Annotated in this window: 59 protein-coding genes and 1 pseudogene (2 of these 60 only partly in view); 32 read left to right on the plus strand and 28 right to left on the minus strand. The window is 62.8% G+C overall.

The window, feature by feature from the left end:
- The 3 genes in view from AB7C87_RS03100 to AB7C87_RS03110 are tightly spaced (each overlapping or abutting the next) and all read left to right on the plus strand, a layout consistent with a single transcriptional unit that may run on beyond the window.
- A protein-coding gene (locus AB7C87_RS03100; RefSeq protein WP_369727927.1) for a DUF4129 domain-containing protein crosses the window boundary here: on the plus strand, positions 1-465 show its 3' end. It extends 552 nt beyond the left edge of the window; only the last 465 of its 1,017 coding nucleotides appear in the window; its start codon lies beyond the left edge, outside the window; it ends in the stop codon at positions 463-465.
- Positions 462-2,456 (plus strand): DUF7269 family protein, encoded by a 1,995-nt coding sequence (locus AB7C87_RS03105; RefSeq protein WP_369727928.1) that lies wholly within the window; start codon positions 462-464, stop codon positions 2,454-2,456. Before AB7C87_RS03100 ends, AB7C87_RS03105 begins: the two co-directional genes overlap by 4 nt.
- Complete coding sequence (locus AB7C87_RS03110; RefSeq protein WP_369727929.1) at positions 2,453-3,124, plus strand: DUF7519 family protein; 672 nt, start codon at positions 2,453-2,455, stop codon at positions 3,122-3,124. Before AB7C87_RS03105 ends, AB7C87_RS03110 begins: the two co-directional genes overlap by 4 nt.
- Before the next feature lie 102 nt (positions 3,125-3,226).
- Here the strand turns inward: AB7C87_RS03110 and moaA are convergent, their stop codons facing one another.
- A complete protein-coding gene (gene moaA / locus AB7C87_RS03115) occupies positions 3,227-4,237 on the minus strand; it encodes a GTP 3',8-cyclase MoaA (protein ID WP_369727930.1) in 1,011 nt (336 codons plus the stop codon).
- A gap of 169 nt (positions 4,238-4,406) precedes the next feature.
- On the opposite strand from moaA, the gene AB7C87_RS03120 reads away from it, so the two are divergent.
- Together AB7C87_RS03120 and AB7C87_RS03125 are read left to right on the plus strand one after the other, a co-directional pair.
- Entirely contained in the window at positions 4,407-5,087 is a 681-nt protein-coding gene (locus tag AB7C87_RS03120) for a helix-turn-helix domain-containing protein (protein WP_369727932.1), read from the plus strand.
- A gap of 98 nt (positions 5,088-5,185) precedes the next feature.
- Complete coding sequence (locus tag AB7C87_RS03125; RefSeq protein WP_369727933.1) at positions 5,186-5,398, plus strand: hypothetical protein; 213 nt, start codon at positions 5,186-5,188, stop codon at positions 5,396-5,398.
- Between the two features lie 225 nt (positions 5,399-5,623).
- Here the strand turns inward: AB7C87_RS03125 and AB7C87_RS03130 are convergent, their stop codons facing one another.
- Positions 5,624-7,090, minus strand: coding sequence for an RtcB family protein (locus AB7C87_RS03130; protein ID WP_369727934.1), 1,467 nt, complete (start codon positions 7,088-7,090; stop codon positions 5,624-5,626).
- Between the two features lie 221 nt (positions 7,091-7,311).
- Between AB7C87_RS03130 and AB7C87_RS03135 the strand changes: the two genes are divergently transcribed.
- Positions 7,312-7,752, plus strand: coding sequence for a hypothetical protein (locus tag AB7C87_RS03135; RefSeq protein ID WP_369727935.1), 441 nt, complete (start codon positions 7,312-7,314; stop codon positions 7,750-7,752).
- Between the two features lie 94 nt (positions 7,753-7,846).
- Here AB7C87_RS03135 and AB7C87_RS03140 read toward each other — a convergent pair whose 3' ends face one another.
- The gene (locus AB7C87_RS03140; RefSeq protein WP_369727936.1) at positions 7,847-8,296 is read right to left on the minus strand and encodes an archease; all 450 of its coding nucleotides are present in this window, start codon (positions 8,294-8,296) and stop codon (positions 7,847-7,849) included.
- Between the two features lie 274 nt (positions 8,297-8,570).
- On the opposite strand from AB7C87_RS03140, the gene AB7C87_RS03145 reads away from it, so the two are divergent.
- The 5 genes from AB7C87_RS03145 (at position 8,571) to AB7C87_RS03165 (ending at position 13,432) form a co-directional block, all read left to right on the plus strand.
- Complete coding sequence (locus AB7C87_RS03145) at positions 8,571-9,047, plus strand: GNAT family N-acetyltransferase (RefSeq protein ID WP_369727937.1); 477 nt, start codon at positions 8,571-8,573, stop codon at positions 9,045-9,047.
- 121 nt (positions 9,048-9,168) lie between these two features.
- Positions 9,169-10,344, plus strand: coding sequence for a DNA primase small subunit PriS (gene priS, locus AB7C87_RS03150; RefSeq protein ID WP_369727938.1), 1,176 nt, complete (start codon positions 9,169-9,171; stop codon positions 10,342-10,344).
- Positions 10,341-11,363, plus strand: a complete 1,023-nt coding sequence (locus tag AB7C87_RS03155; protein WP_369727939.1) for a DNA replication complex subunit Gins51 — start codon at positions 10,341-10,343, stop codon at positions 11,361-11,363. Before priS ends, AB7C87_RS03155 begins: the two co-directional genes overlap by 4 nt.
- 119 nt (positions 11,364-11,482) lie before the next feature.
- A complete protein-coding gene (bcp, locus tag AB7C87_RS03160; protein WP_369727940.1) occupies positions 11,483-11,968 on the plus strand; it encodes a thioredoxin-dependent thiol peroxidase in 486 nt (161 codons plus the stop codon).
- A 195-nt stretch (positions 11,969-12,163) separates the two neighbouring features.
- On the plus strand, positions 12,164-13,432 hold the full coding sequence (locus tag AB7C87_RS03165) for an MFS transporter (protein ID WP_369727941.1): 1,269 nt from the start codon (positions 12,164-12,166) through the stop codon (positions 13,430-13,432).
- A 137-nt stretch (positions 13,433-13,569) separates the two neighbouring features.
- On the opposite strand, the gene AB7C87_RS03170 is transcribed toward AB7C87_RS03165, so the two are convergent.
- Entirely contained in the window at positions 13,570-15,831 is a 2,262-nt protein-coding gene (locus AB7C87_RS03170) for a CDC48 family AAA ATPase (protein ID WP_369727942.1), read from the minus strand.
- The gene (locus AB7C87_RS03175) at positions 15,828-16,073 is read right to left on the minus strand and encodes a DUF7127 family protein (RefSeq protein WP_369727943.1); all 246 of its coding nucleotides are present in this window, start codon (positions 16,071-16,073) and stop codon (positions 15,828-15,830) included. Before AB7C87_RS03175 ends, AB7C87_RS03170 begins: the two co-directional genes overlap by 4 nt.
- A gap of 228 nt (positions 16,074-16,301) precedes the next feature.
- Between AB7C87_RS03175 and AB7C87_RS03180 the strand changes: the two genes are divergently transcribed.
- On the plus strand, positions 16,302-17,078 hold the full coding sequence (locus AB7C87_RS03180) for an alpha/beta fold hydrolase (protein WP_369727944.1): 777 nt from the start codon (positions 16,302-16,304) through the stop codon (positions 17,076-17,078).
- A 150-nt stretch (positions 17,079-17,228) separates the two neighbouring features.
- Here the strand turns inward: AB7C87_RS03180 and AB7C87_RS03185 are convergent, their stop codons facing one another.
- Both AB7C87_RS03185 and panB read right to left on the minus strand, forming a co-directional pair.
- Positions 17,229-17,435 (minus strand): DUF7511 domain-containing protein, encoded by a 207-nt coding sequence (locus AB7C87_RS03185; RefSeq protein ID WP_369727945.1) that lies wholly within the window; start codon positions 17,433-17,435, stop codon positions 17,229-17,231.
- A 107-nt stretch (positions 17,436-17,542) separates the two neighbouring features.
- Positions 17,543-18,355 (minus strand): 3-methyl-2-oxobutanoate hydroxymethyltransferase, encoded by an 813-nt coding sequence (panB, locus tag AB7C87_RS03190; protein WP_369727946.1) that lies wholly within the window; start codon positions 18,353-18,355, stop codon positions 17,543-17,545.
- A 125-nt stretch (positions 18,356-18,480) separates the two neighbouring features.
- Between panB and AB7C87_RS03195 the strand changes: the two genes are divergently transcribed.
- Positions 18,481-18,714 (plus strand): DUF5822 domain-containing protein, encoded by a 234-nt coding sequence (locus AB7C87_RS03195; RefSeq protein ID WP_369727947.1) that lies wholly within the window; start codon positions 18,481-18,483, stop codon positions 18,712-18,714.
- A gap of 64 nt (positions 18,715-18,778) precedes the next feature.
- Here the strand turns inward: AB7C87_RS03195 and AB7C87_RS03200 are convergent, their stop codons facing one another.
- Together AB7C87_RS03200 and AB7C87_RS03205 are read right to left on the minus strand one after the other, a co-directional pair.
- Entirely contained in the window at positions 18,779-19,297 is a 519-nt protein-coding gene (locus AB7C87_RS03200) for an HAD family hydrolase (RefSeq protein ID WP_369727948.1), read from the minus strand.
- A 250-nt stretch (positions 19,298-19,547) separates the two neighbouring features.
- A complete protein-coding gene (locus AB7C87_RS03205; protein ID WP_369727949.1) occupies positions 19,548-20,822 on the minus strand; it encodes an HAD family hydrolase in 1,275 nt (424 codons plus the stop codon).
- A gap of 110 nt (positions 20,823-20,932) precedes the next feature.
- Between AB7C87_RS03205 and gfcR the strand changes: the two genes are divergently transcribed.
- Positions 20,933-21,583, plus strand: coding sequence for a transcriptional regulator GfcR (gene gfcR, locus AB7C87_RS03210; protein ID WP_369727950.1), 651 nt, complete (start codon positions 20,933-20,935; stop codon positions 21,581-21,583).
- A 318-nt stretch (positions 21,584-21,901) separates the two neighbouring features.
- Complete coding sequence (locus AB7C87_RS03215) at positions 21,902-22,123, plus strand: hypothetical protein (RefSeq protein ID WP_369727951.1); 222 nt, start codon at positions 21,902-21,904, stop codon at positions 22,121-22,123.
- Between the two features lie 227 nt (positions 22,124-22,350).
- Here the strand turns inward: AB7C87_RS03215 and AB7C87_RS03220 are convergent, their stop codons facing one another.
- Positions 22,351-23,313, minus strand: coding sequence for a transcription initiation factor IIB (locus AB7C87_RS03220; protein WP_149081329.1), 963 nt, complete (start codon positions 23,311-23,313; stop codon positions 22,351-22,353).
- A gap of 162 nt (positions 23,314-23,475) precedes the next feature.
- On the opposite strand from AB7C87_RS03220, the gene rnhA reads away from it, so the two are divergent.
- Both rnhA and AB7C87_RS03230 read left to right on the plus strand, forming a co-directional pair.
- Complete coding sequence (rnhA, locus tag AB7C87_RS03225; RefSeq protein WP_369727952.1) at positions 23,476-24,069, plus strand: ribonuclease HI; 594 nt, start codon at positions 23,476-23,478, stop codon at positions 24,067-24,069.
- Between the two features lie 88 nt (positions 24,070-24,157).
- A complete protein-coding gene (locus tag AB7C87_RS03230; RefSeq protein WP_369727953.1) occupies positions 24,158-24,796 on the plus strand; it encodes a DUF7108 family protein in 639 nt (212 codons plus the stop codon).
- 22 nt (positions 24,797-24,818) lie between these two features.
- Here AB7C87_RS03230 and AB7C87_RS03235 read toward each other — a convergent pair whose 3' ends face one another.
- Positions 24,819-25,178: a PadR family transcriptional regulator gene (locus tag AB7C87_RS03235; RefSeq protein ID WP_369727954.1), complete on the minus strand. Its 360-nt coding sequence runs from the start codon at positions 25,176-25,178 to the stop codon at positions 24,819-24,821.
- 196 nt (positions 25,179-25,374) lie between these two features.
- On the opposite strand from AB7C87_RS03235, the gene AB7C87_RS03240 reads away from it, so the two are divergent.
- The 6 genes from AB7C87_RS03240 to AB7C87_RS03265 all read left to right on the plus strand — a co-directional run bounded on the left by AB7C87_RS03240 (position 25,375) and on the right by AB7C87_RS03265 (position 29,862).
- On the plus strand, positions 25,375-25,908 hold the full coding sequence (locus tag AB7C87_RS03240) for an inorganic diphosphatase (protein WP_369727955.1): 534 nt from the start codon (positions 25,375-25,377) through the stop codon (positions 25,906-25,908).
- A gap of 225 nt (positions 25,909-26,133) precedes the next feature.
- Positions 26,134-26,265 carry a hypothetical protein gene (locus tag AB7C87_RS03245; protein ID WP_369727956.1) on the plus strand — a complete coding sequence of 44 codons (132 nt, stop codon included), beginning with the start codon at positions 26,134-26,136 and terminating at the stop codon, positions 26,263-26,265.
- Positions 26,266-26,514: 249 nt separating this feature from the next.
- Complete coding sequence (locus AB7C87_RS03250; protein WP_369727957.1) at positions 26,515-27,858, plus strand: alkaline phosphatase family protein; 1,344 nt, start codon at positions 26,515-26,517, stop codon at positions 27,856-27,858.
- 114 nt (positions 27,859-27,972) lie between these two features.
- Complete coding sequence (locus tag AB7C87_RS03255) at positions 27,973-28,440, plus strand: DUF371 domain-containing protein (RefSeq protein WP_369727958.1); 468 nt, start codon at positions 27,973-27,975, stop codon at positions 28,438-28,440.
- 219 nt (positions 28,441-28,659) lie between these two features.
- Positions 28,660-29,442 (plus strand): NRDE family protein, encoded by a 783-nt coding sequence (locus tag AB7C87_RS03260; protein ID WP_369727959.1) that lies wholly within the window; start codon positions 28,660-28,662, stop codon positions 29,440-29,442.
- Positions 29,443-29,511: 69 nt separating this feature from the next.
- A complete protein-coding gene (locus AB7C87_RS03265; protein WP_369727960.1) occupies positions 29,512-29,862 on the plus strand; it encodes a helix-turn-helix transcriptional regulator in 351 nt (116 codons plus the stop codon).
- A 50-nt stretch (positions 29,863-29,912) separates the two neighbouring features.
- Here the strand turns inward: AB7C87_RS03265 and AB7C87_RS03270 are convergent, their stop codons facing one another.
- The 3 genes from AB7C87_RS03270 to gatC all read right to left on the minus strand — a co-directional run bounded on the left by AB7C87_RS03270 (position 29,913) and on the right by gatC (position 32,210).
- Complete coding sequence (locus AB7C87_RS03270) at positions 29,913-30,326, minus strand: DUF8048 family protein (RefSeq protein ID WP_369727961.1); 414 nt, start codon at positions 30,324-30,326, stop codon at positions 29,913-29,915.
- A 304-nt stretch (positions 30,327-30,630) separates the two neighbouring features.
- A complete protein-coding gene (gene gatA, locus AB7C87_RS03275; protein WP_369727962.1) occupies positions 30,631-31,923 on the minus strand; it encodes an Asp-tRNA(Asn)/Glu-tRNA(Gln) amidotransferase subunit GatA in 1,293 nt (430 codons plus the stop codon).
- A gap of 2 nt (positions 31,924-31,925) precedes the next feature.
- A complete protein-coding gene (gatC, locus tag AB7C87_RS03280) occupies positions 31,926-32,210 on the minus strand; it encodes an Asp-tRNA(Asn)/Glu-tRNA(Gln) amidotransferase subunit GatC (protein WP_369727963.1) in 285 nt (94 codons plus the stop codon).
- Between the two features lie 300 nt (positions 32,211-32,510).
- On the opposite strand from gatC, the gene AB7C87_RS03285 reads away from it, so the two are divergent.
- The 3 genes from AB7C87_RS03285 to AB7C87_RS03295 all read left to right on the plus strand — a co-directional run bounded on the left by AB7C87_RS03285 (position 32,511) and on the right by AB7C87_RS03295 (position 37,632).
- The gene (locus tag AB7C87_RS03285) at positions 32,511-34,145 is read left to right on the plus strand and encodes an endo-1,4-beta-xylanase (protein WP_369727964.1); all 1,635 of its coding nucleotides are present in this window, start codon (positions 32,511-32,513) and stop codon (positions 34,143-34,145) included.
- Positions 34,146-34,289: 144 nt separating this feature from the next.
- Entirely contained in the window at positions 34,290-36,518 is a 2,229-nt protein-coding gene (locus tag AB7C87_RS03290) for a glycoside hydrolase family 9 protein (RefSeq protein ID WP_369727965.1), read from the plus strand.
- A gap of 127 nt (positions 36,519-36,645) precedes the next feature.
- The gene (locus tag AB7C87_RS03295) at positions 36,646-37,632 is read left to right on the plus strand and encodes a transcription initiation factor IIB (protein ID WP_369727966.1); all 987 of its coding nucleotides are present in this window, start codon (positions 36,646-36,648) and stop codon (positions 37,630-37,632) included.
- Positions 37,633-37,931: 299 nt separating this feature from the next.
- Here AB7C87_RS03295 and AB7C87_RS03300 read toward each other — a convergent pair whose 3' ends face one another.
- From AB7C87_RS03300 to AB7C87_RS03310, 3 genes are all read right to left on the minus strand, one after another.
- Positions 37,932-38,798, minus strand: coding sequence for a DUF8008 family protein (locus AB7C87_RS03300; RefSeq protein WP_369727967.1), 867 nt, complete (start codon positions 38,796-38,798; stop codon positions 37,932-37,934).
- Between the two features lie 208 nt (positions 38,799-39,006).
- Entirely contained in the window at positions 39,007-39,705 is a 699-nt protein-coding gene (locus AB7C87_RS03305; protein ID WP_369727968.1) for a zinc ribbon domain-containing protein, read from the minus strand.
- The gene (locus AB7C87_RS03310) at positions 39,698-40,015 is read right to left on the minus strand and encodes a hypothetical protein (protein ID WP_369727969.1); all 318 of its coding nucleotides are present in this window, start codon (positions 40,013-40,015) and stop codon (positions 39,698-39,700) included. The genes AB7C87_RS03305 and AB7C87_RS03310 overlap by 8 nt, the downstream gene beginning before the upstream one ends.
- Before the next feature lie 232 nt (positions 40,016-40,247).
- Here AB7C87_RS03310 and AB7C87_RS03315 point away from each other — a divergent pair, with 232 nt between their 5' ends.
- The gene (locus tag AB7C87_RS03315) at positions 40,248-40,517 is read left to right on the plus strand and encodes a winged helix-turn-helix domain-containing protein (RefSeq protein WP_369727970.1); all 270 of its coding nucleotides are present in this window, start codon (positions 40,248-40,250) and stop codon (positions 40,515-40,517) included.
- 147 nt (positions 40,518-40,664) lie between these two features.
- On the opposite strand, the gene AB7C87_RS03320 is transcribed toward AB7C87_RS03315, so the two are convergent.
- The 5 genes and pseudogenes from AB7C87_RS03320 to AB7C87_RS03340 form a co-directional block, all read right to left on the minus strand.
- Positions 40,665-41,432 carry a hypothetical protein gene (locus AB7C87_RS03320; RefSeq protein ID WP_369727971.1) on the minus strand — a complete coding sequence of 256 codons (768 nt, stop codon included), beginning with the start codon at positions 41,430-41,432 and terminating at the stop codon, positions 40,665-40,667.
- Positions 41,433-41,660: 228 nt separating this feature from the next.
- Positions 41,661-41,942 (minus strand): hypothetical protein, encoded by a 282-nt coding sequence (locus AB7C87_RS03325; RefSeq protein ID WP_369727972.1) that lies wholly within the window; start codon positions 41,940-41,942, stop codon positions 41,661-41,663.
- Positions 41,943-42,007: 65 nt separating this feature from the next.
- Positions 42,008-42,205 (minus strand): annotated as a pseudogene (locus AB7C87_RS03330) (hypothetical protein); the annotation flags it as partial.
- Positions 42,206-42,246: 41 nt separating this feature from the next.
- Positions 42,247-42,984 (minus strand): hypothetical protein, encoded by a 738-nt coding sequence (locus AB7C87_RS03335; RefSeq protein WP_369727973.1) that lies wholly within the window; start codon positions 42,982-42,984, stop codon positions 42,247-42,249.
- A 1-nt stretch (position 42,985) separates the two neighbouring features.
- Positions 42,986-43,918 carry a hypothetical protein gene (locus tag AB7C87_RS03340; RefSeq protein WP_369727974.1) on the minus strand — a complete coding sequence of 311 codons (933 nt, stop codon included), beginning with the start codon at positions 43,916-43,918 and terminating at the stop codon, positions 42,986-42,988.
- Positions 43,919-44,426: 508 nt separating this feature from the next.
- On the opposite strand from AB7C87_RS03340, the gene AB7C87_RS03345 reads away from it, so the two are divergent.
- The gene (locus tag AB7C87_RS03345; RefSeq protein ID WP_369728389.1) at positions 44,427-44,606 is read left to right on the plus strand and encodes a DUF7576 family protein; all 180 of its coding nucleotides are present in this window, start codon (positions 44,427-44,429) and stop codon (positions 44,604-44,606) included.
- A 15-nt stretch (positions 44,607-44,621) separates the two neighbouring features.
- On the opposite strand, the gene AB7C87_RS03350 is transcribed toward AB7C87_RS03345, so the two are convergent.
- The 3 genes from AB7C87_RS03350 to nirK all read right to left on the minus strand — a co-directional run bounded on the left by AB7C87_RS03350 (position 44,622) and on the right by nirK (position 47,784).
- On the minus strand, positions 44,622-45,968 hold the full coding sequence (locus AB7C87_RS03350) for a hypothetical protein (RefSeq protein WP_369727975.1): 1,347 nt from the start codon (positions 45,966-45,968) through the stop codon (positions 44,622-44,624).
- Positions 45,965-46,606, minus strand: coding sequence for a hypothetical protein (locus tag AB7C87_RS03355; protein ID WP_369727976.1), 642 nt, complete (start codon positions 46,604-46,606; stop codon positions 45,965-45,967). Before AB7C87_RS03355 ends, AB7C87_RS03350 begins: the two co-directional genes overlap by 4 nt.
- A gap of 86 nt (positions 46,607-46,692) precedes the next feature.
- Entirely contained in the window at positions 46,693-47,784 is a 1,092-nt protein-coding gene (gene nirK / locus AB7C87_RS03360) for a copper-containing nitrite reductase (protein ID WP_369727977.1), read from the minus strand.
- A gap of 184 nt (positions 47,785-47,968) precedes the next feature.
- Here nirK and AB7C87_RS03365 point away from each other — a divergent pair, with 184 nt between their 5' ends.
- Positions 47,969-48,874, plus strand: coding sequence for an alpha/beta fold hydrolase (locus AB7C87_RS03365; RefSeq protein ID WP_369728379.1), 906 nt, complete (start codon positions 47,969-47,971; stop codon positions 48,872-48,874).
- 66 nt (positions 48,875-48,940) lie between these two features.
- Here the strand turns inward: AB7C87_RS03365 and AB7C87_RS03370 are convergent, their stop codons facing one another.
- From AB7C87_RS03370 to AB7C87_RS03380, 3 genes are all read right to left on the minus strand, one after another.
- Entirely contained in the window at positions 48,941-49,210 is a 270-nt protein-coding gene (locus tag AB7C87_RS03370; protein WP_369727978.1) for a DUF2249 domain-containing protein, read from the minus strand.
- Positions 49,211-49,412: 202 nt separating this feature from the next.
- A complete protein-coding gene (locus AB7C87_RS03375) occupies positions 49,413-49,646 on the minus strand; it encodes a DUF2249 domain-containing protein (protein ID WP_369727979.1) in 234 nt (77 codons plus the stop codon).
- A gap of 91 nt (positions 49,647-49,737) precedes the next feature.
- Entirely contained in the window at positions 49,738-49,965 is a 228-nt protein-coding gene (locus AB7C87_RS03380) for a DUF2249 domain-containing protein (protein ID WP_369727980.1), read from the minus strand.
- A 139-nt stretch (positions 49,966-50,104) separates the two neighbouring features.
- Here AB7C87_RS03380 and AB7C87_RS03385 point away from each other — a divergent pair, with 139 nt between their 5' ends.
- The 3 genes from AB7C87_RS03385 to nrfD all read left to right on the plus strand — a co-directional run.
- The gene (locus AB7C87_RS03385) at positions 50,105-50,779 is read left to right on the plus strand and encodes a helix-turn-helix domain-containing protein (protein WP_369727981.1); all 675 of its coding nucleotides are present in this window, start codon (positions 50,105-50,107) and stop codon (positions 50,777-50,779) included.
- Between the two features lie 196 nt (positions 50,780-50,975).
- Positions 50,976-52,592, plus strand: coding sequence for a 4Fe-4S ferredoxin N-terminal domain-containing protein (locus tag AB7C87_RS03390; RefSeq protein WP_369727982.1), 1,617 nt, complete (start codon positions 50,976-50,978; stop codon positions 52,590-52,592).
- Positions 52,589-53,945: the 5' portion of an NrfD/PsrC family molybdoenzyme membrane anchor subunit gene (nrfD, locus tag AB7C87_RS03395; RefSeq protein WP_369727983.1), read on the plus strand. The gene runs 50 nt beyond the window's last position; the window shows 1,357 of its 1,407 coding nt (coding positions 1-1,357); the start codon lies at positions 52,589-52,591; its stop codon lies off the right edge, out of view. Before AB7C87_RS03390 ends, nrfD begins: the two co-directional genes overlap by 4 nt.

Genomic DNA, 53,945 nt, shown 5'->3' on the forward strand with positions numbered 1-53,945 from the left:
GGCGTCGAGGAATCCGCCGTCGCCGGCTCTCACGCCGCGGTCGGTGCGGCCGCCGGTCGCGCCGCCGAGCGGATCGAAGCGACCCGCGACGTCGACAACGAGGTGTACCGTGCCTGGCTCGAGATGACCCGGCCGCTTGAGGTCGACCGCCCCGAGACGAGCACGCCGGGAGAGTTCGCGAGCGCGGCAGTCGATGCGGGACTCGAACGGGAGGACGTCGACCGGCTCACCGCGTTGTTCGAAGACGTTCGGTACGGACAGGCGGAGACGACCGACGAGATGGAATCGCGCGCGATCGCCGTCTTGCGCCGAATCGAAGGCGAGTACGCCGACGCCGAGCGCAACGACGGCTCCGAACCGACTGCCGACGCCGGCCTCGAGTCGAGCGACGATACCGGCTCCGAATCGGACGGTGACACCGACCTCGAGTCGGCGCCCGGAGACGAGCCGGGTGGTCGGCGGTGAGCGATCGCTCGAGCGGCGGGGGAATCAGAGTGATTCCCGTCGTCGCTACCGTCCTCGCGTTCGCCGGCGGAGTCGCCGTTCTCACCGGAGTCGGGACGCTGACGTTGGCCCAGGCGTCGGTCGGAATCATCGGCGCAATCTCGCTGATCGCCGCGTTCGTGAGTTTCTCTCACCGACGCGACGCTCGCCAGTACCGATCGACGCCCGATCCCGAGCGACGGACGCCGGCGTCGATCCCCGGCGGCCGCCTTACCGACGCGATCGCACAGTTCAACCCCCACAACGTCGGTCGGGGCTACGTCACTCGCCGGAGCGTCAACGGGCTTCGGTCCGCCGTGACGGCAGTCCTCACGCGATTTCAGGGGCGATCCGAGGAGGAGGCGGCCGCGGCGATCGAGGACGGATCATGGACCGACGATCCGATCGCGAGCGCGTTTCTCTCCGAAGAGATCGACTCCCCACCGCAGTCGGCCCGTCGACGCCTCACCGACAGACTGGGTCGTGACGATCCGTACCGCCGGGGCATTCGACGGACCGCGGTCGCGATCGCCCGAATCGGCTACGGCCAACTCGGCGGATCGCCGACCCCGGAGAACGTTCCGATCGAAAACCGGGAAACGGCGGGGAGTCGCGTCGACGCACGAACCACGGACCGACGCCTCGAGGCCGGCCAGATTCACGAACTACCGATGCGACCGACCGGCCACTGGACCGGGATCGGGGTCGTCGCGCTCGTCGCCATCGGTATCGGAACGTTCGCCGAACTGTCGGCGCTGGTCCTCGCCGGCGTCGTCGGGATCGGCTACGCCGGGTTCGCGTACCTGAGTTCGCCGCCGTCGCCGACGCTCGAGATCGAACGGACGCTGAGCGACGACGCTCCGGAACCGGGCGACGAGATCGACGTCTCCGTCTCCGTGACGAACGTCGGTTCGAAGCCGATTCTCGACCTCCGGTACGTCGACGGCGTGCCCGCCGATCTACCCGTAAGCGAGGGCACCGCCAGGATCGGAACGGCGCTTCGCCCCGGCGAAACCGTCTCCCTCGAGTACGCCCTGACGGTCACCACCGGAACCCACGAGTTCGACCCCGCACTCGTCGTGACGCGTGACCTCTCGCGGTCGGCCGAGCGCGCCCACTACGTCGGCGCGCCGACGACGATCGTCTGCGAACCGGTGTTTCGCCCGATCGACGCCCCCGTCCCGTTGCAGGCCGCGACGACGCGGTTTACCGGCCGCCTCACCACCTCGAGTGGCGGCTCGGGTACCGAGTTTCACTCCGTCCGGGAGTATCGCCGAAACGACCCGCTCAACCGGATCGACTGGAATCGCCACGCCCGAACCGGCGAACTCGCGACCATCGAGTTCCACCAGGAGCGCGCCGCCCGCGTGCTCGTCCTCGTCGACGCGCGGAAAGCCGCCTACGTCGCACCGTCTGCCGGCGCTGTCCACGCGGTCGAACGCTCGACCGACGCGGCGGCGAGGATCGCGGCGACGTTACTCGAGTCCGGAGATACGGTCGGACTCGGGGCGATCGGCCCGACCGCTCGCGCCGAGCGAGGCGAGTCGGACGTCTGTTGGCTCCCTCCTGCCTCCGGGAGTCGCCACCGGATCCGGTTCCGCGAGGCGCTCGCGACCCATCCGCAGTTCTCCCCCGTCGCCCCGCCGCGGGAAGGTCGGTGGGTGAGCCAGCTTCGGACCCTTCAGCGGCGGCTGTCGGCCGAAACGCAGATCGTGCTGTTGACTCCGCTGGCCGACCGCGCAAGCCTCGTTCTCGCTCGACGATTGGCCTCCCACGGCCACGCGGTGACCGTCGTAAGCCCCGATCCGACCGCCGAAACGACGACCGGCCAGCAACTTTCGCGGGTCGCCAGACGCGTCCGCCGGTTCGACCTCCAGCGGTCGGGAATCCCGGTCGTCGACTGGGGACGAACCGATTCGATCGACGAAGTGTTCGCACGATACGAGGCGACGATCGGCGGTGGTCGCCGATGAGCGAGGTCCAAAGCGCCGACTCGGCGGGCGCCGGCGCGGACCGAACCGGCGGGGACGCCGACGAACGCCGGGGTGACGTCGATTCGAACGGGGACGCCACTCCGCGGCTCGAAGACGGCGCTGGTGACGGCTCGCTCGAGTCCGATGGAATCACTCGGCGACCGACGGTCGTCGCCAGCGCCGTTGCCCTCGTCGCCGTCGCCCTCGCCGTGGCGATCGTCGTCCCGAGTTCGCCAACAGGAGCAGGGATCTCCCTCGTCGGCGGTCTCGCGCTCGCTTGGGGGTTGGTCGGACCTGTCCCCGGCGGCCGGCGGTGGCTCGTCGACGCCGGGTCGCTCGCCGCGTTCGCCGGCGTGGTCCTCTCGGGGCTCGAGGGCGCACTCGTCGAACCGACGCTGGTCGCGACGGTCTGTGTCGTCGTCGCGTGGGACCTCGCCGGGAGCGCGATCGACCTCGGCGACCAGCTCGGCCGCGAAGCCGATACGCGCCGGCTCGAGGGAGTCCACGCCGTCTCGAGCGTCCTCGTCGGAGTGGCGACGATGGCCGTCGGGTACGGGACGTTCGTCTCCGCGGCGGACGGTCAACCGGTCGCCGCAGTGGCGTTACTGTTGCTCGCGGGCACGTTCGCGACGATCGCACTGGGAATCCGTCGAAGCTGGAGCGGCTAATCGTCCCGCACCCGACCATCGTCCCACGTCCGACAGGTGAGTGCAAAACAGAGACAGTCGGTCACTCGAGTGGGGACGAACGGGCTCGGGCGACGCGGCCGATCAGGCCGGCAAATCGAGATACTCGTCGTTGAGTTCCCACTCGCCGTCGCCGTCGCGGATCATGTACTCGCCGTAGTAGGGAACGCGGTTCGCGACGACCTCACGAAACGCCTCGCGGATCTCGGGTTTGCTCATCTCGCCCATCGACTTCAGGTCGTCGTTGCGGTTCAGACAGCCCTTGAGATAGCCCTCGTGGGTGACCCGCACCCGGTGGCAGTTCGCACAGAACGTCGGGTTCTCGACGGGGTCGACGATCTCGACCATCCCGACGTTCGGCGACTCGGCCGGCGGCCCCTCGAGCGTGGCACCGTCGCTTGCGATCCAGTAGCGCTTGCGGTCGTGCATTTCGCGGTGTTCGACCTCGACGGCCCGTTCGGCGAGCCAGTCGTGGACGCGTTCGATCTCGACGTTCCACTCCGGCTTGCCCGTCAGCTCAGGCATGTACTCGATCAACTGAAGCTGGAGGCCGTCGTTCTCGGCGACGTGATCGACCATCTCCGGTACGTAGCCTGCAGTGTGTTCGAAGACGACCATGTTGAGCTTTACCGGGTCGAGCCCGGCAGAGAGCGCGGCATCGACCCCCTCGAGTACCCTATCGTAGGCGCCGCTCTGGGTGACCGCCGCGAACTGCTCGCGGTCGAGTGCGTCCTGTGAGACGTTGACCCGCTCCAAGCCGGCGTCGACGAGCGCCTCCGCGCGATCGGGGAGGAACGTGCCATTGGTCGTCAGCGAGACCTCCATCGAATCGGGCGTGCGCTCGATTATCTCCGCTAAATCCTGGCGAAGCATCGGCTCGCCGCCGGTGAACTTGACCGCTTCGACGTCGAACTCGGCGGCCACCTCGAGAAAGCGAACGACGTCGTCGGTCTCCATCTCGTCGTCCTGTGGATCCATCGGCCCGCGAGTATCCCCGAGCCCCTCGTTGTGACAGTAGACGCAGTCGAAGTTACACCGATCGGTAAGGGAGACGCGGACGCCGGTGACGTCGCGTCCAAACTCGTCGGTGAGCATGTCACCAGGTTGCAGTCGGATCCGCTTAAGTGCGCCGGATATTCTCGAGTTTCGTAACCGATTTTGGTTTCGATTCTCGAGTGTGGTTCTTGTGGTCGGATCTCGGCGTTCGCCACGATCGCTCGAATCCCCCCGCCGATATCTTGAGTCTGGACGTGGTGGGTGGCCTATGAGCACCATCGCCGAACTGACGATTCCCGCCGAGGAGTTCGCGCTCAGGCAGACGCTCGAGGCGGTCGACGAACTCGGGATCGAAATCGAGCGCGTCGTCGCACACGACCCCGATCAGGTCATGCCCTACGTCTGGTTCGCCGCCGAGGAAACGACGCTCGAGCGGATCGACGGCCTTCTCGAGGACGATTCCAGCGTCGAGGGCGCCGAACTGCTGACCGACCTCGAGGACGAGCGGCTCTACCGAATGAGCTGGGTCGACGACGTGGTCGTCATCGTCCACCTGTTGACCGTAGAGCAAGCGACGGTGTTGGATGCGAGCGTTACGGACCGGCAGTGGCGGTTTCGCGTCCTCTTTCCCGAACGCGAGTCGCTCTCGAACACGTACGAGTTCGCGAGCGACGAAGGGGTGACGATCGACGTCCGAAAGATCCACCAACTCGAGGACGGCCGACACGGACGCTACGGGTTGACCGACGCCCAGTACGAGACGCTCGTCGAAGCGCTCGATCGAGGCTACTACAGCATTCCTCGAGAGATGGACATGGAGGGGCTCTCAGACGTTCTCGGCGTCTCCCACCAGGCGCTGTCCGAGCGGCTCCGGCGCGCACACCGGAGCCTCGTCGACGAAGTCGTCGAACTCGAGGCGGACGCCACCGACGACGGGTCGGATGGGTGATCGGGACGGCGGACGGCCAGCGGTGGAAGACCGACGCCCCGGAGACGGTTGACGACCGCGGCACAAGACCTACGCCCTCGAGTCACGAACGCCATCCTATGGACGACGATATGCTCGCCGATCAGCGACGGCTCGTCGAACTCATCGAAGACGAGGGGTGGGACGTCACCGACCTCGAGATTTCGGCCTACGACAGTCCGTGGTCCGACGAGGACGACCCCGAGGCGACGGTGACGATCACGGCGCGCAAACCGTACGAGAGCGACGAGGAGGACGGCGAAGACGACGAGAATCCGTTTCGATTTAAATAGGTGACGGAGAATCGTCGTTACCCAACTCTTCGAGTGCCTCCTCCAGCGCACTCTCTTTGAGTTCGTCGGCGATTTTCTCGCTCTTCCGTGCTTCCTCCCGAAGTGCTTCGAGTGGATCGTCCGGGACCGGAACGAGTACGAGCCGATCGCCCCGATCGATGAGTTCGTATTTCGATATTTCCTCCGAAGATTCGAATCCGCCACTATCGTGAGAGGCGTTCCAAATTAGCCCTTGATGTTACACACCGGGAACGTCCGCGCGACCTTGTCGCCGATTCCCAGCGCATCGGAGACGCGGACAACCTCGTCGACGTCCTTGTAGACGCCCGGGGCCTCCTCGGCGATCGTCGCGCCCGACTGTGCTTTCACGTAGATTCGATCCTGCTCCTCGAGTTCGTCCTGGACGTCGCCACCCCAGTACTCGTTTTTCGCCTGGGTTCGGCTCATCAGCCGGCCGGCGCCGTGGGCGGTCGAGCCGAACGTGAGGTCCATCGAGTGCTCGCCGCCACGGAGGACGTAGCTCCCGGCGCCCATGCTCCCGGGGATGATCACCGGCTGGCCGACGTCGCGGTAGGCCTTCGGTACCTCGGGGTGGCCCGCAGGGAACGCGCGCGTCGCGCCCTTGCGGTGGACGTACAGTTCGCGCGTCTCCCCGTCTACGTCGTGGGTTTCCTTTTTCGCGATGTTGTGGGCGACGTCGTACAGCAGTTCCATCTCCATGGCCTCCCACGGCCGGTCGAAGACGCGCTCGAAGACCTCCCGCGTGCGGTGCATGATCAGCTGGCGGTTGACCCACGCGAAGTTAATCGCCGCGTTCATCGCGCCGTAGTAGTCCTCCGCGAGCTGTGAGCCGGCGGGCGCGGCCGCGAGTTCCTTGTCCGGAAGCTGGTTCAGCAATCCCTGATGTTGCTGTTCGATCTTCCGCAGGTAGTCGTTACACGTCTGGTGACCCAGTCCCCGCGAGCCACAGTGGATCAGGACGACGATCCGATCCTCCTCGAGGCCGAACGCCTCGCCCACCTCCTCGTCGAAGACGTCCGTGACGCGTTGGACCTCGAGGAAGTGGTTGCCCGAACCCAGCGAGCCGATCTGATTCTTGCCGCGATCTTTGGCCTTCTGGCTGACCTTGTCGGGATCTGCGCCCTCGCGCATCCCTTCGTCTTCGCAGTGTAAGAGGTCCGACTCGACCGCGTGGCCGTGTTCGAGGGCCCAGTCGACGCCCCGCGCTAGGATTTCGTCGACGGTGTCGACGCCGGCCTCGACGATGCCGCCACCGCCGAGACCTGATGGAATATTGGTAAACAACGAGTCGACGAGTTCTTCTTCCTTCCCCTCGAGGTCGCTGTACGTCAGATTCGTCCGCATCATTCGGACGCCGCAGTTGATATCATACCCGACAGATCCGGGTGAAATACAGCCGTTTTCGGCGTCCATCGCACCGACGCCACCGACCGGGAAGCCATACCCCTGGTGGCCATCGGGCATACAGATCGCGTAGTTAGTGATCCCCGGCAGGTGGGTCGTGTTTTTGATCTGCTCTAAGGACTTGTCCTCTTTGATCACCTCGAGGAGCGATTCGCTCGCGAGCACTCTCGCGGGGGCGCGCATGTCCCCTTCCTGTGGGATCTCCCAGACGTACTCGCGTACCCGCTCGAGTGTGATGCCGTCGGCGTCGAACGTGGCCTTGCTCATACGTGATCGTCCGGGCCGGACGATGAAAGGTGTTCGTCTCCTCGGCCGAGTCGGTCCGCGGGCGAGCGCGTTACGGTTCGTCTGGTCCGGCCCGACGGTGGTCTACCCAGCCCGACGGCTACACGTCTGGTCCGGCCCGACGGTGGTCTACCCAGCCCGACGGCTACAACGACGATTTCACCCGGCGACAGCTATTTGCGGTGACTCGAGCAGGTGTGCGTATGAAACGGAGGACCGCACTCGTCACCGCCGCAAGCGGCGTCACCACCCTCACGGCCGGCTGTCTCGGACGACTCCCCGTCGTCGGCTCGAGCGTCGACGCGTCGATCGACCTCGTCGATGCCGAACTCGAGGTCGAGGACGATCCGGACGTGTCGGTCGACGGTGAAACGGTGACGGCCAGCGGGACGATCGCGTACGGCTCGAGCGCCTGTGGCACCGTCGAACTCGCACACGCCGAGTACGAACCCTCACAGGATCGACTCGACGTACTCGTCGTCGCCGCAGACGACACCTCGTGGTTCACCCTCTCGTGTACGGACGACCTGGTCTACGCCGGGTACGAGCTCGAGGCGACCGTTCGCGGCGGCTTTCGGCGCGTCTCGGTGACCGAACACCACGTCTTCGGCGAGACGTACTCGACGACCGTCGACGGGCTGTGAATCGGGAGAGCGGTTCATTCGGCGTCGGCTGGCCGCGACACGTCGTAACCGGTATCAGCAGTCCATCTCGGACGTCGAAGACCACGTATGCCTCTCAGACGTCGAAGACCACGTATGCCTCCCAGCCGTCGTCCACGCGCTCGAGTCGCATCTCCGAGTAGGTGACCGCCTTGACTTCGCGGGCATCGATGCCGGAAAGCGGGACGCCGCGAGCGCTGGCCTCGAGCGACCACTCGTCCCCGTCGGTATCCGGCCGTTCGTCGGGACCGGATGCCGGACCGTTGACGCTTTCAACGCGGTGATCGACCGGGAGTTCCACCCGAACGTCGCGACGGTAGATCAACTCGTCGAGATAGTCGAACAACAGCGCCTCGCGGCTCTCGGCGGCGACGGCGACCGAGAACCGCTCGCCGCCGGCGTCGGCGAACTCGTCACAGGAGGCCGCCGCCAGGCCGTCGGCGACCGCCGCGAAAACGGACTCGAGGGAGTCCCCGGTGGCCGCGACGGCGATGTCGGCGGTGTGATCTCGCAGTTCGTACCCCATCGTCCCCACGTAGGGCCGGCGGGGTGGTATGCCCGTCGCTTCCGGTCCCCGATCGGATCGTCGATGTCTGACCCGTTGACGCGGTGACCGTCGACACCGCCTCGAGCCGTCGTTCTCGAAGCCGTCCCCTCACGCGTTCTCGAAGCCGATCGATCAGCGAGTCGAATCGGGAGGACGAAACCGAGTCCGGTGGGTCGATTGTGGTCGGACGTCCGACGTTATGGATCAGCGCCCGCCGGTGGAATTATATTGACGACGATGGTAGGGTGTGGTAGTGAGCGTCAACATCGACAGTCGCGTCGTCACGCCGGGGAGTGACGACTTCGTCGACGAAGCCTGGCAACTCAAAGAGGAGATCAACCGCCAGGAAGGCGTGCTCAAACAGCGGTACGATTTCTTTACCGACGCGTACCGCCGCTCGAAGGTTCACTGTTACCTACAGGAGGGGGAACTGGTCGGGTTCGCGGCGGTCCGACGCGATGGCTACGTTCTCTTTCTGGCTGTGACACGCGAGTGTCGGGGCGAGGGAATCGGGAAGCGACTCGTCGCTCGAGTCGCCGAAGACCACGATACGATCACCTGCCACGCTCGAACGAGCAACGAGAACGCCCTCCGGTTCTACGAACACCTCGGGTTCGAGATCAAACGGCGAATCGACAACTACTACGAGGACGGCGGGGACGCCTACTACCTGAAACTCGGTTCCGACGTCGGCATCACCGATCGAATCTCCGATCTGGTCCGCCGATAACGGCCGCGACAGCATCGGGAACCCCGTTCGCGGAACGGTGTCCGGGGACCGTTCGGGTGACGAGCCGTCGGTCGAACATTCGGCAGGATTATACTCCCCCACTCACGACTACTCGAGGCGCATGGAGGAGCGAACGAGGGCCTATCTTCGGGGGCGATTTCGCGATCACTACCGGCGAACGGAGATCACGCCACCGCCCGCGGCGAACGAACGCGAGTGGGGGTTCATCCCCTGGACCGACGGGCCCGGAACGACGATGGTCCGCCACCGTTCGCTTCTCGAGCTCGGCGACCTCTCGGAGTTTCTCGTCCGCAAACGGCCCCGTCACGTCTACTTCTCGGCGGGGCAATTTCGGGACCCCGGCGCCAGTTCGATGGGGGCCAAAGACTGGCAATCGGCCGACCTCGTCTTCGACCTGGACGCCGACCACCTCCCCAGCGTCACGCTGGGCGAAGACACCTACGCCGAGATGCTCGCGAAGTGTAAGGGGGCCCTGCTCCGATTGCTCGACTTTCTCGAAGACGACTTCGCCTTCGAGGACGTCGAGATCGTCTTCTCGGGCGGCCGGGGCTACCACGTCCACGTTCGCGACGAGAACGTCCAGCAGTTAGACCGTGAACACCGCCGGGAGATCGTCGACTACGTCCGCGGCATCGGCCTCGAGTTCGACGAACTGATCGAGACGGAGACCGTCGCCGGCCTGGGTCGGAAGACGCCGACCGAACGACGACTGCTCCGGATCGACGGCGGCTGGGGCGCCCGGACTCACGACCACTTCATGGAGTTCGTCGACGACCTCCTCGGGATGGACGAGGAGGCCGCCCTCGAGCGCCTCCAGGCGTTCGACGGTATCGGCGAGGGAAAAGCCCAGGCGACGCTTTCCGCCGCCCGAAACAACCGCGAGGGGCTCGCTGACGGGAACGTGACGGTCCACACGGCCGTCTCCCAACTGGCCGAGCGGTTCGCCTCGACGGCCGTCGGACGGGACAACGCCCCGATCGACGAGCCCGTGACGACCGATACGAACCGGCTCATCCGACTGCCCGGTAGTCTCCACGGCGGGAGCGGCCTCGAGACCCTTCGACTCGGACGGGACGAGATCGACGACTTCGAGCCGCTTATCGACGCCGTCCCGGAGACGTTCCGCGGACAGGAGATCGCAATCGACGTCACCGACGGCGGAGTGGTCGAACTCGGTGGCGATATCTTTACGGTCTCGGAGGGTGACCAGTCAGTCCCGGAGTACGTCGGCGTATTCCTCATGGCACGCGGCAAGGCTGAAAAGGAAAAAGAATGAATCTAGACGAGTTACGCTCGGTCCAGAGCAAGGAGCGCCAGAAGGACAGCCTCCAGAATCTGCGTCCGTCGTTTTACAAGGAGGTCGGCGAGTACATCGCGAACCTCGAGGACGAACGCGACCGGGTCGCCGAGCAGGCTGAGGACCCCTTCTCCTCGCCCGAGGTCGGTAGGCTCACCGACGAGATCGAGACGGCAAAAGACGTCGTCGAAGCGATCTACGAACGTCGGATGGGCAAACTCGTCAAACAAGCGAGCCTCGCCGCGGCCGGCATGGCCGCCGACGACGAGGGACTCACCGCCGAGGAAGCGGACCTCTTCGACGACCTCGTCGACCGCATCGAGTCGAACAAGAGCCGCGTCCTCGACGTTCTCGAGGGAATCGACGACACGACGGTGGGGACCGACGCCGCGGCGAACGCCGAGGCAGAGCCGCCAGTCGAGGCGGGGGCGAACGGCGCCTCCGACGGTTCCGCCGCCAGCGACACGCGCGAACCCGACCCACCGCTCGAGGCGAGTTCGCAACCGGAGCCGACCACCGATCCGTCTGCCCAGACCGACACACCGACGCCGCCACCGCAGGAACCGCCAGCGGACGTCGAGGCGGATCCGGCGTCGACCGAACCCACGGCGACAGCCGACGCCTCGAGTTCGATCAGTCCTGCGGACGTCATGGGCGGGACGGACGACGAATCGCCTTCGAGTCCGTCGAACGAAACAGCCGCCGATGTGAAACCCGAGCCCTCGTCCGATCTAGACGGAGACCGACCGACCCGGAACGCGGCCGAATCCGATGAGAGTCGGGCCGGCGGATCCGACGACGGCAGCAGTGATTCGACCGCGACGGAGGTCCCGGATGCCGACGTCGACCGCGTGACCGTCAAGATCACCCGCGACGTCGGCTCCATTCTCGGCGTCGACGACCGCGAGTACACGCTCTCGAGTGACGACGTCGTTACCCTGCCGGAACAGAACGCGACGCCGCTGGTCGAACGCGAAGCCGCCGAGCCCCTCGAGTGATCGACAACGGTCGTTCGAACCGTTCCGAACCGAATCCGCTTCGCTTCCCGTTCGTTCGGCTGATTCGTCCACTCGAGTGAGACCACAACGCATACAACGATCGACGCGAACGGACGGCTATGCTCGACGTCGGCGATTCGGCCCCCGAGTTCGAACTGCCCAATCAGCACGGCGATCTGGTCCGGCGATCCGACTTTTCGGATCGTCGGCTCGTGGTCTACTTCTACCCGCGTGCGGACACCGACGGCTGTACGACCGAAGCCCGCGCCTTCGACGACGCACTGGAGCGCTTCGGCGAATGCGATACCGCCGTCGTCGGGATCAGCGACGACCCCGTCGAGGATCTCGAGTCGTTCGCCGGGAAGTACGACCTCGAGTTCGACCTCCTCTCCGACGAGGACGGAGAGGTCGCCACGATCTACGACTCCTACGGCGAAAAGCGGATGTTCGGCAACACCTTCGACGGTGTCTTCCGCAACACCTACGTCGTCGGCCCCGATGGCCGAATCGAAGCCGTCTACGAGGGGGTAAACCCCGACGACCACGTCGAGGAGGTACTGTCGGACCTCGAGACCCGACCCGATCCGCCGGAACCGACCTCCTGAGACGGTTCGTCGCCGGTCGGTCGTCCCGCTCGTGAGTTACCCAGGAGATCGGGTGGACGAGACGATTCTCGAAAGGGTTCCTCTACATGCCGATACGTGTTACATTTCTACTAGTACGAGTTCGAAACAGTGGACGGTTTCCAAGCCGATAAGTAGCAGGCCGGGAACCAACGGGTATCGAGTGATGGGGGACCAATGAGTCTCGAGTCGAACGATCGATCGATCGCCGCGTTCACGATGGTCGCCCACGCGATCGTTCACTGGTTCGAACTCGCGATCCCGATCTTGCTCGTCGTCTGGATCGGCGCCTTCGACGTGAGCGTCGGGGTCATCGGTCTCGTCGTCGCGATCGGCTACGCGCCGTTCGGGCTTGGCGCCTTGCCGGCCGGCGTCTTGGCCGATCGGTACGGACCGAAACGGCTCGTGCTGTGCTGTCTCGCGGGGATGAGCCTCGCGTTCGTGAGTCTCGCGTTTGCGACCTCGATATACGCCGTTGCCCTGAGTCTCTTGATCTGGGGCATCGTCGCGAGCGTCTACCATCCGGCCGGACTCGCGCTCATCAGCACCGGTGTCGAGGATCGCGGTACCGTTTTCGCCTACCACGGCATCGCCGGCAACGTCGGCATCGCACTCGGGCCGTTCGCCGCCGCGACGCTGTTGCTCGTCTTCGAGTGGCGACTCGTCGCCGTGGCGCTTGCGGTTCCCGGCATCGTCGCGACGCTATATGGCCTCTACGCGCGGTTCGATCCGACGGCCGCGCTCGACGATGACGTCGACGATGCGGCGCGCTCCCTTTCGGCGCGAGAGTTCCTCGCGAACTCCCGGTCGCTGTTTGCGAGCGCGTTTGTCCTCGTCTTCGTGATCGTCACGTTCGTCGGCCTTTACTACCGCGGCGTCCTCACGTACCTGCCGGAGATTCTCCACGGTCTCCCGGCGATGGACGGGGTCGAGCCACCGGGCGGGCTCGAGGAGCTTTCACTCGGCGATTACTTCTACGTCTGGCTTTTGGTCGCCGGCATGGCTGGCCAGTACGTCGCGGGAAAACTGACCGCCCGCGTCTCGGTCGCACGTGGGATCGCCGTCGTCTTCGTCGTGCTCGCGGCGCTGGCGCTGGCGTTCGTTCCCGTCTCGTCGACTGGACTCGTTCCGATTTTGCTGTTCTGTGGCGTCCTCGGTTTCTCGCTGTTCGCGATCGAGCCGTTCTATCAGGAGGCTGTCGCGGTCTATACCCCACCCGGATCGCGTGGACTCTCCTACGGCTACACCTACCTGGGAATGTTCGGACTCGGCGCGGCGAGCATCTCGGTCGGCGGCTTCCTGCTCGAGGGGACGAGCCTGGGCGTCTTCTTCGGATCGCTCGCGGCGCTCGCGCTCGTCGGCGCGGCGGTCGCTCGTCGGTTAGTCGCGAAACCGGCTCCGACCGCGTCCGCCGAGACGGACGTCGCCGGCGGGGACGACGACTGATACGGTCTCCAGTAAGCAATTTCCGGTAAACCGAAGACCGATGACGGTCTCGGCTCGAGCGAAACGCCGACGTTCGCAGTTCGCTCGACGGCGTCGGTTACGGATGGCCGCAAAAAAGGAAACGGAGTGGTGAGTCGTTACTGGAACGTTCGACCGAGTTGGTCCTGTTCACCGGGTTCGGCGGTGTCGAACTCCTTTTCGATCTCCTGGTAGCGCTCGCGCGTCTCGGGAGTCACGCTCGGGTTGACCTCCTCGAGCGCGTGTTCGAAGTGTTCCCGGCTGATCCGGACGTTCTCGATCGTATCGGGCATCTCGTCGGGATCGACGGAGTTGATGAACTCGCGGCTGGCCTCCATCGACGCCTCGCGACAGACGGCCTCGATGTCGGCCCCGACGTAGCCCTCCGTCTCCGCGGCGAGCCACTCGAGGTCGACCGCGTCGGCCAGTGGCTTTTCGCGGGTGTGGACCTCGAAGATCTTCCGGCGACCGTCCTCGTCCGGAACGGGTACGTGGACGTGTCTGTCGAGTCGTCCCGGACGGAGCAGTGCCGAGTCGATCAGGTCGGGTCGGTTGGTCGTCGCGATGACGACGACGTCCTCGAGTTCCTCGAGCCCGTCGAGTTCGGTCAGTAGCTGGGAGACGACGCGTTCGCCGACGCCGGAGTCACCCTGGCGCTGACCGCGTTCGCCGGCGATGGAGTCGATCTCGTCGAAGAAGATCACGGTCGGTGCGTTCGACCGTGCCTTCTCGAAGATCTCGCGGACGCCCTTCTCGGATTCGCCGACGTACTTGTTCAGCAGTTCGGGGCCCTTGATCGAGATGAAGTTCGACTCGGCCTCGTTGGCGACCGCCTTCGCGAGTAGCGTCTTGCCGGTCCCCGGCGGGCCGTACATCATCACACCTTTGGCCGCCTCGAGGTCCATCGCCGCGAACACCTCGGGGTAGTCCAGCGGCCACTGGATCGTCTCCCGCAGGCGCTCTTTGGTGTCACCCAGACCGCCGACGTCGTTCCAGGTGACGTTGGGAACTTCGACGAACACCTCGCGCATCGCGGAGGGCTGGATGCCCTTGAGCGCCTCCTTGAAGTCGGTCTCGGTGACCTGTAGCGACTCGAGGACGTCCGCGTCGATCTCTTCGGACTCGAGGTCGAGTTCGGGTCGGATACGTCGCAGAGCGTTCATCGCGCTCTCGCGGGCGAGCGACTCGAGGTCGGCGCCGACGAAACCGTGAGTGTTCTCGGCGTAGCGATCGAGGTCGATCGATTCCGTAAGCGGCATCCCGCGGGTGTGGACCTGCAGGATCTCCTTGCGGCCGTCCTTGTCGGGGACGCCGATCTCGATCTCGCGGTCGAACCGGCCGCCACGCCGGAGCGCGGGGTCGATGTCGTCGACGCGGTTGGTCGCGGCGATGACGGTCACGCGCCCGCGTTCCTCTAAGCCGTCCATCAGCGAGAGGAGCTGTGCGACGACGCGGCGTTCGACGTCGCCGCCGGCCTCCTCGCGCTTGGCCGCGATGGAGTCGAGTTCGTCGATGAAGATGATCGCGGGAGCGTTCTCTTCGGCCTCCTCGAACACCTCGCGCAGTTGCTCTTCGCTTTCGCCGTAGTACTTCGACATGATCTCCGGACCGGAGATTGTCTCGAAGTAGGCGTCGATCTCGTTGGCGACGGCTTTGGCCATCAGCGTCTTCCCGGTCCCCGGTGGCCCGTGGAGCAAGACGCCCTTGGGCGGCTCGATGCCGAGTTGCTGGAACAGTTCGGGGTGGCGCATCGGCAACTCGATCATCTCGCGGACCTGATCGAGTTCGCCGTCGAGTCCGCCGATGTCCTCGTAGGTGACGTTCGGGACGCCTTCGGCCGAGGGGCCGCCGGCCGAACTGACCTGTTCGGCGGGCGTCTCCGAGATGTCGATGCTCGTCGAGTCGGTGATGACGACCGTCCCGCTCGGGGACGTACTCGCGATCTTCAGCGGCACAGACTGGCCCGAACTCGCCATCGGCCCAAACGAGAGCGAGAACGGAACCGTCTGGCCCTCCGTGACGGCCTGTCCGGAGAGTTTGTCGCGGACGAGCGGGCCGATATCACCCCGAATACGGAGGTTCTGTGGGAGCGCGACGGAGACAGACGTGGCTGGTTTGACGTCCGCGCGGTCGATCGTCACGCGGTCGTCGATGCCGACGTCGGCTTCCTGGCGTAGGCGTCCGTCGATCCGGACGATTCCCCGTCCTTCGTCCTCTGGGTAGCCCGGCCAGACGCGCGCCACTGCCTGTTCGTCACCGTTGCCCGTGATGACGATGTAGTCCCCGTTCTCGAGGTCGAGTTCCCGCATCGAGACGCGGTCGATCGCCGCGAGTCCGCGACCCGCGTCCTTCTGTTTTAACGGTTTGACGGTGAGTTTCATTGGTCGGCCTCCACTTCGACAGTGAGCACGCCATTTTTGATAAACGTGTGCGCATCAGTTGCCGCCCCGGGGAGTTCGAGTTCGAACTGGTCGTCCTCGAGGACGACGATCACCGTCCCGTCGACCAGATCGACGGTGGGGTCAGTTTTGGGGCCGAAATCGACTGCCACCACCGAGGAGTCATCGTACTGGTACCGGCGAACCGGATGCCCAGTTTCGTGGGTGAATGTATCGAGGTTCATTGTTTGACTAACCACAGGTAAGCCATACAAGTACATAAGTCTTTCTCCGGCTAATACGGAGGGGGCGTCGGTGTGACCGAAAAGATCGATGTTCGCAGTTCACAGTCCACCGAAGTCTCGAGCCGACGCTATAACCGCGGAGAAATCCGAATCCGTCCCGACGCCAGACCGTCGTCGTGGCGACGGGTGCGACCAGCCTTTATGCGGTCACCTCCCGTCGAATACCGTATGGAAACGGTAACACATCACGGTCGACGGACCGCCTACGAGATCACGGATCGAGGCGGCGACGGGGCGCCGATCTGCTGTGTCCACGGCAGTGGCTGCTCTCGAGACCTCTGGCGGTTCCAGCGAACGCTCGCCGCGGAGAACCCCGTCGTTGCGCTCGATCTCAGCGGTCACGGAGACTCGACGGACGTCGACGCGACGACCGGATACTCGACCCTTTCGGCCTACGCGGACGACCTCCTGGCCGTCGTCGAGCGTTCGGATGCCCGAATCCTCCTCGGGAGTTCACTCGGCGGGGCCGTCGTCGTTCACGCTCTCCTCGAGCGCGATCTCGAGGTCGACGCCGCCATCGTAACCGGAACCGGCGCGCGAATGGGTGTACTCGACGACCTCTTGCAATGGCTCGAGGCCGACTTCGACCGGGCGGTCGAGTTTCTCCACCAGCCGGGTTGTTTCTTCGCCGACCCAGATCCGGCGCTCCGAGAACGATCGATCGAGACGATGTACGACTGTGGACAGGCCGTCACGCGCCGGGACTTTCGCACCTGTCACGAATTCGATGTCCGCGAGAGACTCGAGGAGATCGACGTTCCCATCCTCGCGATTTACGGCGACGGGGATCGGCTGACTCCGCCGTGGTACCACGAGTTTCTCGCCGCGGAGATTCCGGACGCCCAGGCTGTCGAGATCACCGACGCGGGCCACCTCTCGATGCTCGAGCGACCCGACGCGTTCAACGACGCCGTCGCGACGTTTTTGCGGACGGACGCCGCCTGATGCGAAGCCGTGTCGGCGCGTCGAAAACGGAGAATCCGGCGGTTTGTACTGCCGGACAAAACGAGTCACAGATTTTCGACCGAATGGCTAGTCGAAAATCTTCACTGCCTTTCGTCCGGTAGTATTAGTGGACGGCAGATGCGGACTCGATCAACGCATCCGCTCGAGTGAGACGAACGACCCACCCTCCGCACCGAGCCACTGCGTTTCGACGTCTGCGCCCTCCCGACGTCGTGGAAACATCGTACAGACGACGATATCTTCGCCCTCGCGGTCGACGATCACGTGACGGAGCAACGCGGCCCCGTTGGAAACCGAGTCGGGAACCGGAAGCGTTCCTGTGACAGGACGTGACATGCGTACGAACTGAGTTCGGCGGACGTCGTATATATACTCTCCCGGTATACGGGTGGGTGTTCCTTAGAGTCGTATTATCGCCCTAGTACGCATCCGGTAGCCCGTGATCAGTAGATATCCTCGAGATCCGCCTCCTCGTGGCTGTGTTCTTCCCCGGGGAACTCACCGGATTCGACGGCCGAGACGTAGCCCTCGACGGCGGACTCCATCTCGCCGCGGACGTCGCCGAAACGTTTCGCGAACGATGGCGACCAGTCGCTCAACCCGACCGCGTCGTCGACGACGAGGACCTGACCGTCACAGTCCGGGCCGGCGCCGATCCCGATCGTCGGAATCTCGAGTGCGTCCGTCACCTCGGCCGCGAGGTTCGAGGGAACGTGTTCTAAGACGAGCGAGAACGCTCCGGCATCCTCGTGGGCCAACGCGAGCTCGCGGATACGCTCTGCGGCGTCGGGATCTGTCCCCTGTCTGGGGTAGCCGCCGTACTGGTTGACGTGCTGGGGCGTCAGACCGAGGTGGGCCATCACCGGAATGCCCAGCTGGGTCATCGTCTCGGTGAGCGAGACGGTGTGCGGGCCGGTCTCGAGTTTGACCGCCTCCGCGCCTTCCTCTTTGAGCATCCGTCCCGCGTTCTCGACGCTTTCTCCCTCCTCGACGCCGTATGAGAGAAACGGCATGTCGGCGACGACCAGCGCCTCCTCGGTCGCGCGCGAGACCGCCCCGACGTGGCGCGCGAGGTCGTCGACGGTTACGGGAAGCGTCGTCTCGTAGCCGAGGCTCGCGTTTCCGACGCTATCTCCCACGAGGATCACGTCGACGCCCGCCTCGTCGACGATCGCGGCCGTCGGCGCGTCGTAGGCCGTCAACATGGTGATCGGGTTCTCGCCTCCGTTCGCCCTGACGTCACGGACGGTAGTCATACACACACGTTCGGCCGCGAGCGTTAAACGTCGTCGTTCTCCGCTCGAGGCGGCCGGCGAGCGCGGGGAGTCGGAGCCTCGTACTGTCCGGCAGTGTTATTAGGGACGGCTCTGGAGTGACGGTCGTGGCGGAACCAGTCGAAACCAGTTCGCCCGACGGCGTCGATTACGGCTGGGTGATGCAGGTCACCTTCGTCGCGACGATCGTCGTCGGCGCACCGATCGTTGCCCTCCTCTCGGCGTCGGCCGACCTGCCGACGTGGGGCGCTCGAGCGGAGTTCGCCATCCGCATCGGCGCGCCGATCTGGTTTCTCACGGCGATCGTCGTCTTCGCCTACGCGAAGTTGACGAGCGGGTGAAAACCGCAAGCCGGAACGGTCGATCGGCGGTTCGGTGCCAGCGTGACCGATGGGGCGGCGACGTCTACACGTACTCGAAGGCCGTTCCCGCTCGCTTGGCGGTCAGTTCGTCTCGAGGTGAGTCGCCGACGAACAGCGCCCGCCCGGGCGACGCCTCGAGGTCGTCGACGGCCGCGAGCAAGGGCTCGGGGTCGGGCTTTTGCGTTTCGACGGTGTCACGACCGACGACCGTCTCGACCGCCCCGTCGAGATCCTGTTCCTCGAGTGCGATCCGACACGCTGCCTCGGAGTTGAGCGAACAGACGCCGACGGGGACAGTCCGCGTTTCCAGTTCGTCGGCGTGGTGTAGACGCGGCGACGTCGGAGCGCCCTCGCGTTCGTGGCTGGCGACGACGGATTCGACGTCCGCGGCGAGGCCGAACTCGTCGGCACCCGAGAGCAGTTCCCAGAGGTCACTCCCGCGAGGCTCGACGTCCGCGGCGTCGTACACCGCAACGACGTCGGTCGTGACGGTGGCCCAGTCGACGTCTAGGTCGACGAGCGTCCCATCCAGATCGTAGATGACAGCGTCGTACTCGCTCACGTTCTGTCGTTGGCGCTGAGAGAAAATATACTATCTGCCTCGTCGTCGAGACTCGCCGCGCTCGAGTGTGAGACGGGTTACTGTCGACCAGTTCCGGCACAACCGCGACCCGGGTGGCGGTTGCAACGGTGGACTCGTTGCACTCCTCCACCGAGACTCGTCTCACACGGTTCGACTCACCGTCGGGACATCGGGACAGTAATCCGTATGAGTCGACACGCGGAGACCCCGACCAGGTCGTCGGAGCCGGTTACTCGAGTCGAGCCAGTTGGTTCAACGCGTACACCGTCCGCAGGACGTCGACGCTCTTTCCCTGATCGAAGACGAGTTCGTCCGTCTCGAGGACGTGCTCTAAGGTGTCCTGGGAGGCGTGTTCCGGTGCGGCCGCGAGACCGGCGTCGTTTTCGGCGACCCACCGCATCACGCGCAGGTCGCTCTTCGAGTCGCCCATCACGAGTGAGAACGGATCGTCGATTCCCAACACGTCCAGTGCGCGCTCGACGCCGACGACCTTGTTCAATTCGAGGCTCCCGATCTCGGCCGCGTCGGCCTCGTAGTAGGCGACGTCGATCCGTTCCAGGACGTCGGCGAGCGCGTCGGGAACGGCGCCGACCTCGAGGTCGGGATACGCGCCCTCCCCTTCGAGGACGGCTCGGATCTCGGGGTCCTGTGCGGCGTAGAACGCTCGGGTCCAGTCTTCGATCGTCTCGTCGTCGACGACGCCCTCGCCGTTTCCATCGGCGCTCGACTCGAGGACGGTGCCGACCGCGTCGGCCAGCAGATCGATCAGGTAGACCAGCGCCTCGTCGATGACCTCCCGGGCATCGGCGGAGCCGGTCTCGTAGTTGGGTTTCATCGTGACGTTGAACTCGTTGCCCTGGAGGTGACAGCCCCGCCGGAGTCGCTCGGGCGCTTCGGGAAGGACCCGCGAACGAACGTCGTCGAAGACGTCCCTGATTCCCTCCTCGAGGTCCTCGTAGAGCAACTGTTTCGTCTCGGCGCCGTGTCCAGGCGTGAAGACGCCCGTCCCCGCCTCGTAGACGATCGAGAGGGTTCCCGAGTGAACGATCTCGCTTCCCAGCCCCTGGATGGCGAACCCCTTGACGTTCTCTAGGGTCTGGCCGGTACAGATGACGATCGGAACGCCGGCGTCGTGAAACTCGGTCAGGACGTGAAGCGTCTCCCGTGGAATCTCGTTGTCGGTGCCGCCGGCGGACCGAAGCGTTTCGTCGACGTCGAGAACGAGGACGTTTACCGCCCGGCCGTACTTCGTCTGGAGGTCGAGTGCGGTAAACGCCTGGTCGCGGTTCGCCCGCGCGGCGACCTCCGCGAACGTCTCCCCGGTCGCGAACGCCGATCTGATCTCGTCCTTTCGCTCCTCGAGTTCCTCCGTGGCGTCTTGCCAGTGCTCGAGTGCGGCCCGCGAATCGACCGCCGGAAAGATATCGACGAACTCCTGGTACTCCCGCAACGTTTCCGTGTCGTACTCGTCGTAGAGTCGGTAGACGAGATCGTATCGTTCCATCTTACCCGTACTGTCGGCGGTAGCCGGGAGAAGGTTTTCGTTGTGTTTCGACCCTCGGGCGGGAACGAACGACGACACGTCTATAAAATCGGCGTGCGAACCGCTTCGTCATGAAGAACGTCGACGATCTGATCGAGAGTGCGGCTGAGCTTGCAGCGCGAGGGCTATCGAAAGGCGAGATCGCGGACGAACTCAACGTCTCGCGGGAGACCGCGAGCTGGCTCGTCGAGCGAAGCGACGCGGCGCCAACCGAACAGCCAACCCAGACACAAAGCGACCGGCCTGCCAGTGGCCCACAGGACATCCACGTCGACTGGTCGGCGATCGGGCGCGACAGCGGACGGATGGGCCACGTGGCCGCCGCGATGGCGGACCTTCTCGCGAAACACGGTGAGAACGTGGACCTGACGATCGGCATCGAGAAGGCCGGCGGACCGATCGCCACGCTCGTCGCGCGCGAACTCGGGACGGATCTGGGAACGTACACGCCCGCGAAACACCAGTGGGAGGAAGGCGACATCGAAGATCTCGGCGGGACGTTCTCCCGAAACTTCGCGACGATCCGCGATCGCGAGTGTTACGTCGTCGACGACACGATCACGAGCGGCACGACCATGCGCGAGACGATCGAGGCGATTCGCGCCGAAGGCGGGGAACCGCTGGCGTGTGTCGTTTTGGCGGACAAACAGGGGATCGAAACGGTCGACGACGTTCCCGTCTACTCGCTCGTACAGGTCATCAGCGTCGGCAAGGAGGAGTGAGACGGTCCGCTGTCCGCCAGTTCCGACACAACCGCGACCGGACCGACGCTTTCGTCGGTACATCGGTACAGCAAACCGTACGAGATGCGAGGAGAGACACTGATTCAGTTCGTAAGTGCCCGTTGGCTGATGAACCCGCTGTCGGTTGCAGTGAGCGGGTTTCGCAAATAGTGTGTCATGATTGACATACCGGGTCAGTTTCGGCCGGATCGATTCGTATCGCGGCGAAGCGAACGTATGTAACAATCGTTTGACCCTCGAGAGCGTGCAATATGTCCCGCATTCTCTTGTCCTCTCGCCGGGTCGGACCCGATGGCCATGAAAAACACAGACCGCCTGACACGCCGACGGACGATCGCGTTGACCGCCGCAGTCGGTGCGACCGCACTCGCAGGCTGTGGTGACGAAGGACCCGGTGAACCCGACGATACGGCACCCGAAAACGAGGAACCGGTCGACGATCCGGAGGACGATCCCGCAGAGGAGGGCAATGGCGACGATCCGATGGACGAAGAAAACGGCGACGAGGGCGGGGCGTAAGGTCGATCGTCGACCGGATCCGTTTCGCCACGAGCCGCGTCGGTCCACCGTTCTCCCAGTTATTCACCGATCGCGAGACCGGCGTGTCAATCGTTTCAGTTGTTACTACACCTCGAGTGTCGCAAAAAACGTGTGATACGGTTTGGTGTACCGATGTACCGGTGCGGCCGCAGGACGGGTCGCGGTTGCACCGGAAATGACTGACAGCAGACCGTATGAGGACGCGACTAACCGTGGATGCCCATCGCTTCGATCTGTTCTTGGTACCGGTTCCTGATCGTCACTTCCGTCACCTGCGCGACGTCTGCGACCTCGCGTTGGGTCTTCTTCTCGTTGCACAGAAGCGACGCGGCGTAGATGGCCGCGGCGGCGTATCCGGTCGGGGACTTGCCCGAGAGCAGTCCTTCCTCGGCCGTCTTCTCGATGATCTCGTTGGCCTTGGTCTGGACTTCTTCGGACAGTTCGAGTTCAGAACAGAAGCGCGGGACGTACTTTTTCGGGTCGACGGGTCGCATCTCGAGGCCGAGTTCCTGCGAGATGTATCGATACGTCCGACCGATCTCTTTTCGTTCGACGCGTGAGACTTCCGAAATCTCCTCGAGGCTTCGCGGAATTCCTTCCTTTCGACAGGCCGCATAGAGGGCCGAGGTCGCGACGCCCTCGATCGAGCGGCCACGGATGAGGTCCTCTTTGAGCGCGCGTCGGTAGATTACCGACGCGACCTCGCGAACCGAACGCGGGACGCCGAGTGCCGACGCCATCCGATCGATCTCGGAGAGCGCGAACTGCAGGTTTCGTTCGCCGGCGTCTTTGGTTCGAATGCGCTCTTGCCACTTGCGCAGTCGATGCATCTGACTGCGCTTTTTCGAGGAAATAGAGCGACCGTAGGCGTCTTTGTCCTTCCAGTCGATCGTCGTCGTCAGCCCCTTGTCGTGCATCGTCTGTGTCGTCGGGGCGCCGACACGCGACTTCTCCTGTCGTTCCTGGTGGTTGAACGCCCGCCACTCAGGGCCGGGGTCGATTTTCTCTTCCTCCACGACGAGCCCACAATCTTCACAGATGAGCTCACCCCGGTCAGAGTCCTTAACGAGATTCTCCGAGTCACACTCGGGGCAGGCACGTACCCCTTCTTGATCCTCGGTCTCGTCCATCTCACGCGTTCGCTCCCGCTGGCGGGTGGACCGTGTCATCGCACTTTTATAGTAGTATCACCATAGTATATAAACCCTTTGTCTCCGTTTTCTCCCTTCGACGGTTATCGACCAATAATCGGCAGTAGCGGCCCTCACGGGTCGGGTTTACGATTTGAAACCGGAAAGACTTTATCCGGAAATCGGCGATGAACGGGACGAATGCCGGTCATCGAATGCGACGTCGACGATGCTCGCGACCGTCTCGAGGAGGCGGGCGTGACCGTCGAGTCCGGAAACACCGATCACGAGCGCTGGCGCGCGAGCCGCGGGGACGCGACGGCGGTCGCGTACGACGACAAGGTCGTCGTCCAGGGTGGCAATCCGCGGGACCTCGAGGCACTCCTCCGGGAGGGCGGCGGGCGAGCGCACGTCTACTTCGACGGCGGCGCGCGCGGTAATCCCGGCCCGGCGGGGATCGGCTGGGTGATCGTCACGAGCGAGGGCATCGTCGCCGAGGGAAGCGAGACCATCGGCCGCGCGACGAACAACCAGGCCGAGTACGAGGCGCTGATCGCCGCACTCGAGGCCGCCCGCGACTACCGTTACGACGAGATCCACGTCCGCGGGGACTCCGAACTGATCGTCAAACAGGTCCGCGGCGAGTACGACACCAACAACCCGGAACTTCGCGAGCGCCGCGTCACCGTCCACGAACTGCTGGGCTCGTTCGACGAGTGGACGCTCGAGCACGTCCCACGCGAGGTCAACGACCGCGCCGACGCCCTCGCGAACGAGGCGTTAGACCAGCGGTGACCGACCGTTCGCTCGTCTCGCCTCGAGTGCGGTCGCTACCGCGGGACGAAACGAGCACGGAAAGGTTCTCGAGGACGAACGACCGGCCATGAGCGATCTCGACGGACCGAACGGCTCCAGCACCGATCCCCAGCCGGACGACGCAGACGCCAGCGGAACCGGTGACGACGAGGTCCCCGCCGACGTCGTACGCGAGGTCGAACGACTCACGCGCATCGCGCGCTCGACCCCGGACGACAACGAGGCGCGAGCGCGAGAGCGCCGGCGTGAGAAGCTCCTCACGGCGTACGGGTTCACCGCCAGAGTCCGCGAGGACGACACCGACGCGGTCCTCGTGCTCTACCCGGACGAGTGGCGCGAGGACGGCGTCGTCCGCACCGAGCGGATCGAGGACGTCTCGCGCGCGGTCGAGGTATCACTCGAGGGGGCGGGTGACCCGGACGACTGGAGCGTCGTCGACGAACACAATCGCGAACTCGCCGCGCGGGTGGGAAAGCGCCACGGTGACGTCCACGGCGCGAACGCGACCGCGCTCGCGGATTTCGTCGGGAACCATTACGCCAAACGGATCGAGTCGCTGACTGGGCCGGAGCTCTCGGAGTTCTGTACGGAGTATTTTGTTCGCAACGCCTGGCCCTCACAGGACCAGCGCGGCGTCGTCGAAGAATCGATCGAGTTGGTGTACGAGACGGCCGAGGAACCGGTGCCCGAATTCCGGATTCGCTAGGCCGCTCGTCACGCTCGACGGTTCAGTAGCTCTCGTCGATGATCTCGCGGATCTCGTCAGCGCGGTCGTCGTCCGTGACGACCTTCGAGAGCGTCCAGCGGACGCCGTCCAAGACGGCCTCGTAGCCGTCGTCGGTCAGCGAGTACTGGTTGGTTCGCTTGTCGAGTTCGCTCTTTTCGACCAGCCCGAGTTCGACGAGTTCGTCGAGATTCGGGTAGAGTCGACCGTGGTTCACTTCGGTTCCGTAGTACTCCTCGAGCTCGCGTTTGATCGCCAGCCCGTACATCGGCTCCTTCGCGAGGATGGTGAGGATGTTGGTCTGGAACGCGGTGAGTTCACGTGCAATGCTCTGTTCGCCGGTGATTGATTGTGCCTCTGACATACTTCTGTAAATGTCACCAGACTATTTAAGACTTGCCAACCATTTGGTCTTATGGACGGCCAGACGCCGTTTTACCGCTGGTGGCGGCCGAACGGTTCCCGACCGGTCGCGTCTGTCGGCTGTCTGGTAGCCGTCAATTGGGTTTCAAACGTGATTACGAAAGTACTTTTTGATCCACCGCCGACTCTCAGCGTACATGGTCAACCTCTGGGAAGACCTCGAGACTGGACCGAACCCGCCCGAAGAGATCTATGCCGTCGTCGAGTGTCTCAAAGGCGAGCGAAACAAGTACGAGTACGACAAGGACGTCCCCGGCGTCGTCCTCGATCGCGTCCTCCACAGCAACGTCCACTATCCCTCCGACTACGGCTTTATCCCGCAGTCGTACTACGACGACGAGGATCCATTCGACGTGCTCGTCCTCGTCGAGGACCAGACGTTCCCCGGCTGTGTCATCGAAGCCCGCCCCGTCGCCCTGATGAAGATGGACGACGACGGCGAGCAAGACGACAAAGTCATCGCTGTGCCAAGCGAGGACCCGCGCTTCGATCACATCGAAGACCTCGAGGACATCACCCAACAACAACGCGACGAGATCGACGAGTTCTTCGCGACCTACAAGAACCTGGAGGCGGGTAAAGAAGTCGAGACCTTGGGCTGGGAGGACCGTCAGGCGGCTTACGACGCCATCGAACACGCCCAGGACCTCTACGAAGAACACTTCGGGTAGCCTCGTCCGAATCCGAGTGAACCGTCTCCGACCGATTCTCTCTCGACCGAGACGTCTCCGGTCGATTCGTCTTCGGCTGGTACCCCCTCGATGAATTCGTCTTCGACCGGTTCCCTCTCCGCTCATTCGTTTTCGATCGATTCGTTCGAGTTATCCACACTCGAGCGCTCATGCGTTATGAGCATGGGTAATTTTATTCGGATGGCCAGCCTACGTTCTCCCGTTATGGCAGTAACCAACCCGTCCGTCCACGACGCCGAAGCCGGCGACCGAACGGACTCGAGTGCCGGTCTGGCCCACCCGACGGTCGTCCCGACGAACTTCGACCCGGATGCCCCTGGCGGACGAGCGGAGTGATCGCGCTCGAGTCGCTGTCGGCCTCGGTTCCGCGACGGTTCGTCCGCACAGTCCACGATGGCCTCATCAGCGGTTTGCTCGGCGCTTCGGTGTCTTCTTGTCGAAGTCGGTGCGACGTCGGTCTCGCACGCACGGCCGTCACTACCGAGGTGGCAGTAGCGCGACCGGTCTTCAAATAGTTCTGTCCGGCAGTATCAGAACAGTGTCCCGAAACGAACCTTCTTGTATGCGGTCGGACTACGACCGGCCATGGGCCTGTTCGATCGATTGCGGGGGGACGAAACCCCGCGGGTCGCGTTTATCGGAGTCGATGGTGTGCCGTACAGTTTGCTCTCGGAGAACGAAGAACTGTTTCCGAACTTCGCCGCGCTCGCCGACGAAGGGACAGCGAGCGAAATCTCGAGTATCGTCCCGCCCGAATCCAGCGCCTGCTGGCCGTCGTTGACGACCGGGAAAAATCCCGGCGAAACCGGCGTCTACGGCTTTCAGGATCGAGAGGTGGGCACGTACGACACCTACGTTCCGATGGGCGGCGACGTCCAGGCGGATCGCGTCTGGGATCTCGTCCAGGAGGATGGACGGCGTGCGACCGTGATGAACGTCCCCGTCACGTTTCCACCCCAGCGAAACGTCCAGCGGATGGTTTCGGGCTTTCTCTCTTCGGGACTCGAGAAGGCGGCCTACCCCGACGACGTTCGCGACTACCTCGAGTCGATCGACTACCGGATCGACGTCAATCCGAAACTGGGCCACGAGACGGACAAAACGGCGTTCATCGAGGACGCTCACGAGACGCTCGACACCCGTTTCGAGGCGTTCGAACACTACTTCGAGGAGGACGACTGGGACCTCTTTTTCGGCGTCTTCATGACCACCGACCGGGTCAACCACTTTCTGTTCAAAGACTACGAACGCGACGGCGAGTACCGGGAGGAGTTCCTCGAGTTCTACCGGAAAGTCGACGACTACGTCGGCCAACTGCGCGAGATGCTCCCCGACGACGTGACGCTGATCGTCGCCTCCGATCACGGCTTTACGAGTCTCGATTACGAGGTCCACTTCAACGAGTGGCTCCGAGAGGAGGGCTGGCTCTCGTTTCGAACCGACGAACCCGCCGAACTGGGTGACATCGCCGACGAAACGAAGGCGTACTCGTTCATCCCCGGTCGGTTCTACATCAATCTCGAGGGACGGGAGCCCCGCGGATCCGTCCCCGAAGCGGAGTACGACGACGTCCGCGACGAACTCAGAGCCGATCTCGAGGCGCTCGAGGGACCGAACGGCAAGAAGGTCGTCGACCGCGTCGTCGAGAAGGAGACCGCGTTTCGGGGCGACCACGACGACATCGCCCCGGACCTGGTCGTAATCCCCAACCACGGATTCGACCTCAAGTCCGGTTTCAAAGCCGACTCCGACGTCTTCGATACGGGTCCGCGAAACGGAATGCACAGCTTCGACGACACGGCGCTGTACATCGACCACCCCGACGCGAACATCGACGACGCCGACCTCTTCGACATCACGCCGACGATCCTCGACCTGATGGACGTCGAGTATCGCCGGGGAGCGTTCGACGGCGCGAGCCTCGTCTGAGACGGTTTTCGATACCGATTCACGGCACACTCACCGACCGGGTCGCCACAGTTTTTCACCGTCGTCCGATCGACGATCCGTATCCGTTTTCCGACCGCCGGCGTACCCTCGAGTATGGAAGACGAAAACCCGTCGCGTCCGGCGGCCTCGAACGGTGATTCCTCAGGTCTAGAGGAGGTAATCCACGCCCGCGGCCACGAGAACGTCAGCGCCGAGCACGCGAGCACGTTCGAGGTGACGACCGACGACTACCTGACGCCTGCGGGAGATTGCATCCTCGCGATCGAGGCCGACCGCGCGCCCGCGGATTTCGATCCGGCGTTCGTCGAGGCCTGTCGTGACGCCGACGCGACGATCACCGTCACCATCGAGGCGGACGGTCACCGAGAATCGATCGAAGGCCGCGGCGATCCGGACCTCGAGTTGACCAGCGAGCGAAGCGCCGTCGGCCGGACGAGCGAGTACGTCGACGATCGGACGATCCTCAACGGTGCCGAATTCGCCGCCGAGGGAGTCGATCGCGACCTCGTCGAGGCGCTCACAGAAGGCGCGGAGACGACCGTCACGATCGCCGTCGAGTAGTCCGTCTTCGCCCGGGGGCGGCCATCGTAGTCGTTGAAAGTCGATGCCTCCCGCTGGCGATAATCCGCCCGGAGACCGATCCGGTCGTCCGGTCTCCGGGCGCTGTCTGTGAACGGTACGTAAATTGTTTCGGCTGGTACGATATCGACGTCGCCGTCGCTCCGACGAGCGAATCGACGCGCGGACGAAGTTAAGGCACTCGAGTCCCTCCGTTTCGGCGTGTGCACGCTCACGCTCGCCTGGCGGGTGTTCGAGGACGCTCCGGTGGTCGTCGCCGCGAACCGGGACGAATCGCTCGAGCGCGACGCCGACCCACCCGACGTCTACCGGCAGGAGCCGCTGACGGTCGCGCCGCGTGACCGGAAGGCCGGCGGCACCTGGATCGGCTACAACGAGTTTGGCGTCTTTGCCGGCATCACGAACGCGTGGAACGACGCCGACCTCGCGGGTGAGCGGTCCCGCGGCCACCTCGTCGCCGACGTCCTCGGGGCCGAGTCGGCGGCCCAGGCGGGGACGATCCTCGAGGAAGCGACGGCGACCGACGAGTACGACGGCTTCTATCTCGTGATCGCAGATGCAGACGACGCCACGTGTTACCGCTGGGACGGTGAGCTCTCGGTAACTCGGTTCGATCCGGGCGTCCACGTCGTGGTCAACGTCGCTGTCGACGACGCCGTCGAGATTCCGGATACTCGGCCCGACGTCGCCAGAGAACAGGCCGAGAACGCACGGGCGGTCCGACGGGCGCTCTCGCCGCGAGTCGACGCCAATTCGATCGCCGAAACCGCCGCGGAGTGGCTCGAGCGTGGGGCCGCCGTCCTCTCCGATCACGAGTACGGCGTCTGTATTCACGGAGACGGGTTCGGCACGCGGTCGTCGTCGCTGATCACAATTGGCGAGCGAACGAGCTACCGATTCGCGCCGGGTCCGCCCTGTCGGACGGCCTACGAGACGGTCGACGTGGGCTCACGTTCGACGTCCGATATCGAAGGGCACATTTAAGCGGCCTCCTGTACGTTATATACGCATGGACGCACTCCCGCTAGCGGCGAGCACGACGAGGTGGTCACCGTGAGCGTTTCCGCGCTCGAAGCCGAACTCACCGAGGACGAACGCGCCGGCCTCGAACTCGTTCGCGAGACCGGTGGCATCCACCAGAGCGACTTCTGGAAGGAACTCGACGTCTCCTCGCGAAAGGGGAGCCGTATCGTCGAATCGCTCGTCGAGAAAGAACTCGTCGACCGAGAGGAGACGGTCTACGCCGGACACAACACCTACCACATCACGCCGACCGCTCGCGACCTCGAGTTTACGCTGTTGATGGCCGGTGACATGCTCTCACCCTTTATCGGCGAGGAGGAGGTCGATCCGAACAGCGACGCGTTCTCGCAGTGGATCATGAACCTCGCCTACGAGGAGTAAGCCAGTCGCGGTCTCGATTTTGTGTCGGAACTAACGGACGCCAGACCGTCTCACTCGTACTGGCCGAACCGTTCGATCAGTACGAACGGGTCACGTTCGCGATTGTAGTAGGAGACGTCGCCGTCGATCGCTTCGATAATTCGTCTGTGGACCTCACGTGCGGCACGTCCCTCGTCCGGCTCCAGATGGTGGCGTCCGCGCAGATCCGTCCAGAAGCCCCTGTCGAACCACATCAAGGTCTCGTGGCCGGACTGGTAGACGACGTTGCCCTCCTCGGTCAGGCCGTCGGTTGCCAGCTGCCGTCCGGAAAGCTGTGCGCGTGCGAGGACCGCCACGAGCTGGCGCCGGGAAACCGGCGCGTGGAGTGCGACCTCGTCGATCGTTCGTCCAAAATACTCCTCGACGAGGTCACACGACCTCGAGAACTCGTCGAACCCGACTTCCTGATCTCGTGCGATCTTCATGGTAACACCCGACGATGAGGCAGTGTCTCCGTAGAGAGCGCAACGGTACAAAAATCTATCTCTGGATCGAACTGTCTCGGTGAAACACCTCGAACAACACGCTCGCGTCCGTCGACAGCCGAGAAGACGAACGAATCGTCTCCTCGAGAACACCGTCGTCCGTCTCGTACGGATTCCTGTCCCGATGTCCCGGCGGTGAGTCGAACCGTGTGAGACGAGTCTCGGTGGAGGAGTGCAGCGAGTCCACCGTTGCAACCGCCACCCGGGTCGCGGGTGCGCCGGAACTGACTGGCAGTAACCCGTCTCAGGCGAGCGCGCTCGCCGTCCGGATCAACCGTCGCTCGCCGAAAGCCGGGCCGACGAGCTGGAGGCCGACAGGGAGACCGTCGGTCTCGCCGGCCGGAACCGAAATCGCGGGCAAGTCGGCGAGGTTGACCGGCACCGTGTTGGCGTCCGCGAGGTACATCTGGAGCGGATCGTCGAGGCTCTCGCCGAGTTCGAACGGCGGAACGGGCATCGTCGGCGACGCGAGGACGTCCGCCTCCTCGAGTGCCTCGTCGAAGTCCCGTTTGACCCACGCGCGAGCGTCCTGGGCCTTTTTGTAGTACTTGTCGTGGTAGCCCGCCGAGAGCGCGTACGTGCCGAGCAGGATCCGGCGTTTGACCTCGTCGCCAAAGCCTTCCTCGCGGGCTTTCGAGAACGCCTCGTTCCAGTTGCCGTCGTAGCCGCCGGAGTTGCCGTAGCGGACGCCGTCGAAACGGGCGAGGTTCGAGGAGGCTTCCGACATCGCGATGACGTAGTACGCTTCGACCGCGTGTTCGACGGATGGCAACGAGACCTCGTGGTGCGTCGCTCCCTGGGATTCGAGGTCGTCGATCGCATCCCAGAACGTCTCGACGACGCCCTCGTCGGCGCCCTCGAGCAGTTCCGTCGGGACGCCGAGAGAGAGGCCGTCGACGTCGCCGGTGGCCGCGTCTGCGTAGCTCGAGTCTCCGTCCGCTCGAGCGTCCGGGTCGCGTGGCGATTCGCGCGTCGTCGCATCCCGTTCGTCCTCGCCCGCGATGACGTCGAGGAGGGCGGCGGCGTCCACGACGGAGTCGGCGAAGGGGCCGATCTGCTCTAAGCTGTTGCCGTAGGCGACGAGCCCGTAGCGCGAAACGAGGCCGTAGGTGGGCTTGATGCCCACGACGCCACAGAACGCGGCCGGACAGCGGATCGAGCCGCCGGTGTCCGATCCGAGCGCGAGGTCCGCCTCGCCCGCGGCGACGGCGGCGGCCGAACCGCCCGACGAGCCGCCGGGAACGCGGCCAGGTGCGGCCGGGTTGTCGACGGGGCCGAAGTGCGACGTTTCGTTCGTCGTCCCCATCCCGAACTCGTCCATGTTGGCCTTGCCGACGATGGTCGCCCCGGCTTTCTTCAGCCGGCTGACGACCGTCGCGTCGTACGGCGGCACGTACTCGGAGAGCATCTCGGAGCCACAGGTCGTGCGAACGCCCTCGGTAGAGATGTTGTCCTTGACCGCGACGGTTCGACCCGCCAGCGGACCGTCGTCGTCGCCCTCGATCGTCTCCTCGGTGATGAATACGTTTTCGGTCATGATCAGGAGACGTTCGGCCCTTTGAAGTAGCCGTCTTCGGTCTCGGCCGCGTTACGAAGCGCCTCCTCGCTGTCGAGGGAGTCGCGTTCCTCGTCGGGTCGCATCACGTTCGCCAACTCCGCCTCACGGTCGACTTCGGGCACCTCGTCTAGGGTCTCGAAATACTCGAGAATGTCCGCGAACTGGCGCGTGAACTGGTCGACCTCGTCGTCCGCGAGGCCGACTCGAGCCAACTGCGCGACGTGGCGGACCTCCTCGGGGTCGACGGTCTCCGGGCTCTCACTCATGACCGAGAGCAGTCGCCTTCGGAGAGTAAGGGTTTCGATACGGGTACGTGGTCGTCCGACGTGAACACCGTCGCCACGCACACACCGACAGTCATAGTAATTAATTTAATATACTAATATACAGTATATTTATAATACAGCGAGATATTTCAATCGATGGCAGACGATACCCCCACACTAACTGAGCAGTGTCGAGATCGTACTGACTGTATCCCCCCAGATCAGGACCAGCATGAGGACCAGCATGAACGTGTACACGAGGGTGGGCACGAGAATGTGCGCCAGACGCGAGAACAGCGTGTGCCACTCGAGCGACGGTCGTACATGCAGTTACTCGGCGCACTCGGCGTGGCAACCCCGTTGCTTGGTGGTGCAAGCGGGACAGCTACCGCTCGAGCGAGCGAGGACGACTGGGAATCGGCGGCGGACGACCGCATCGAGACGCACCGAACGGGCGACCTCGAGGTCGTGGTTGAAGACAACTCCGGTGAGCCAGTTGCCGACGCCGTCGTCGCTGTCGAGATGGATGAGCACGCGTTCAGATTTGGTGTCGCACTCGATGCCCCGACGTTGCTCGAGGCGGACGAGACCGATCCCTATCGCGAGCACACGCGAGAGCTGTTCAACACTGTCGTCCTCGGCGACCATCACAAGTGGCGGTTTTTCGAGGAGAATCAGGAGATAGCCGACGACGCGACGGCGTGGGCGCTCGAGCACGACCTCGACGTGCGTGGACACGCCTGCCTCTGGGGAAACGTCGACGCGTGGTCGATCCCGCCGGACGTCGTCGACGCCATGGGGATCGACTGGCCCGACGGCGGCGCAACCGACCCTGACTACGACCCCGACTACGTCCGCGAGCGCTCGCTCGAGCACATCGAGGACCTCATCGAGCACTACGGCGACGATATCGCAGAGTGGGAGGTCGTCAACGAGGTGCTCCACGAGACGGCGATGATCGAAGCGGTCGAGGAGGGCCCGGACGAGGTACTCGAGCCGACGGTGGCGGCCACCGCGCCGATTCTCGCAGAGTGGTACGACCGCGCACAAACCGTCGCTGACCGCGAGGGTGTCGGTATCGCCGTCAACGACTACAACACGCTCGAGGGCGACTACGCGGACACGCAAGAAGCGTATCACGAGCAGATTCAGTTCCTGCTCGAGGAAGGTATCGACCTCGACGGCATCGGCTTTCAGTGTCACTTCGACGCGGCGGAGACGCTCGATCCGGAGGCGGCGTATGCGATTCTCGACGAGTTCGCGGAGTACGATGTCGGCTTGCGGATCACCGAGTTCGACACGTTTCAGGAGTTGCAGGGCGTCGAATGGGAGAGCGACGAGGCGAAAGGCGAGTTCCTCTCTCAATTTCTCACAACGGTCTACAGTCACCCCGCAGTCGAGGAGTTCGTCCTCTGGGGACTCTGGGACGGCGATCACTGGGGCGAGAACTTCGACGGCCACGAGGCCGATGCGCCCCTGTTCTACGAGGACTGGGAGCCCAAACCCGGCTACGACGCCTACACGGACCTCGTCTTCGACCAGTGGTGGACCGACGAATCGGGTGCAACCGATTCGAGTGGGCGCTACGAGACGCAGGCATTTTTGGGGACCCACGAGGTCTCGGTGACAGTGGACGAGACGACGGTGACGGAGACGGTCTCGGTTGTTGACGCAGACGGAACGACTGAGATCGTCGTCACGGTCTCCGATGATGGTGAAGATATCTCGGTTGGCGGCTACGAACCGCAGGATACGACGGGCGACGGGTTAGCCAACGATATTACCGGTGATGGACAGACGACCCACGACGACGTTGCCGCCTTCTTCGAGCACGTCGACGCCGATGCGATTCAGGAGAACCCGCAGCTGTTCGACTTTGCTGAAACCGGTAACGTTGGATTCAGAGACGCGCTTGCGCTGTTGCGATCAGTTTGATCCGACGGGTTGTCTCTCGCTCGAGTAGCGAACTTCTATGCTCACACCCCGCTCTCAATCCACTAAATTGCAAATCGTTAAATTAAAAATTAACCAACACTAGGAGGAACTTTTATGATCGTATAACGCGACATAATTTCACGTATGAGTCAGCAACAACGTATGGCGATGGATCGACGGCGGGTACTCCAGGCGATGGGTGGACTCGCGTCCGCTGCGGTCCTCGGCGGGGAGATGACCGGAACTGGGATGGCGGCCCACGACGACGAGTATCGTGGCGTGCGCGTCAATCAAATCGGCTATCCACTCGAGGGCGTCAAACGAGCGATTATCACGTCCCAGGCGATGGACGTCGACGGTGTCTCGACGTTTTCACTCGTCGATGCCGACAGCGGCGAGACGGTCTACGAGGGGGATCTCATGGACGAAAGTCTCGGTGAGGGGCCGGATGCGGACAACCCCTGGGACGATTCGGAGGCAGTGACCGACGAGTTCGGAACCGATCACAGCGTCAAATACGCAAACTTCACCGAGTTCGACGAGCCCGGCGAGTATCAGGTCGTCGTCGGCGACGAGGAGTCCTATTCGTTCGAAATCGCCGACGCGAGCGACCTGTACGCTCCACTGCTTCGGGACGTTGGCCGACTCTATACGCTCAAACGCTCGAGTACCCGTATCGAAGACCCCTACACCGGCCTCGAGATGGGGCCCGGCCACGAGCAGGACGAAGAGGCCATCATCGCCGAACCAATCGGCGACTGGCTCGAGGACTACGAAGCTGGCGAGACGATCAGCATTACCAACGGCTGGTACGACGCGGGCGACTACGGCAAGTACGTCAACCCGACGGGGGTCACCGTTGCCCAACTCATGCTCGCCTACGAGCGCAACCCCGAGTCGTTCCACGCCGGCCAGTTCCACATCGATCACCTCGTCGACGATCCGGAACTCGGTGAGATGCCGGACGTACTCGTCGAGTGCAAGCAGGGCCTGCGCTTTTTGACGCAGATGCAACGACCAAACGGGTCGCTGTTCTACAAACTCGCGGGTAACGAGAGCTTCCCGGACATGGACGTCGCACCCGAAGACGACGATATGGATCGATACGTCTTCGGTACCTCCTCGGCCGGCACGGCCCACGCCTGTGCGGTCTTTGCGATGGCCGCCCGCGTCTACGAGGATCACGACCCCGACTTCGCCCAATCGATGCTCGCACACGCCGAGGACGCCTGGGCCTGGCTCGAGGCCAACCCGGAACTCGTCTGGGAGGAATCGGCAAATCAAGACGAGGGCTCGGGTCGGTACGGACGTGACAGCTTCGACGAACCGGATCGGTTCTGGGCGGCGGCGGAACTGCTGCGGACGACCGGCGACGACAGCTACGACCAGTGGATTCAGGACACTGACCTCGGCTTCGACAGCTTCGAGGGGGAGGTCGACGACCTGCCCTCGGACGAGGAAGCGCCAATCGACTGGAACAATCCGGTTGGACTCGGCCACTACGCGTACTTCTGGGCGGATGGCGACCTCGCCGGCACGACCCACGAAGATACAGAGACGGCTGCAGCGGGACTCAACGGCGCGTACTGGGCAACACAGCGCTATCTCGACGATCCAGCCGCAGACGCCTTCGATGCGTGGTCGACCGGCGTCTACGACCTCTACTGGGGCTGGACCAAATCCGGGCTCTCGCGGGCGCTACAGGGACTCTGGGCGGTCGAAATGCACGAGGAAATCGGCAACGAGTGGATCGCAAACGAGCCGGAAGCCGACGTGATAACGGAGCCACTCCATAACGCCCTCGGGCGCAGTCCAACGGGCTACTCGTTCGTCACCGGCCACGGCGAGCGCTCGACGCAGAACCCACACGACCGCATCGTTCAGAGCCAGGAGATGGACGAGCCGATTCCAGGCATGCTCGTCGGCGGTCCACACCTCAGCGACGGTGTCGAAGACGACGGCACGCTCGAGCATCTCGATGTGGACTCGCCGAGCGACTTCGACCAGGGGCCGCTGCTGGCCTATGCCGACATTCACGACTCCTACGCGACCAACGAGTGGGCGATCAACTACACTGCGCCGCTGTTCATGCTGCTTGCGGAAGTCGTCGGCACCATCGACGAGACGCCCGAACCCGACCCAGTCGAGACGGACGACAGTATTCAGGTCGGCGAGTACAGTACCGGAGACACCACGAGCGACGGCCTGCACAACGATTTTACTGGTGATGGTCAGACCAGTCACGACGATGTGACGGCCTTCTTCGAAAACCTCGAGGACGAGGGCGTCCAGCAAAACCCTGACGCGTTCGATTTCGTCGAGAACGACGAGGTCGGCTTCGCGGACGTAATCGAACTGCTACGGCAGGTGTAGCGATTCGAGAGCGCACCCGATTTCGTGTCTATCAGATGTGTAGATACCACAGGCTTTAAGTATGTTTCGGCCGTTAATAGTGAGCACTGCATAGCGTTTTCACCGATGGTTTGACGGTTTCAACACAATGACTGACTCCACAATCCGAACCCGTAGCGACCAGCGGCGTCACACCGACCAGGAGCAGGAACGGGAGTCCCAGGAGCAAGCAAGCGAACGAGAACAGTGCCCAGAGTGTGGTGGTCGTGTCGTCTCGGACGCCGAGCACGCCGAAACAGTCTGTACTGACTGTGGACTCGTCGTTGACGAGGGCGAAATCGACCGCGGGCCGGAGTGGCGTGCGTTCGACGCCGCCGAAAAGGACGAAAAGTCTCGCGTCGGCGCGCCGACGACGAACATGATGCACGATCAGGGCCTCTCGACGAATATCGGCTGGCAGGACAAAGACGCCTACGGCCGCTCGCTCTCGAGTCGCCAGCGCCAGAAGATGCAACGGCTTCGCACGTGGAACGAGCGCTTCCGAACGCGGGACAGCAAGGAGCGCAACCTCAAACAGGCGCTGGGCGAGATCGATCGCATGGCCAGCGCGCTGGGCCTCCCCGAGAACGTCCGGGAAACTGCAAGCGTCATCTATCGGCGCGCACTCGAGGAGGACCTCCTGCCGGGGCGGTCGATCGAGGGCGTGGCAACGTCGGCGCTGTACGCGGCGGCCCGCCAGGCGGGCACCCCGCGAAGCCTCGACGAGATTTCGGCCGTCTCCCGCGTCGAGAAAGACGAGATCGCCAGAACGTATCGCTACGTGATCCGGGAACTCGGCCTCGAGGTCCAGCCGGCCGACCCCGAGAGTTACGTCCCGCGGTTTGCGAGCGATCTCGATCTCTCGGACGAGACCGAGCGTCGCGCCCGCCGGCTGCTCAAAACCGCGAAAGAAGAGGGGATCCACAGCGGCAAGTCGCCGGTCGGCCTCGCCGCCGCCGCAGTGTACGCCGCCGCGTTGTTGACCAACGAGAAGGTCACCCAAAACGAAGTCAGCGAGGTTGCCAGCATCTCCGAAGTGACGATCCGCAACCGATATCACGAACTGCTCGAGGCCGAAGGCGGCGCGCCGGTGTGATCGATCGGCGACACCCGCTCCGTCTGATTGCACCGACGTCGTTGAGTATCGCTCGAAGTTGGATCGATACCGCTCGCCGAAAATGTAACTCGAGCCGAGATCCGGTGACAGCTGACGTCTTCAGACACAACTCCAACACGGTCACTCGGTGTGGACCGACGATGACCGATCGAGTGACGGACAGACGGGTAGTCGTCCCAGGCAAACCGCCGCAATCGCGCGGGTTTTCAGCGTATCGTGGAGAGTACAGCCCTTCTCAGGGGGCGTGAGCGACCCGGGGACACTCGTCTCCGACGACGTCAGGTGTCTTCGGAAGTGAGCGTTCCACCAGGTATTTCGGCGTCCTCCATCAGCAGAACGCGTCGTTCGGTGTACTCGAGGCCGTTCTTGCGCTGGGATTTCTTCCGCACCGCTAGCCGACTCTTCGAGAGAGCGAGCAGGGCGTCGATCGTCCGCGAGACGAGCTTCTTCGCGTACTCGTCGCTGACGCCACTTTCCTGCCGGCGGATCCAGTGTTTCATCTCGCTCGCGGTCACGTACTCGCGAACACCCGCGCTTCCGTTCTCCCACGGGTTGTCGCCGACGTTCGGATCCACACGTGCCTGCCAGAGCTTCGCTGCCAACCGTGATGGCAACGACGAGGTCGTCGTTCGGAGCAGATCCTCATCCATTCGGGCCAGTTGCTGGATCGGCAAGCAATCGCCGTGAGCGAGCGTCACGTCACCGCCACGCTCGAGTGGATCGTCGCTCTCGGGGAGGCGAAAATACTGCCTGTCGTCGTCTTTGCTGATCCGCTCGAGGCGGCCATCGGCGACGTCGATCTCGCGTTCGTCGACGTTCTCCTCGAGGAGGTGTGCGCCCTTCTCGAGTTCGCGGCCCTGAAGCTCGCCGATGCGGTCTTTGTTCGCGTTCAGCTTCTTTTCGTGGGCGTCTAACCGTGCCTCGATCGGGGTGCGTGTCGCTTCGAGTTCTTCGACCCGCGCCTCGAGACGCTCGTTCGTCGCACGCTCTCGCTCGAGTTCGGCCTCGAAATGGTCGAGACGCGCTTCTTTCCGTTCGAGGCTGGACTCGAGCGTGGCGATCCGCTCGCGAAGCGACTCGAGTTCGTCAGCCAGTGCGGGGATAGTCGATGCGGTCGGTCCGGATTGCTCGGTGGTTGTGCTCATGGTGTCGGTGTCTTCGGGGCGATTAGGAAGACGATACAGCCGGCGCTCAGCCGTCAGAAAATCGGGTCAGGGAATTGACAGGGGAAGACGATCGAATGCGTAACTGGTCGCAGATCGGCGACTCGAGACGTCCCGATCACCAACTCGACCATCGCCTCGGGGTCGACGGCGATTACGCATCGTTCTGGGCCCTCGAGGTCGGCGGCGGTCAGGCATCTTCCTGTGGCGACCGTGGCCCGCCGTCGGCGACGAGTGCTGGACGCTCGTCCGTCGTGATCGGGGGTGGGGAGCGGTATGCACACCGCTGGCCGGGGGAGTACCGCTGTGCGAGGACCTTCGCCGCGTTGTAATCCGCGTGGACCACGTCGACGCGACAGTCCGGGTTGGGACAGCGGAGCGTCTTGTCCAGCGGTCGGTCACCGATGACGCCACAGCCGTGACACTCCTGTGAGGAGTAGGCTTCGGGCACCGTCGTGACCTCGATGGCGTACTCGGCGGCGACTGCCCGAAGGCGCAGATGGGCCATCGGAAGGAGCCACGCCGTCCCGCGGTGGCCATTGGGATCGGTGAGCCACGCCCATAGGTCCGGCGCGTAGTGGCTATCCTCGGTAACGAGTACGGGCCGGTCGTAGGCGCTCGCGTACTCGCAGAGCGCTCGGGCCGCGTCCTCGAGGTCCTCGAGTAGTTCGTCACGACGCTGGCTCACGTACGCGACGACCGTGTCGCGATCGTAGTCACTGGCGAGCAGGGCGGCGACCCCTTCGCGGAGTTCGTCCAGTCGCGTACACAGCTCGTCGCCACTGATCGTGTAGGCACCCCTCGAGTCCGGCATCTCGGCTGGACAGGCGGTGTAGAGGTTGTACTCACCGAGGTCGACGCCGATCGGGGTGCGGTCGGGGTTACGCATCGCGACCACTCGGGGAGGGCTCGAGTGCATCAGGAATTGGCCTTCGGACGCTAGTCGTCACGCCGCTGGAATCGATGACCGCCGATGTGTCAGCGGTTTCCTTGCGGTCAGTCTCGAGGCACGCCTTGATCGCGAGGCCGTCGGACGGATCGGCGGTGTCCTTGAGGCGGGCAATCGCGGCGAGGGGATTGCGCTGGAAGTCGGAGAGATTGGCCCAGGTCGTGTCGATGCCCGTACGTTGAGTGGTATTCTCGAGCGATGCATCTAATCGTTCGGGACCTTCATGGTCCCGTGGTGTGTTGTCGGACATGGCTTCCGTACCGGAGCTACGGGAGCCGCCGCGAGCCGGTGTCGCAGCACCGGCTCGCATTTTCACACAGTAACCAACGAATAGTTGGCTCTGCGGAATCTCCCGTTAGCCAACTAATCTATACTCCACTGCAATAAGTCTAACTACGATATCGTAATACAAGTACTTCTATATGGTAGCCCATCTCTGATACTCCGAAGGATGTAAGGATCTGATCTGCGACTTCGAAGTAATGAGAAAACCCGGCAGTTGGATGCAGAATCCGACTGATGAGCGGATTCTAGAGGTTCTTGATACCGGGTTGATGCTCGGACCAACTACGATTGCGAAGAACATCGATAAACATCGCGTCACGGTAAGCGATCGCCTTCGAGAACTCCGTAACTATGGGCTCGTTGAATGTCCTGAAGAAGGGTACTACGAAATCACCGACATCGGCGAGCAGTATCTCGTGGGAGAACTTGATGCCAGCGAACTCGAGCCAACCGAGGATTCTCAGTAGGCGTTGACGATATCAAACCAGGAGTCATGATTATGGACACAACCGGCCCAAATCTGTGTTCATATCCGCAGAATCAAATCCCTCAATGTGCAACCCCTGGGGGAGAGGTCTAGAAGAGATGTTGGTGAGAATATCACTTCCGTCACACTATTGTAATATATCTCTTTCCTCATGCGAACTACCTCTGTTTTCAAGACTATTTTTGTGCTCTAAATAGTCAAGGCAGAGGTTATCCATATATTCGTGATCTATCTTTTTGAACATAAATATGACATAGAACATTACTAATGGACCAAATAAAATAGCAAGAGTGGGTCCCAATGAATCAGCAGTAGAATTGAATAATAATCCAATTATTGCAAGAAGTGTTGATAAATATATTGATATTTGCATATTGACAACAAATATGTACATTGATCTATACCTCAATGTGTTTGATCCCATAGAGTCACGAATCATCCGTGTGAAGATTAGGAAAATTTCTCTGTCAGTTAATGAATCGAACTTTGGAAGATCCTCCTTTATTTCCTCAGCTAAATTGTGGTCTAACGAATCCATAATAGTGTCTGGTTTAGATGGGCCTTTCACGAATCGTCCAATTACTGGAAGGTCACCCAATGTTAATCGAATTCGGTCTATTCTACCAAGCATATCTGAATTTTTGGTTTCTGCATATAGAAGTCTTTGAAAAAGATAGGGTGTTGGAACACGTGTTCGGCGAATATGATCAATTGATTCTCCTGTTATATATGCTAACATTATAAACAAGAATATTACTATTTCATTCGAAACACTATCTACAAATAATTCATGGCCAATAGAAAATACGATAAAATAGCCTGCCAACAGTCCGCCAGGAATTAACCTCGTAAAAACATCATGAATGTCGAACCCTGAAGGGACCCCACTTGTCATACTACATTTGATTGTGGCTAGAAATAAATAAAAGGCACGTATTAGAAAACCATCTCTTGTTTACCTCCCGCTATGTTTACTCCCTCATCTCGCTTTGTGAGGTTCAACTGCAGATTTTCGCGTGAAGGTGGGTCAGGGCGCTGTAATTTTTCACATTGTCACCTTAGCAACAGCACGGAGGCGGGTCGGTTAGTTTGATACTTTGGCCTTAGCCACACCTACTGACCTTCATTCGCCCATTTCGACACCCACGTTTTCCAGCCACCACCCACAGATACGATGCCTTGAGCGGGCCCACTCAAACAACTCCTGCGCGGCCACACCGTGGCCGAACTCTGCACCCTCCGCCGCTCGTTCGTATTCATGGTCGCCGAACGCGAGCACGATCTTCCCGCGAACAAGGAGCCCATCGAGACGTAATCGGGAAGCCGAGAACGAACCGCAAACCGGGACCATCATGAAGCCCCTGGCTGGACTCGAGTACAGCACCTGATAGCTAACTACCCACATACACCAGTACCGACGAACCCGGTATAGAAACTCAGAACATTACATTGCGTCGCCCACGGAAGACGTCACTCGAGGCGCTCCCGAAGCTGCACCACGTACGGACTATCATCCAGCGACGTTGAGGTCCGATCGTCGACAACAGCGCTCGAGCCGCACCAACGTTCAAGTGCCCGTTCCGGGCGTACTCGCAGATGAGCCGCGGCGTCGGGACAATGCGCGGGCTGTAATATGGCGTGGATCAACGCGAAGTTCGTCCCACCGAAATTCACCGGGGAACGCGTTACGGACTTGGTGCTTGAAATGATCAGGCATCGTCTCCAGATACGTCCCCCGGGACGCTGCCGTCACTGGAATTGTTCCTGAGTGCTGATGGCGAATAGTCTTTCGAGACAAACACTAATTGGATACTATCGATGGCTGTTGCTCCCAAAATTTCCTCTTTGATCTGGTCATCAGCAAACTCTGCTGGATTCGTTGTCGCTAGCTCTGTTTCTCCCGGCACGTTTGCGGCGACATCGTGAGCATCGATTACAATCCAGAAATCTTCCTCGTCTTGGGCCCGGAGTTGACTCAATTCGTCCTGCACCGATTCGTGCGAACTAATCCTCAGCCAGCCTTGAAACGTTGCGTAGAGTGTCTCCTGTCGCGCCTCTGCTCGCTGTTCGATCTCACGAATCACCTTCCGCAATTCATCAGTGACCTCGTAGACACCTCTTCCGGCTGTATCGTCGTAGAAATCCTCTAAATACCTCCATGCCGAATTTTCATCCCGGTCAATTTCCGACTGAATCTCCTCGATATCACTCTCACTTAGCTCCCCCTCGTAATTGACTTTCACCTGTTGGATGTTCCGGAGAACCCCGCTCCGGTGCTCCTCGATAATTGAGTCCTTCGCATTTCGGAAGATATTTTCAACCTGTTCTGTCGCGAAATACTCTGTTTCACCACTAAACAAGTACCTCCTACATTCTCTGTGGTGAGGATCAGTAAAGAAGCAAAAACCGAGGATAACTCCTTTGTCGAGAAAGGCGTTGTCTGCCATTTTATAGTTCGTCTAGTTCCTCAGAGATGGCCGTATTGTACGAATCAGAGACGCTGTCTAAAGTCGAGGTGGGCTGTCTTTCTGAGAGGGCCTCCTTCCGCTTCTGTGTTACCCGGCTCTGGAGATCTCTGCGTACTTTTTCCTTCTCTTCACGCCAGTTTTCGAGCGTCTCCGAATCAATATTCGAGTGCTCCTCAAAGCGAAGAATGATTCGTGCGGTCCCCTCAATGAAGGTCTCTGTGAAGTCATGGAGTTCTCTCGGGCTCCGCCCGATATCGACCAAAAGGCGCATCGTGTCGTCCCAATCAAGGTAGATATTGTGGATTTCCGAATAAAGCTCCTCGTCGAAGTTCGCCAGCATCTCATCCAGAAGTTCTTCGATGTGGGTCTTCTCATCGGGGGCAACGAATTGGCTCAGCCTATGCTGGCCCTTATCTTGCGAAACCGTGTTTAAGTACCACCGCAAATCAGCATATGCGATAACGAAATCGTCGGGCGCAAAGTTCTGGTACTGGTACTCTTCCAGTTCTTCAGCTGTTTTGTCACCGTGTTCAGTGACTACGGACTGAACCGCGTTGTAGATGTCATCTTTGAGGTCTTCCGACAGGTGGTCGAAGTGGGATTCGCTGATTTGGTCAGCCGGATAGTACGCCTGTCCACCGAAGTGATTTGCGTTGGGTCTGTACGTGACCGCTGAATTCAGATGTGCTTCGGAGATAGTACGGCCGTACTTGTACCAGTACTTCGGCAGACCGACTTTCCGGACATATTCCTGCGCTAACAGCCGATCAGCTAAACAGCAAAGTTTGTGGATACGGGTCCGCCCCGTCTCACGGCCGTCCTGCTCGTGACGTTCCGCAGCCACCCGATACAGAAGATACTCCGGCGGCCCGAGGTCGCTGAGGTCATTATCCGCCGGTGGCGACTCAGACATTCGTCTTATTCGGCCTATGGAATCCGGGTGCAAAATAATTGACGCTGTAATCAGTTCCTGAATTCAGAGTGATCACCAGTGAGAAACCATCACAAATGTGACCAACCGCTGCACTATAGTAACCACTGAAAGTCATTGCACACCTGATCGCCAGACGTATCGGCGATCAGTGTGTGAATCGTTTCAGCGGTTACTATAGCACCGACCAGTTGCGTGGCCGTCTCGAACTCGAGTTGATCGTCGCAATACGTCGTCGCGACCAACTCCTGGGACGTGGCGCTCTCGGCGGTCCCCTCGAGGGAGTCGCAAGTGCCACAGGGAAATGCAGAACATGACCGCATAGCGACAGCCAAATGCCGCAAGTGCCAGAACCCGTCAATCGGAGACGTTTCGACGTGATACAGTCCAAATCTCAATTGGACGTTGATTCAGTTAGTGCGGAATTTCCCGACGCGAAACCGTTCTAATCGGAGCATACTCAAGGGGGTAGTCAGTGCCTTCGATCGATATGCACGGCGATACGACCGTCGAGACGGGCCATGACGAACCGAGCGTCGACAGAACGTGTGACAACTGCGAGTCCGACGTGGGGATCGCGTACACGCTCCGGACGTACGTCGACGGGAAGCCCGGGGAGCCGATCGACCTCCACTTCTGTTCGAACGACTGCCTCCGCGTCTGGACGTAGGCTCCGAGCGCGGCGCTACGGGAGCGCCGATTCGACGACCGAGGACGCTTCGACCGCGGTGCGAGCCATCGTCGCGATCCAGACGTAGTCACCGTTGGCTTCAGCGATCTCTCGAGGATCGGCGTCGACGCCCGGCGCGACCAGTTCGTCGGGATCGGCAAACCGACCGACGAGTCGCCAGGCGGACCAGCCCTCGAGCGGTGCCCCCGATCCGAGAAGGTCGTCGACGGCATCGATCGCCGCGTTGCGATTCCCTCGGAGCTCGTCGGCATCTCCAGGGAACAGCTCGTCGCCGTCGTCGACGCGATCTCCGATTCGCTCGAGCGCCTCGAGTCCGGCGAGTGCCCAGTGGGTCGTCCGGAGCCTGTGTGCCGGGTGGTCGACCGACATCTCCGGCCAGGCGACGGGTTCGAACCTGATCTCGTCGAAGAGGCCGTACATCGCACTCGAAAAGAGCCTGACGCCGGGGTGGTCCCGCGGGCGGTCGCTTTCGAGGACGTCGTCGGCCGAGGGGGCCATCCAGGGGCGTTCGAGGTCCTCCTCGCCGTGGAACTCGAGGAACCGATCTCGAACGTCCGGCGCGAGTTCCTCGAGGGCGACTTCGAGATCCTCTTCGATCGATCGCGGTCGGTCGAGGCCCTCGACGTACCGATCCCGGAGGTGCTCGCCGGCGTCGATCTCCGCGCGAATCCGTTCGACGTCCCCGACCGCGGCCCCCTCTCGGATCGGGTTCGCCCGGTTCCCGATCGACGATCGACCGACGAGCGTGCTCCGGCGGGCGGTGTCGAGCCACGACTCGATCGGCCCGTAGACGACGGCTCCCTCGAGCGGCTCCGGCGCCTCGCCGGGGAGGTCGTCGGCATACTGCGACATCTCGTTCGAAAGCGCACGCTCGGACAGCGTCACGTCCTCGAGCGCGTGAGCCGTGCTCACGGCCGCCCAGACGCCCGCCGCCCTGCCGGCGTGTTCGCAGGCGTCGGCGGCCGCGCTCGCCGTATCCAGCGTCGTCGTGGCGTCTTCCATCTCCACGATGCAACTGCGGGCGGCTTCGCGCTCGCCCGTGATCCCCTCGCGGATCTCCCCGTTCGGCACCGTATCGACCGTAAGCGGGTCCGGAATCGGCTCGAGAAGCTCGTCGACCCGGTCGGCGAACGCCCGGCGGCGGTCGTCCGCGACGTCGACGGGGATCACCGCCGGCCGGTCGGGAATCGCTCGATCGGTCACCGACGCGAGGCCGTCGTCGTCGAACGACGGCGGCGACTCCCAGTACCGACTCTCGGTCGTACATCCCGCGAGCGCGAGCGTTCCAACCAGAGTGCCGGCCGTCGCCAGCGCGCGACGCCGGGTGAGTCGTCGGCTCATTCGTCGGCCTCCGATCCGTCGGGATCGATCGTCTCGTATTCCGTATCCGTCTCTCGACACGGGGACCGGCCGCTCGAGCCCGCGCCTCTGACTGTCATCTCGAGCGCTTCGGGGATTCGAATACACAGCGCGACCTGTTCGCGGGCATCGGCGATGCAGTCGTCCTCGGGCGGGCGCAGTTCGCGACAGTACTCGTAGTCGACCTGGTTGGGGCCCCAGGAGATCGCGTGGATACGGTACTGGGTGCAGGATTCGATGCCGGCGTGGGTAACGTAGATCGTTTCCTCGTCGAACGCCGTCTCGTCGAAAAACGCGCGCGTCGATTCGACGTCCGCTTGCGTGACGCCGTCGGCGAAGGCGAAACCAGCGGCCTGATCTCGACTCGTTACGAGCTGTCGCCGAATCCCGGTTCCGGATTGGTCGACGCCGTCGGCATCGCCATCAGACTCGAGCAGTACCGGTCCGCCCTCTCGGTTACGGGGTTTGTGGACGTCCGGATCGGACACGGTGCCCCGGGACTGGCCACCGGCCGAATCGTCGCCGTTCGGGTGCGACGACGGTTCTGATCGTGCACACCCGGAGAGTCCCACTGCAGCGGGAACGGTCAACTGGAGGAATCGTCGTCGCGTCGGGGACATACCGGTCGTCGTGTCGACCGCGGCAAATATTTTCCGTCCCGACGCGAACGGGTGGGAGAAAGAGCACCGACGACCGTCGCGCCCCGCTACAGGTCGTCGTCGTAGACGTCGGGGTTCGCCTCTCCCTCGACGTCGATCACGGCCATCATGCCCTTGCGGGCGACCCGCGAGAGCGCGTGGTCGACGATCTTGATCGGGCCGGGAACGGGGAGTTCCATCTCCCCCGCGACGACGGTGCCGGGCGCGACCGGCGCCGTCTCGACGTACCGGCCGGGATCGGAGACCAGGTCGCCGTCGCGGTAGAACGTCGACCAGACGTTTCCGATCGGGTGGAGCGCGCTGGTGAGGTTCGGACCGCCGTTGGCGAAGTACACCCTGACTGTCTCGCCGACTTCGGCGTGGACGGGACCGTGCTGGCCGTCCGGGGTGAGCCCGTAGGCCTCGCCGTTCATGAGGACGTACGTCGGGTCCTCGTCGGCAGTCGCCTCGAAGTCGTAGATGTGGTGACCCGCCTCGCCGGCTTCGCCGTTGGTGTAGACCTCGTGCTGGCCGAAGTAGAACTCCCGGTCGACTTCCGGGAGTCCGTCTTTGGGCTCGACGAGGATCGCACCGAACATCCCCAGGCTGATGTGCTGGTCCATGTTCGGGACCGCACAGTGGTAGATGTGGACGCCGGGGTAGCGCGTCTCGAACCGGAGTCGAGCCGGTCCGTCGCCGGGTGCGAGCGTCGTCGCCTCGGCACCGCCACCGGGTCCGTACACCGCGTGGAAGTCCACGTTGTGGGCGTCTCGGTTGTGATCGTCGGGCACCTCGAAGGTGAGGTCGATCGTGTCACCTTCGCGAACCCGGATCATCGGTCCGGGGATTTGGCCCTCGTAGGTCATGAAGTCGATCGTCACACCCGGCTCGATCTCGGCCGTCACCTCGATCGACTCGAGGGTGATTTCGTGAGTTCTGGGTTCGTCCCAGTCGACCGGGGGTGGGATGGCCGTTGGATCCGCCGCCACGGCGTCGACGTCGACCTCGGCTGCCGGCGCTAGCCCCTCGTCCGCTTCGGCCGGCTCGTCCGCTGGTTCGGTTGCACTGGGCTCCTGACCGAGACAGCCGGCGATCGCGATCGCACCGGTCGCGCCGGCCGCCTGAATGAAGGTTCGTCGGTTTGTAGTGATTTGAGTCATCATTTTTCTCCTCGTATAGACAGATAGTGCATATACACACGATCTATTCGGTGATTCTCGAACACACAGATACCGTACGAACATGTTCGTCGCTGTCGGATACGATCCCCGAGACGACCGGTCGTGGTCGTCGACGGAAAGCCGGACGTTGATGGGGTCACGCGAAGAACTCGATGGCGAACGGATGACGTCGAGTCCACCGGGTGGCAACACCGTTGGAGCGGGAATCGAGGCGACCGATCTCGAGTCGACGTTCCACACGGTAAACGGGGTTCGACTCCACGCGGTCACCGCCGGGGAGGAAACCGGTCCACTCGTCGTGTTGCTCCACGGCTTCCCCGAGTTCTGGTACGCCTGGCACCGACAGATCGAACCGCTGGTCGAGGCGGGCTACCGGGTCCTCGTGCCCGACGGACGCGGCTACAACCTGAGTGAGAAGCCGGAGTCGGTTCGCGCATACCGGCGAGAAACACTCGCTCGAGACGTTCTGGAACTGATTCGAGCGGACGGACGCGACGCCGCACACGTCGTCGGTCACGACTGGGGTGGGATCGTCGGCTGGGAGCTCGCGATCCGCCACCCGCAAGCGGTCGAGACGTTCACCGCGATCAACGCACCCCATCCCGTCGCGTTTCGACGACAGCTGACGTCCAACCCGGAACAGCTCCGCCGAAGCTGGTACGCGATGTTCTTCCAGCTTCCGTGGCTTCCGGAACGGGCCTGTCGGTACGGCGATTTTCGCCCCCTCGAGCGGGCGCTTCGAGAGCCTGCGCCGCCCGGTACGTTCACCGATGCCGACCTCGAGCGCTACCGCCGCGCGTGGCGTCGCGACGGTGTGCTGTCGGGAATGCTCGCCTGGTACCGGGCGAGCGCCCGCTTTCCGTCGTCGCTTTCGGAAAGCCACGTGGACGTCCCGACTCTCGTGCTCTGGGGACGGGACGACGACGCGCTCGTCCCCGAGTTGGCGATCGACAGCTACGACTGCTGTACGGACACCCGGCTCGAGTTTCTCCCCGACACGAGCCACTGGGTCCCCCACGAACGACCGGAACGGACGACCGCGCTGATACGCGACCGACTCGAGAGCTGACGGAAATCAGCGACGACAGCGATACAGTCGCCCGTATCGCGGGCGTATGGCAAAATTTTCCGTGGCTCACACCTCGGGACGCCAGATGACGGTCACGACCTCGTCGTCCAGTTCGACGCTCTCGTAGACGTATCCACGATCCTCGAGTTTCGGGAACAGAAACTGTGGAACGCGATCGTTCCGCTGGATCAGTACCGCCTCGTCGGGAAGGTCGGCGAGTCGCTCGAGGGTTCGCTTCAGCGGTTCCGGCGGGCCGAGTGCACGAACGTCGATCGTCTCGCGTGGGCGATCCGTGGGTGCGTCGGTTCTGTCGAGTGCCGTCGTCGGGGACTGCATAGTCGACGAATCGATCGGCGGATACCTATCGTTCCTCCCGGACATGTTCGCCTCGGAGCGTCGGTCCGGCGAACGCCGACCGATGTGGTGACCGGTCGGGTTCGGCGTGGTAACCGGTCGGGTTCGGCATGATGAGGGGCCAGGTTCGACGCGGTGAGGAGTCGAATTCGACGTGACCGTATTCTCGTCCGGGGGGAGACGATTACGACTCCCGCTTTGGAAACCGGGCGACGAACTCCTGTGGTGCGACGCGTTCGACCTCGTAGCCGTCGGCATCGAAGCTCTCGACTTCGGCCTGGAACTCGTAGAACAGCGGTTTCGGTTCGTGGTCGTTGACGATCGTCAGCGTCTCGCCCGGCTCGAGTTCGTCGAACGTCTCGTGGATGGTCGGATGGCGGTTCACCGGTGGGATGTCGCGGACGTCGAGTCGCGTCATACGACACCTTCTCGGGACGGAGAACGGATCGGTGTTCGGACGAAGATGTTCGCCGAGCGGTCTCGACCTGATCGCCGGGCGCTCCCGACGATCACTCGTATTCGATGAGCACGTGCCACGTCCCGTCGTCTCGTTTCTCGCTCTCGTGGTCGAACCCTCGGCCGTCGAGGACGCCGTAGAGCGGGGCCGGCTCGAACGGCGCGATCAACTCGAGTCGCTCCTCATCGGGCAGCTCGTCGAGTGTGGCGACGATGTCGTCGAACGGCGGACCGTCGATCTCCCTGACGTCGAGCGTTCGGTCGGCGGGTGAAGACGTCATCACCGAGCCCTTCGGACCGTCGTCGGTTGGGTCTTCGGCCGAACCGGTTCGCTCGAGGCAGATTCCCACTCGGTAGGAATTACGGCGAATATATTCGTGACCGCGGGTTTGTAGTTACGGTTAGAAGGTGTTTACGTCAATGGCCCAGGCGACACTCACGGTGACGATGCCCGAACAGGTCTGGATCCAGCAGGTGTCCGTGGCGTATCCGGACGCCACGTTTCGCGTGCTGGCCGCGGTCCCCGGCTCCGAATCAGGCTTCGCGCTGGTGCGGATCGCCGGACAGAACGTCCCGGACATCGTCGACGACGTCAACGACCATCCACAGATCACGGAGCTGACGCTCGTCCAGTGGAGCGACAACGAGGCGACGATCCACTTCGAGACGACGGCGCCGCTCCTACTGTTTTCCTCACGCGAATCGGGGATGCCGATCGAACTTCCGGTCGAGATCCAGGACGGCGAGGCGACGATCGACGTCACCGGCTCTCGCGAGCGCCTGGCGGAACTCGCTGAACAACTCGAGCGATTCGGACTCACCTACCGCATCGAGAACGTCAGCGAGCGGTTACACGAGAGCCAGATCCTCTCGGAACGCCAACTCGAGGTCGTCGCCGCGGCGGTCGAGGAGGGCTACTACGATACGCCGCGTCTGTGTTCGCTCACGGAACTCGCAGAGCATCTCGGGATCGCGAAATCGACCTGTAGTGAGACGCTCCACCGGGCGGAGGAGGCAATCGTCAAACGGTTCGTCGAAGATCTCCCGGGCCTCGACGAGGACGAACCGCTCGAAGAACAGCTCGCGACGAACTGACGGTCGCCGGCCATCCAGACTACTTATACTTGCGAACGTGTTCGATTTGATTCTCACGGCGTGGAAATCGGCTCCATACTTCATCCACGTCTAGTCGTGAGTGCGGGATAGTGGATCACAAATGAACGTATTCAAGTATCTGTCGCTGAGTATCCTCTCCGTGAGAGAGACCGATGCCAGGAGGTGTGCTGCGTAGATGAGTACGGACGACGAATCGTTCCATCCACTCGGCAACGAGTGGGAAGGGGAGCTCGAGACGATGCTCGACGATACCGAGTACGATACCGACCTCGGTATGCAAATGGCCAAGGACGCGATGCGCGTCACCAAAGGCGAGCTGTCGGAAGCCGAATTCCACGAGATGTATCACGACGACGTGATGGAGGAGTTCGGCGAGGACAACCGCCCGACCGAAGAAGCCTTCGAAGCCGCCCGAGAGGAGAGCAAAGGGACGATGTCCCGGATGCTCTCGAAGTTCGAGGGCGACGACGAGGACAGCCGCCGCGACGCGATGAAGAAGATGGGCGCCGGTGCGGCCGCCGTCGGACTCGGCGCGTGGGGAACCGTCGACGACGGTCAGGCCGAACCGACCATCGCCGACGACGAGGTCACCACGTCGACCCGTGAGGGCGACGTTCAGTGGGGAATGGCGATCGACCTCGAGCGCTGTGACGGCTGTCTCTCCTGTGTCAACGCCTGCTCGCAGGAAAACGACCTCGATCAGGGCGTCAACTGGATGTACATCCTCGATTACGAGGAGCCACGCGGCGGAGCCGAGACGAGTCGGAACCGGCTCGTCCGCCCCTGCCAGCACTGTACGGACGCACCCTGTGAGAAGGTCTGCCCGACGACCGCCCGTCACACCCGCGAGAACGACGGGCTGGTCCTGACCGACTACGACGTCTGTATCGGCTGTCGGTACTGTCAGGTCGCCTGTCCCTACGGCGTCAACTACTTCCAGTGGGACGAACCCGACACCACGATCGACCAGGTTCGCGAACACGCCGAGGGCATGGGTGCCGAGAACGAGCACATGTACGACGAGCGCGACCGGTGGACGGACTCGCGTGCACCTCGTGGCGTCATGAGCAAGTGTACGATGTGCCCGACTCGACAGGACGGGTTCAAAGGCGAGGAGTACGTCGGGACGACCGCCTGTGAAGAAGCATGTCCGCCCGGTGCGATCCAGTTCGGCGACATGAACGACGACGACAGCGATCCGCAGGTGTACGTCGACAACCCGAGTCGCAGTCGCGCACTCGTCGAAATGAATCGGCGGGCACCCTCGGCTTCGACCATCGAGGAAGAACTCGAGGAGGTCGACGCTGACGACGACCTCGAGTCGGTTCTCGAGGCGGTCGACGACCTCGACGCGGATTTCCTCCGCGTCCTGATCGCGATCGACATCGTCACCGAGGAGATGGGCGAAGGAGACGGCGAGTACGCCGAAAACGAACAGTACGTCCTCGACATCCTCGACGCGCTCGAGGCTCACGGCCTCGACCTCGAGAGCGAGGACGTCTTGGTCCCGCTCGGCCTCGCGTCGATGCCGATCGGCGACGACGAGTTCGAAGGTGCAAGCGAGAGCGACGCACAGAGCGCCCTCGAGCAGTACGCCGGCGCGCCGGAGTCGAACTTCCGACTGCTCGAAGATATCGGGACGAACCCGAACATCGTCTACCTGGGTAACGAACCCGGACCGAACGCCCAGCAAGTCGAGGGCCCGGTCGCCTACGAGGACATGGGGCTGACCGACAACCGCAAGGAAGTGCTGGACGAGGACACGATCGGTGACGCCGGGGTGTCGCTATGAGCACCAAGACGCCGACCGAAGAGGACATCCTCCGACCGACCGAAGGGTTCAGCAAGAAGTACTTCGTCCTCTTTGGCGTCTGTGCGCTTGCCCTCGGTGCGTTCCTGGTCGCATGGATGATTCAACTCAGAGATGGGCTGGTCGTCACCGGCCTCTCCGACTGGGGGAGCGGTGGCGGCGTCACCTGGGGGCTGTACATCGGCGCGTTCATCTGGTGGGTCGGGATCGCCCACGGCGGGATCATCCTCTCGGCGGCCGTCCGCCTGTTGGGGATGGATCGGTACATGCCGGTTGCCCGACTCGCGGAGATGCTGACGCTGGCTGGCCTCTCCGCCGCCGGCTTCTACATTCTCGTCCACATGGGTCGTCCCGACCGGATGGTCACGAGCGTCCTCGGTCATTACCACATCACGGTGAACAACTCGCCGCTGGTGTGGGACGTGACGGTTATCACGGCCTACTTCGTGCTGACGGCGACCTATCTCGGGCTGACGCTTCGCTACGACATCTCGCGTCTGCGCGGTCAGCTTCCGTCGTTTGCACCCCAGATCGGTGGCGTCCAGCTTCCCGATCTCTACGGGAAAGTCTACGACGTGTTGACCCTCGGTTACACCGAGAAAGAAGACGAAGTCATCGAGCGGATGGTCTGGTGGGTCGCGCTGGCGATCATCATCATGGCGCCGCTGTTGCTTCACGGTGGCGTGATTCCGTGGCTGTTCGCCGTCCTGCCGAACTACCCGAGCTGGTTCGGGGCGATCCAGGGGCCACAGTTCCTGACGATCGCACTGACGTCGGCGATCAGCGGCGTGATTCTTGTCTCGTACGCCTTCCGGCGCGCCTACGACTGGGATCACATCATCACCGACGACATCTTCCGCGGGCTCCTGTTGTGGCTCGGCTTTTTCTGCCTGCTGTTTCTCTGGCTCCAGCTCCAGCAACTGACCGCGGGGAGCTTCTCGCCGACGGTCGACCACGCGACCGCGACTTCCTCGAAGTTCTCACACCCGATGTACGTCGTCCCGATGATGATGGTGGTCGGCGTCCTCGCGTTCATCTTCTCGACGGTCCTTCGCCCATCGCTGTTTAGCAAAGGCAGAGCGATCGTCGCCGGCGTGCTCGTGTTGTTCGCGACGCTCGTCGAGAAAACCTACTTCGTGCTCTCGGGCTTCTGGTACCCGACGTTCAGCATCTACGAGGCGACGCCGGGAGATTACTTCCCGAGCGTGGTCGAACTCCTCTCGCTGGTCGGAACCATCGGGATGGTCGTGTTGTTCTTCCTCGTCATCTCGAAACTCGTTCCGGTCGTCGAACTCCACGCGGTCGAACACCTGCGTGGCGATCACGGCCACGGCG

It is taken from the genome of Natrarchaeobius versutus, assembly GCF_041205745.1.
GTDB classification, from domain to species: domain Archaea; phylum Halobacteriota; class Halobacteria; order Halobacteriales; family Natrialbaceae; genus Natrarchaeobius; species Natrarchaeobius versutus.

What these genes read in the sequence shown, in the direction of transcription:
- AB7C87_RS03110 (WP_369727929.1), top strand. Translation starts at nt 2,453, where the DNA reads ATGAGCGAGGTCCAAAGCGCCGACTCGGCGGGCGCCGGCGCGGACCGA.
- moaA (WP_369727930.1), bottom strand. Translation starts at nt 4,237, where the DNA reads ATGCTCACCGACGAGTTTGGACGCGACGTCACCGGCGTCCGCGTCTCC.
- AB7C87_RS03120 (WP_369727932.1), top strand. Translation starts at nt 4,407, where the DNA reads ATGAGCACCATCGCCGAACTGACGATTCCCGCCGAGGAGTTCGCGCTC.
- AB7C87_RS03125 (WP_369727933.1), top strand. Translation starts at nt 5,186, where the DNA reads ATGGACGACGATATGCTCGCCGATCAGCGACGGCTCGTCGAACTCATC.
- AB7C87_RS03130 (WP_369727934.1), bottom strand. Translation starts at nt 7,090, where the DNA reads ATGAGCAAGGCCACGTTCGACGCCGACGGCATCACACTCGAGCGGGTA.
- AB7C87_RS03135 (WP_369727935.1), top strand. Translation starts at nt 7,312, where the DNA reads ATGAAACGGAGGACCGCACTCGTCACCGCCGCAAGCGGCGTCACCACC.
- AB7C87_RS03140 (WP_369727936.1), bottom strand. Translation starts at nt 8,296, where the DNA reads ATGGGGTACGAACTGCGAGATCACACCGCCGACATCGCCGTCGCGGCC.
- priS (WP_369727938.1), top strand. Translation starts at nt 9,169, where the DNA reads ATGGAGGAGCGAACGAGGGCCTATCTTCGGGGGCGATTTCGCGATCAC.
- AB7C87_RS03155 (WP_369727939.1), top strand. Translation starts at nt 10,341, where the DNA reads ATGAATCTAGACGAGTTACGCTCGGTCCAGAGCAAGGAGCGCCAGAAG.
- bcp (WP_369727940.1), top strand. Translation starts at nt 11,483, where the DNA reads ATGCTCGACGTCGGCGATTCGGCCCCCGAGTTCGAACTGCCCAATCAG.
- AB7C87_RS03165 (WP_369727941.1), top strand. Translation starts at nt 12,164, where the DNA reads ATGAGTCTCGAGTCGAACGATCGATCGATCGCCGCGTTCACGATGGTC.
- AB7C87_RS03170 (WP_369727942.1), bottom strand. Translation starts at nt 15,831, where the DNA reads ATGAAACTCACCGTCAAACCGTTAAAACAGAAGGACGCGGGTCGCGGA.
- AB7C87_RS03175 (WP_369727943.1), bottom strand. Translation starts at nt 16,073, where the DNA reads ATGAACCTCGATACATTCACCCACGAAACTGGGCATCCGGTTCGCCGG.
- AB7C87_RS03180 (WP_369727944.1), top strand. Translation starts at nt 16,302, where the DNA reads ATGGAAACGGTAACACATCACGGTCGACGGACCGCCTACGAGATCACG.
- AB7C87_RS03185 (WP_369727945.1), bottom strand. Translation starts at nt 17,435, where the DNA reads ATGTCACGTCCTGTCACAGGAACGCTTCCGGTTCCCGACTCGGTTTCC.
- panB (WP_369727946.1), bottom strand. Translation starts at nt 18,355, where the DNA reads ATGACTACCGTCCGTGACGTCAGGGCGAACGGAGGCGAGAACCCGATC.
- AB7C87_RS03205 (WP_369727949.1), bottom strand. Translation starts at nt 20,822, where the DNA reads ATGGAACGATACGATCTCGTCTACCGACTCTACGACGAGTACGACACG.
- gfcR (WP_369727950.1), top strand. Translation starts at nt 20,933, where the DNA reads ATGAAGAACGTCGACGATCTGATCGAGAGTGCGGCTGAGCTTGCAGCG.
- AB7C87_RS03215 (WP_369727951.1), top strand. Translation starts at nt 21,902, where the DNA reads ATGAAAAACACAGACCGCCTGACACGCCGACGGACGATCGCGTTGACC.
- AB7C87_RS03220 (WP_149081329.1), bottom strand. Translation starts at nt 23,313, where the DNA reads ATGACACGGTCCACCCGCCAGCGGGAGCGAACGCGTGAGATGGACGAG.
- rnhA (WP_369727952.1), top strand. Translation starts at nt 23,476, where the DNA reads ATGCCGGTCATCGAATGCGACGTCGACGATGCTCGCGACCGTCTCGAG.
- AB7C87_RS03230 (WP_369727953.1), top strand. Translation starts at nt 24,158, where the DNA reads ATGAGCGATCTCGACGGACCGAACGGCTCCAGCACCGATCCCCAGCCG.
- AB7C87_RS03235 (WP_369727954.1), bottom strand. Translation starts at nt 25,178, where the DNA reads ATGTCAGAGGCACAATCAATCACCGGCGAACAGAGCATTGCACGTGAA.
- AB7C87_RS03240 (WP_369727955.1), top strand. Translation starts at nt 25,375, where the DNA reads ATGGTCAACCTCTGGGAAGACCTCGAGACTGGACCGAACCCGCCCGAA.
- AB7C87_RS03245 (WP_369727956.1), top strand. Translation starts at nt 26,134, where the DNA reads ATGGCAGTAACCAACCCGTCCGTCCACGACGCCGAAGCCGGCGACCGA.
- AB7C87_RS03250 (WP_369727957.1), top strand. Translation starts at nt 26,515, where the DNA reads ATGGGCCTGTTCGATCGATTGCGGGGGGACGAAACCCCGCGGGTCGCG.
- AB7C87_RS03255 (WP_369727958.1), top strand. Translation starts at nt 27,973, where the DNA reads ATGGAAGACGAAAACCCGTCGCGTCCGGCGGCCTCGAACGGTGATTCC.
- AB7C87_RS03270 (WP_369727961.1), bottom strand. Translation starts at nt 30,326, where the DNA reads ATGAAGATCGCACGAGATCAGGAAGTCGGGTTCGACGAGTTCTCGAGG.
- gatA (WP_369727962.1), bottom strand. Translation starts at nt 31,923, where the DNA reads ATGACCGAAAACGTATTCATCACCGAGGAGACGATCGAGGGCGACGAC.
- gatC (WP_369727963.1), bottom strand. Translation starts at nt 32,210, where the DNA reads ATGAGTGAGAGCCCGGAGACCGTCGACCCCGAGGAGGTCCGCCACGTC.
- AB7C87_RS03290 (WP_369727965.1), top strand. Translation starts at nt 34,290, where the DNA reads ATGAGTCAGCAACAACGTATGGCGATGGATCGACGGCGGGTACTCCAG.
- AB7C87_RS03295 (WP_369727966.1), top strand. Translation starts at nt 36,646, where the DNA reads ATGACTGACTCCACAATCCGAACCCGTAGCGACCAGCGGCGTCACACC.
- AB7C87_RS03300 (WP_369727967.1), bottom strand. Translation starts at nt 38,798, where the DNA reads ATGAGCACAACCACCGAGCAATCCGGACCGACCGCATCGACTATCCCC.
- AB7C87_RS03305 (WP_369727968.1), bottom strand. Translation starts at nt 39,705, where the DNA reads ATGCGTAACCCCGACCGCACCCCGATCGGCGTCGACCTCGGTGAGTAC.
- AB7C87_RS03310 (WP_369727969.1), bottom strand. Translation starts at nt 40,015, where the DNA reads ATGTCCGACAACACACCACGGGACCATGAAGGTCCCGAACGATTAGAT.
- AB7C87_RS03315 (WP_369727970.1), top strand. Translation starts at nt 40,248, where the DNA reads ATGAGAAAACCCGGCAGTTGGATGCAGAATCCGACTGATGAGCGGATT.
- AB7C87_RS03320 (WP_369727971.1), bottom strand. Translation starts at nt 41,432, where the DNA reads ATGACAAGTGGGGTCCCTTCAGGGTTCGACATTCATGATGTTTTTACG.
- AB7C87_RS03325 (WP_369727972.1), bottom strand. Translation starts at nt 41,942, where the DNA reads ATGTGGGTAGTTAGCTATCAGGTGCTGTACTCGAGTCCAGCCAGGGGC.
- AB7C87_RS03335 (WP_369727973.1), bottom strand. Translation starts at nt 42,984, where the DNA reads ATGGCAGACAACGCCTTTCTCGACAAAGGAGTTATCCTCGGTTTTTGC.
- AB7C87_RS03340 (WP_369727974.1), bottom strand. Translation starts at nt 43,918, where the DNA reads ATGTCTGAGTCGCCACCGGCGGATAATGACCTCAGCGACCTCGGGCCG.
- AB7C87_RS03345 (WP_369728389.1), top strand. Translation starts at nt 44,427, where the DNA reads ATGCACGGCGATACGACCGTCGAGACGGGCCATGACGAACCGAGCGTC.
- AB7C87_RS03350 (WP_369727975.1), bottom strand. Translation starts at nt 45,968, where the DNA reads ATGAGCCGACGACTCACCCGGCGTCGCGCGCTGGCGACGGCCGGCACT.
- AB7C87_RS03355 (WP_369727976.1), bottom strand. Translation starts at nt 46,606, where the DNA reads ATGTCCCCGACGCGACGACGATTCCTCCAGTTGACCGTTCCCGCTGCA.
- nirK (WP_369727977.1), bottom strand. Translation starts at nt 47,784, where the DNA reads ATGACTCAAATCACTACAAACCGACGAACCTTCATTCAGGCGGCCGGC.
- AB7C87_RS03365 (WP_369728379.1), top strand. Translation starts at nt 47,969, where the DNA reads ATGACGTCGAGTCCACCGGGTGGCAACACCGTTGGAGCGGGAATCGAG.
- AB7C87_RS03370 (WP_369727978.1), bottom strand. Translation starts at nt 49,210, where the DNA reads ATGCAGTCCCCGACGACGGCACTCGACAGAACCGACGCACCCACGGAT.
- AB7C87_RS03375 (WP_369727979.1), bottom strand. Translation starts at nt 49,646, where the DNA reads ATGACGCGACTCGACGTCCGCGACATCCCACCGGTGAACCGCCATCCG.
- AB7C87_RS03380 (WP_369727980.1), bottom strand. Translation starts at nt 49,965, where the DNA reads ATGACGTCTTCACCCGCCGACCGAACGCTCGACGTCAGGGAGATCGAC.
- AB7C87_RS03385 (WP_369727981.1), top strand. Translation starts at nt 50,105, where the DNA reads ATGGCCCAGGCGACACTCACGGTGACGATGCCCGAACAGGTCTGGATC.
- AB7C87_RS03390 (WP_369727982.1), top strand. Translation starts at nt 50,976, where the DNA reads ATGAGTACGGACGACGAATCGTTCCATCCACTCGGCAACGAGTGGGAA.